The sequence below is a fragment of the Streptomyces sp. NPDC055815 genome (assembly GCF_053616475.1).
Window position 1 is genome coordinate 1 of sequence record NZ_JBSHDU010000067.1, and the last position, 46395, is coordinate 46395.

At 71.7% G+C, this 46395-nt stretch carries 36 protein-coding genes and 1 pseudogene; 26 read left to right on the top strand and 11 right to left on the bottom strand.

The features are described from left to right. Window positions 1-117: 117 nt before the first annotated feature. From ACWGN5_RS31865 to ACWGN5_RS31880, 4 genes are all read right to left on the bottom strand, one after another. Window positions 118-2496 (bottom strand): transglutaminase family protein, encoded by a 2379-nt coding sequence (locus tag ACWGN5_RS31865; protein ID WP_453521664.1) that lies wholly within the window; start codon window positions 2494-2496, stop codon window positions 118-120. Further along, window positions 2493-3848: a DUF58 domain-containing protein gene (locus ACWGN5_RS31870; protein ID WP_453521665.1), complete on the bottom strand. Its 1356-nt coding sequence runs from the start codon at window positions 3846-3848 to the stop codon at window positions 2493-2495. The genes ACWGN5_RS31865 and ACWGN5_RS31870 overlap by 4 nt, the downstream gene beginning before the upstream one ends. Then, window positions 3848-4867: an AAA family ATPase gene (locus ACWGN5_RS31875; RefSeq protein WP_453521666.1), complete on the bottom strand. Its 1020-nt coding sequence runs from the start codon at window positions 4865-4867 to the stop codon at window positions 3848-3850. The genes ACWGN5_RS31870 and ACWGN5_RS31875 overlap by 1 nt, the downstream gene beginning before the upstream one ends. 123 nt (window positions 4868-4990) lie before the next feature. Further along, complete coding sequence (locus tag ACWGN5_RS31880) at window positions 4991-5593, bottom strand: beta-class carbonic anhydrase (protein WP_453521668.1); 603 nt, start codon at window positions 5591-5593, stop codon at window positions 4991-4993. Between the two features lie 215 nt (window positions 5594-5808). Between ACWGN5_RS31880 and rsmH the strand changes: the two genes are divergently transcribed. The 16 genes from rsmH to ACWGN5_RS31960 all read left to right on the top strand — a co-directional run bounded on the left by rsmH (window position 5809) and on the right by ACWGN5_RS31960 (window position 23667). Next, on the top strand, window positions 5809-6765 hold the full coding sequence (rsmH, locus tag ACWGN5_RS31885; RefSeq protein ID WP_453521669.1) for a 16S rRNA (cytosine(1402)-N(4))-methyltransferase RsmH: 957 nt from the start codon (window positions 5809-5811) through the stop codon (window positions 6763-6765). Further along, a complete protein-coding gene (locus ACWGN5_RS31890) occupies window positions 6762-7481 on the top strand; it encodes a hypothetical protein (RefSeq protein WP_453521672.1) in 720 nt (239 codons plus the stop codon). Before rsmH ends, ACWGN5_RS31890 begins: the two co-directional genes overlap by 4 nt. Window positions 7482-7488: 7 nt before the next feature. Next, the gene (locus tag ACWGN5_RS31895; RefSeq protein ID WP_453521675.1) at window positions 7489-9501 is read left to right on the top strand and encodes a peptidoglycan D,D-transpeptidase FtsI family protein; all 2013 of its coding nucleotides are present in this window, start codon (window positions 7489-7491) and stop codon (window positions 9499-9501) included. A gap of 16 nt (window positions 9502-9517) precedes the next feature. Then, entirely contained in the window at window positions 9518-11191 is a 1674-nt protein-coding gene (locus tag ACWGN5_RS31900; protein WP_453521677.1) for a UDP-N-acetylmuramoyl-L-alanyl-D-glutamate--2,6-diaminopimelate ligase, read from the top strand. Window positions 11192-11195: 4 nt separating this feature from the next. Continuing rightward, on the top strand, window positions 11196-12620 hold the full coding sequence (locus ACWGN5_RS31905; RefSeq protein WP_453521680.1) for a UDP-N-acetylmuramoyl-tripeptide--D-alanyl-D-alanine ligase: 1425 nt from the start codon (window positions 11196-11198) through the stop codon (window positions 12618-12620). After that, on the top strand, window positions 12617-13687 hold the full coding sequence (mraY, locus tag ACWGN5_RS31910; protein WP_453521682.1) for a phospho-N-acetylmuramoyl-pentapeptide-transferase: 1071 nt from the start codon (window positions 12617-12619) through the stop codon (window positions 13685-13687). The genes ACWGN5_RS31905 and mraY overlap by 4 nt, the downstream gene beginning before the upstream one ends. Further along, complete coding sequence (gene murD / locus ACWGN5_RS31915) at window positions 13669-15108, top strand: UDP-N-acetylmuramoyl-L-alanine--D-glutamate ligase (RefSeq protein WP_453521684.1); 1440 nt, start codon at window positions 13669-13671, stop codon at window positions 15106-15108. Before mraY ends, murD begins: the two co-directional genes overlap by 19 nt. Before the next feature lie 55 nt (window positions 15109-15163). Beyond that, window positions 15164-16504 (top strand): putative lipid II flippase FtsW, encoded by a 1341-nt coding sequence (gene ftsW / locus ACWGN5_RS31920; protein ID WP_453521687.1) that lies wholly within the window; start codon window positions 15164-15166, stop codon window positions 16502-16504. A gap of 6 nt (window positions 16505-16510) precedes the next feature. Beyond that, a complete protein-coding gene (murG, locus tag ACWGN5_RS31925; RefSeq protein WP_453521690.1) occupies window positions 16511-17596 on the top strand; it encodes an undecaprenyldiphospho-muramoylpentapeptide beta-N-acetylglucosaminyltransferase in 1086 nt (361 codons plus the stop codon). Window positions 17597-17632: 36 nt separating this feature from the next. Then, window positions 17633-18436 (top strand): cell division protein FtsQ/DivIB, encoded by an 804-nt coding sequence (locus ACWGN5_RS31930; protein ID WP_453521692.1) that lies wholly within the window; start codon window positions 17633-17635, stop codon window positions 18434-18436. 278 nt (window positions 18437-18714) lie between these two features. Beyond that, window positions 18715-19929 carry a cell division protein FtsZ gene (gene ftsZ, locus ACWGN5_RS31935; RefSeq protein ID WP_453521695.1) on the top strand — a complete coding sequence of 405 codons (1215 nt, stop codon included), beginning with the start codon at window positions 18715-18717 and terminating at the stop codon, window positions 19927-19929. Next, complete coding sequence (gene pgeF, locus ACWGN5_RS31940; RefSeq protein ID WP_453521698.1) at window positions 19926-20651, top strand: peptidoglycan editing factor PgeF; 726 nt, start codon at window positions 19926-19928, stop codon at window positions 20649-20651. Before ftsZ ends, pgeF begins: the two co-directional genes overlap by 4 nt. Before the next feature lie 8 nt (window positions 20652-20659). Next, entirely contained in the window at window positions 20660-21379 is a 720-nt protein-coding gene (locus ACWGN5_RS31945) for a YggS family pyridoxal phosphate-dependent enzyme (RefSeq protein ID WP_453521700.1), read from the top strand. Window positions 21380-21501: 122 nt separating this feature from the next. Next, complete coding sequence (locus ACWGN5_RS31950) at window positions 21502-22122, top strand: cell division protein SepF (RefSeq protein ID WP_030693462.1); 621 nt, start codon at window positions 21502-21504, stop codon at window positions 22120-22122. A gap of 80 nt (window positions 22123-22202) precedes the next feature. Next, on the top strand, window positions 22203-22493 hold the full coding sequence (locus tag ACWGN5_RS31955) for a YggT family protein (protein ID WP_017238790.1): 291 nt from the start codon (window positions 22203-22205) through the stop codon (window positions 22491-22493). Between the two features lie 67 nt (window positions 22494-22560). After that, complete coding sequence (locus tag ACWGN5_RS31960; RefSeq protein ID WP_352019007.1) at window positions 22561-23667, top strand: DivIVA domain-containing protein; 1107 nt, start codon at window positions 22561-22563, stop codon at window positions 23665-23667. 563 nt (window positions 23668-24230) lie between these two features. On the opposite strand, the gene ileS is transcribed toward ACWGN5_RS31960, so the two are convergent. Then, a complete protein-coding gene (gene ileS, locus ACWGN5_RS31965; protein ID WP_453521705.1) occupies window positions 24231-27395 on the bottom strand; it encodes an isoleucine--tRNA ligase in 3165 nt (1054 codons plus the stop codon). A 541-nt stretch (window positions 27396-27936) separates the two neighbouring features. On the opposite strand from ileS, the gene ACWGN5_RS31970 reads away from it, so the two are divergent. From ACWGN5_RS31970 to ACWGN5_RS31995, 6 genes are all read left to right on the top strand, one after another. Beyond that, on the top strand, window positions 27937-28860 hold the full coding sequence (locus ACWGN5_RS31970; RefSeq protein ID WP_453521707.1) for a histone H1-like repetitive region-containing protein: 924 nt from the start codon (window positions 27937-27939) through the stop codon (window positions 28858-28860). Between the two features lie 80 nt (window positions 28861-28940). Further along, window positions 28941-29546 (top strand): signal peptidase II, encoded by a 606-nt coding sequence (lspA, locus tag ACWGN5_RS31975; protein ID WP_453521710.1) that lies wholly within the window; start codon window positions 28941-28943, stop codon window positions 29544-29546. A 43-nt stretch (window positions 29547-29589) separates the two neighbouring features. Beyond that, window positions 29590-30531, top strand: coding sequence for an RluA family pseudouridine synthase (locus ACWGN5_RS31980; RefSeq protein ID WP_453521713.1), 942 nt, complete (start codon window positions 29590-29592; stop codon window positions 30529-30531). Beyond that, complete coding sequence (locus ACWGN5_RS31985; RefSeq protein ID WP_453521716.1) at window positions 30528-31022, top strand: GNAT family N-acetyltransferase; 495 nt, start codon at window positions 30528-30530, stop codon at window positions 31020-31022. The genes ACWGN5_RS31980 and ACWGN5_RS31985 overlap by 4 nt, the downstream gene beginning before the upstream one ends. A gap of 71 nt (window positions 31023-31093) precedes the next feature. Beyond that, on the top strand, window positions 31094-32680 hold the full coding sequence (locus ACWGN5_RS31990; RefSeq protein WP_453521719.1) for a Na+/H+ antiporter: 1587 nt from the start codon (window positions 31094-31096) through the stop codon (window positions 32678-32680). A gap of 52 nt (window positions 32681-32732) precedes the next feature. Then, window positions 32733-33302 (top strand): dienelactone hydrolase family protein, encoded by a 570-nt coding sequence (locus ACWGN5_RS31995; RefSeq protein WP_453521721.1) that lies wholly within the window; start codon window positions 32733-32735, stop codon window positions 33300-33302. Between the two features lie 67 nt (window positions 33303-33369). Here ACWGN5_RS31995 and ACWGN5_RS32000 read toward each other — a convergent pair whose 3' ends face one another. The 5 genes from ACWGN5_RS32000 to ACWGN5_RS32020 all read right to left on the bottom strand — a co-directional run bounded on the left by ACWGN5_RS32000 (window position 33370) and on the right by ACWGN5_RS32020 (window position 39429). Further along, window positions 33370-34317: a zinc metalloprotease gene (locus tag ACWGN5_RS32000; RefSeq protein ID WP_453521723.1), complete on the bottom strand. Its 948-nt coding sequence runs from the start codon at window positions 34315-34317 to the stop codon at window positions 33370-33372. 337 nt (window positions 34318-34654) lie between these two features. Next, entirely contained in the window at window positions 34655-36304 is a 1650-nt protein-coding gene (locus ACWGN5_RS32005; RefSeq protein ID WP_453521725.1) for an alkaline phosphatase D family protein, read from the bottom strand. Window positions 36305-36486: 182 nt separating this feature from the next. Next, complete coding sequence (locus ACWGN5_RS32010) at window positions 36487-37302, bottom strand: thioredoxin domain-containing protein (RefSeq protein ID WP_453521728.1); 816 nt, start codon at window positions 37300-37302, stop codon at window positions 36487-36489. A gap of 53 nt (window positions 37303-37355) precedes the next feature. Next, the gene (locus ACWGN5_RS32015) at window positions 37356-38042 is read right to left on the bottom strand and encodes a hypothetical protein (RefSeq protein WP_453521731.1); all 687 of its coding nucleotides are present in this window, start codon (window positions 38040-38042) and stop codon (window positions 37356-37358) included. Window positions 38043-38103: 61 nt separating this feature from the next. Beyond that, the gene (locus ACWGN5_RS32020; RefSeq protein ID WP_453521734.1) at window positions 38104-39429 is read right to left on the bottom strand and encodes a DUF2252 domain-containing protein; all 1326 of its coding nucleotides are present in this window, start codon (window positions 39427-39429) and stop codon (window positions 38104-38106) included. Window positions 39430-39666: 237 nt separating this feature from the next. On the opposite strand from ACWGN5_RS32020, the gene dnaE reads away from it, so the two are divergent. Beyond that, window positions 39667-43206 carry a DNA polymerase III subunit alpha gene (gene dnaE, locus ACWGN5_RS32025; RefSeq protein ID WP_453521737.1) on the top strand — a complete coding sequence of 1180 codons (3540 nt, stop codon included), beginning with the start codon at window positions 39667-39669 and terminating at the stop codon, window positions 43204-43206. Between the two features lie 71 nt (window positions 43207-43277). On the opposite strand, the gene ACWGN5_RS32030 is transcribed toward dnaE, so the two are convergent. Further along, window positions 43278-43451, bottom strand: coding sequence for a hypothetical protein (locus ACWGN5_RS32030; protein WP_369143732.1), 174 nt, complete (start codon window positions 43449-43451; stop codon window positions 43278-43280). Window positions 43452-43667: 216 nt separating this feature from the next. Here ACWGN5_RS32030 and ACWGN5_RS32035 point away from each other — a divergent pair, with 216 nt between their 5' ends. The 3 genes and pseudogenes from ACWGN5_RS32035 to ACWGN5_RS32045 all read left to right on the top strand — a co-directional run. Further along, complete coding sequence (locus tag ACWGN5_RS32035) at window positions 43668-45002, top strand: NYN domain-containing protein (RefSeq protein ID WP_453521740.1); 1335 nt, start codon at window positions 43668-43670, stop codon at window positions 45000-45002. A 20-nt stretch (window positions 45003-45022) separates the two neighbouring features. Continuing rightward, window positions 45023-45994: an ABC transporter ATP-binding protein gene (locus tag ACWGN5_RS32040; RefSeq protein WP_453521742.1), complete on the top strand. Its 972-nt coding sequence runs from the start codon at window positions 45023-45025 to the stop codon at window positions 45992-45994. Window positions 45995-46034: 40 nt separating this feature from the next. After that, window positions 46035-46395, top strand: a pseudogene (locus ACWGN5_RS32045) (ABC transporter permease); the annotation flags it as partial.

Here is a 46395-nt window from a genome sequence, read left to right on the forward strand (position 1 = left end):
GTGCGGGTTCAGGCTCGGGAGCCTCTGGCGCCGGCAAGGGCGCCGTTCCGTTGTGCCCACCCGTTCCGCCCCGGCGGAACGCATGCCCACAACGGCGGAAGCGTGCCCACAACGGGGTCAGCTTGCCTCGCGGCGGCGAAGGGCGGCTGTCGCTCGGGCTGTCATCGCGTGGCGGCGGGTCGTCCAGGTGGACCAGTGGGTCGACCAGGCCCAGCGGAGGCGGGTCGCCGAGCGCGGGGCCAGGAGGGCCCGCAGCCGGGCGACCCGGCCGGCGCCCGCGTGGAAGCCCGCACGGACCCGCCCCGCCTCGGAGGCCAGGCCGGCGACCGGCCGCGGCCGGGGCGCGTACAGCACCTCCTCCACCGCCCGCGCCACCCGGTGCACCGCGTCCGCGGACTCGCCCCGCAGCTCACCGAGGCGGACGATCCGCGCCGCCGACTTCCTCGGCGTCAGGGAGTCGTCCGGCTCGACCCCGTAGTCCCAGGCCGTGTCGTTGATCTCCTCCCAGACGGAGAGCGCGGCGCCGCCCGGGCCGAGCCGTCGCGCCCGTACCCGCGTCCGCCAGAAGAGGGGGAGGAGGGGGAGCGAGACGAGGACGAGGATCCCCAGGGTCAGGAGGAGGATCGTGCGGAGGTCGGGGCCCGAGTCGTCCGAGGACCCCCCGGCCGCCGCGGCGTCGGGACCGCAGTCGCCGAGCTTCTTCATCTGCGGGGTGCAGCTCTCCGGGGCGCTCGGCGCGGCGGACGGCTGCGCCGAGGCGCTCGGCTGCGGCTGAGCGGGCCCGGTGGCCGTGCCCGAGGGGGTGTTCTCCTGGGTGTACGAGGGGGTGGAGCCCCGCGAGGGGGTCGGCTCGAACCGCGTCCACCCGGCGCCCTCGAAGTACAGCTCGGGCCAGGCGTGCGCGTCCCGGATGCCGACCGAGACCGAACCGTCCGTCTGCGTCGTGCCCGGCATGAAGCCCACGGCCACCCGGGCCGGGATGCCGAGCGAGCGGGCCATCGCCGCCATCGAGAAGGAGAAGTGGACGCAGAAGCCCTCCTTGTCCTTCAGGAAGCGGGAGATCGCCTGGACCCCGGTGCCGGACTCCACGTCCACGTCGTAGCGGAAGCCGCCGTCCTGGGCGAACCAGTCCTGGAGCTTCACGGCCCGCTCGTAGTCGTTCCGCGCGCCCTTGGTGACGTTGAGGGCCGTCGCCCGCACGTCGGGCGGCAGCGTCGTCGGCACCTTGGTGTACTCGCGGCGCAGCTTCTCCGGGGCGGGCCGGGAGTCGGCCAGCTGCGCGGCCGTCGGCTGCACGTCCAGGCTGGACACCTGGTAGCGGGCGCCCTTGGTGGTCTGCTTGTCGTCGCCGACGAGCATCCGGCCGGCCGGCTCGTACCGCCAGCGTCCCTCGATGTCGACCCGGGCCGCCGGGTACGGCATGGGCAGCCACTTCTGCTCGTACGCCTCGGAGGCGACGAAGTTGCTGGTCACCTCGGTGATCCGGACGCTCTGGGCGAGGCCGTCCGGCCAGGGCAGCTGCTTGGGCACGTCCTCGATCGGGCGGACCGAGGACTTCCACGAGGTGCCGTCGAACTGGTCGAGGGCGACCAGCCGCAGGTACATCCCGTCGGTGTCACGGGCGTTGGTCCGGTAGCGCAGGACCTCCCGGTCCTCCGGCTGGCGCAGATTGTCCTGCAGGGAGACCAGCGGGTTGACCGCGGCGATCGTGCCGCCCTTGCCGGAGCCCCCGCCGCCCTCGCCGTTGCCGCCGAAGAGACCGCCGGAGAAGCCCGGCAGCGCGAACGGCGCCACCAGCGCGACGCCCATGGCGACCGCGCCGATCCGGCGGCCGGTGCGCGCCGGGGCGAAGGCGGGGCCGCCGGCGGCGACGGTGGAGCCGGGCCGGCCGGAGCGCTGGGCGCCGCCGAAGACCCGCCCCCACTGGGAGAGCCGGTCACGGCCCTCGGCGAGGAGCAGCAGCAGATAGCCGGAGGCCGCGAGGAGGAACCAGAGCCAGCCCGCGCCGCCGCCGGAGAGGCCTGCGGCCACCGAGTAGAGGGCGAGCAGCGGCAGGCCGGCCGGGGCCGCCTTGCGGAAGGTGACCGCGAGGGTGTCCACCAGGAGCCCGATCGCGACGACGCCGCCGACCAGCATGAGCCGGATGCCCTCGGTGTCGGGTGCGGGGATCGCGTACCGGCCGACGTCCTCGGCGCCCGCCCGGAACAGCTCGGCGGCGTGCGTGACGGCCTCGGGGCCCGGGACGAGCCACAGGAGGGCCTGCTCCCGGGCGAAGAACACGGTCAGCGCGAGGACCGCGGTGACGGTCTGCGCGAGCAGGGTCAGCGGCCGGGCCAGCGGTACCCGCCGGGCCAGTGTGCCGACCCCGCTCACCAGGGCGAGGACGAAGGCGGCCGTGAAGATCCAGGTCGCCGGCTTCACCAGGGGGAGCAGCGCCCCGGCGGCCATCAGGGTGGCGGCCCAGGAAGCGAGCGTCAGCCGTGCGCGGCCGCTCATGACCATCCTCCGTAGGTGTCGGCGGCGGCGGACTCCGGGCGCAGCCCGGCCGCCTGCTGCCACAGATCGGCGAGCGAGGCGCCGGCCGGTACGGCGAGCGCCGTCCAGCCCGCCTCGCGCAGCTGCCGGACCCGGTCCTCGACCGCTCCGGGGACGGCGCCGCCGGTGAGCCAGGTGCCGGAGTCCAGGACGAAGGCGACGGCCGCGCCGGCCCGTCCGCGCATCCGGGCGGCGAGGGCGGCCTGCTCCTCGTCGAGGTCGCCGAGGAAGGCGATGAGCAGTCCGTCGCCGCCGCCGCGCAGCACGTCGGAGGCGCGGGAGAGCCCGGCCCCCTCCGAGTGGTCGACGACCGCGAGGGTGTCCATCATCAGACCGGCCGCCTCGGCCGAGTCCTGTGCCGAGCCGGCGAAGCCCTCGGACCCCTCGCCGGGGATCGCGCTGCCGGTGTCGGTGAGCAGCCGGACCGCGTAGCCGCGCTCCAGCATGTGGACGAGCGCGGAGGCGGTGCCGGAGACGGCCCATTCGAAGGCCGAGTCGGGGCCCGCGCCCTGGAAGGCGATCCGGCGGGTGTCGAGGAGGACGGTGCAGCGGGCCCGCTGGGGGAGCTCCTCGCGGCGGACCATCAGCTCGCCGTAGCGGGCGGTGGAGCGCCAGTGGACCCGGCGCAGGTCGTCGCCGTGGCGGTAGGTGCGCGGGATGACGTCGTCGTCGCCGGCGAGGGCGAGGGAGCGCGACTGCCCGTCCCCGTACCCGCCGGCCTCGCCGAAGAGCTTCACGGGCGGGAGGGCCTCGGTGCGGGGCACGACGGTGAGGGTGTCGTACGCGCTGAACGAGCGGGTCAGCTCGCACATCCCGAAGGGGTCGTTGAGCCGCAGCTGGAGCGGGCCCAGCGGGAAGCGGCCGCGCAGGTCGGAGCGGACCCGGTAGGACACCTCGCGCCGGCCGCCCGCCTCGACCCGGTCGAGGACGAAGCGGGGGCGGGGCCCCAGCATGTACGGCACGTGGTCCTGGAGCATCAGGAGGCCGGTGGGGAGCTTGGAGACGTTCTCCATCCGCAGCTGGACCCGTGCCTCGGTGGAGGTCTCCACCCGCTGGGGGGTGAGCCGGCGGGAGGCGGCGACCCGGTAGCGGGTGCGGTGCAGCACGAGGACGCAGATCAGCGGGAGGGCGGCGAGCAGCAGCCCGACGCGCAGCAGATCGGCCTGGCCGAGGACGTACGCGCAGGCGGCGGCGGCCACCCCCGCGGCGAGGAAGGAACGGCCGCGGGTGGTGAGACCGCCGAAGGCGGCCCGCAGACCGCCCCGGTCGTCCTCGTCGCCCCGCGGTCCGTCCGGCACGGCGGCGCCACTCATCACAGCCGCCGGGCGCCGGGCTGCTGCTGGCCGTAGAGCGGTCCGGCGGGCGGGGCCGCCGCCGGGACGGGGGTGCGCTGGAGGATCTCCTGGACGACCTGCTCGGCGGTGCGGCGGTTCAGCTGGGCCTGCGCCGTCGGCAGCAGCCGGTGGGCGAGGACGGGCGCGGCGAGGGCCTGCAGGTCGTCCGGCAGGACGTACTCGCGGCCGCTGAGCGCCGCGGAGGCCTTGGCGGCCCGCAGCAGGTGGAGCGTGGCCCGGGGGGAGGCGCCGAGCCGCAGGTCGGGGTGGGTGCGGGTGGCGGCGACGATGTCCACCGCGTACCTGCGTACCGCGTCGGCGACGTGGACCCCGCGCACCGCCTCGATCAGCTTGAGGATGTCGTGGGCGTGGGCGACCGGCTGGAGGTCGTCCAGCGGGGAGACCGAGCCGTGCACGTCGAGCATCTGGAGCTCGGCCTCGGCGCTGGGGTAGCCGATGGAGACCCGGGCCATGAAGCGGTCGCGCTGGGCCTCGGGCAGCGGGTAGGTGCCCTCCATCTCGACCGGGTTCTGGGTGGCGACGACCATGAACGGGCTGGGCAGCTCGTACGTCTGGCCGTCGACCGTGACCTGGCGCTCCTCCATGGACTCCAGGAGCGCGGACTGGGTCTTCGGCGAGGCGCGGTTGATCTCGTCGCCGATCACGATCTGGGCGAAGATCGCGCCCGGCTTGAACTCGAAGTCCCGGCGCTGCTGGTCGAAGATCGACACGCCGGTGACGTCCGAGGGCAGCAGGTCGGGCGTGAACTGGATGCGGCGCACCGAGCAGTCGATGGACTTGGCCAGCGTCTTGGCCAGCATGGTCTTGCCGACGCCGGGGACATCCTCGATCAGGAGGTGCCCCTCGGCGAGCAGCACGGTCAGCGAAAGCCGTACGACCTCGGGCTTGCCCTCGATCACACTCTCCACCGATCGGCGGACTCGCTCCACAGTGGTGGTCAGATCAGCGAGGCTCGCTCGATCGTCATAGGTCGTCACCCCGGCCCTCCTCGGCCTTTCGGAACTGTCGTCCGAGCATTGTTGTTGCCGTGGCCGGGCCTGTCACTTGCATGCGGACAAGTGCGGGGGGAATGCCGGGGTTTGACCGTTTAAGTGGAGGGTTTAAGCCGGGTCGATCTCGCGCAGGAGGCCCGTCGTCACGTCGAAGACGAAGCCCCGGACGTCGTCGGAGTGCAGCAGGAAGGGGGAGGTCCGGACCCGCTGCATCGACTGGCGGACGTCCTGGTCGACGTCGCGGAAGGCCTCGACCGCCCAGGCGGGCCGCTGGCCGACCTCGTCCTCCAGCTCGTGCCGGAAGTCCTCGGTGAGCGATTCGAGACCGCAGTTCGTGTGGTGCACCAGCATCACGCTGCGGGTGCCGAGGGCACGCTGGCTGATGGTGAGCGAGCGGATCACGTCGTCGGTGACGACACCGCCCGCGTTGCGGATGGTGTGGCAGTCGCCGAGTTCCAGGCCGAGGGCCGCGTGCAGGTCGAGACGGGCGTCCATGCAGGCGACGACGGCGACGTGCAGCACGGGCCGCGCGTCCATTCCGGGGTCGGCGAAATCGGCGGCGTAGCGTTCGTTGGCCTCGACGAGACGGTCGGTGACCGTGGCGCCGGTGCGTATGGCGTCGGCAGAGGGGTGCGCGGAGGTCGACATGGTTCCGACGGTAATGGTCACGCCCCTTTCCGGCCCGCTGTGAGAGGGGACAAAGAACATCAATGAGTCTTGTTGTGAGCTAACCCACAGATGGGGCTCCCCGGGTTGAGCGACCCGCCAGTCGGTTGATTGACCGGCGGGTCCCGTGGACTAAAGTGACGCGGAGTTCACGGAGACAACGAGCGATTTTCCGCGGTTTCTCCCCCGTGTGTGCGGCGGTACCTACGGCTCGGCCTCTCCCGCGGTACGTGCCTCCGCGCCGGATCTGAGAGGGCGCATTGAGCAACGACCGACACGTCCCGGTGATGCTCCAGCGGTGCCTGGACATGTTGGCCCCTGCCCTGCAGCGCCCCGGCGCGGTCGTCGTCGACTGCACCCTGGGCCTCGGCGGCCACAGCGAGGCCCTCCTGCAGCAGTTCCCCGAGGCGCGGCTCGTCGCCCTCGACCGCGACAAGGAGGCCCTGCGGCTCTCCGGCGAGCGGCTCGCCCCGTACGGGGACCGGGCCACCCTCGTCCACGCCGTGTACGACGAGCTGCCCGAGGTCCTCGACCGGCTCGGCATCCCGAAGGTGGACGGCGTCCTCTTCGACCTGGGCGTCTCCTCCATGCAGCTGGACGAGGCCGACCGCGGCTTCGCCTACGCCCAGGACGCCCCGCTGGACATGCGCATGGACCAGACGACCGGCATCAGCGCGGCCGAGGTCCTCAACACCTACCCGCCGGGCGAGCTGGTCCGGATCCTGCGCGCGTACGGCGAGGAGAAGCAGGCCAAGCGGATCGTCTCCGCGATCGTGCGCGAGCGCGACAAGGAGCCCTTCAGCAACAGCGCCCGGCTCGTCGAGCTCATCCGCGACGCGCTGCCCCAGGCCGCCAAGCGCACCGGCGGCAACCCGGCCAAGCGGACCTTCCAGGCCCTGCGCATCGAGGTCAACCACGAGCTCGACAGCGTCGAGAAGGCCATCCCGGCGGCCGTGAAGGCCCTCGCCGTCGGCGGCCGGGTCGTCGTCCTCTCGTACCAGTCCCTGGAGGACCGGATCGTCAAGGGCGTCTTCGCGGCCGGCGCGGCGACCACCGCCCCGCCCGGGCTCCCGGTCGTCCCCGAGAAGTACCAGCCCCGCCTCAAGCTGCTCACCCGCGGCGCCGAGCTGCCCACGGAGGAGGAGGTCGCCGAGAACCGGCGCGCCGCCCCCGCCCGGCTCCGGGGCGTCGAGCGCATCCGGGAAGACGTCCTGTGAGCACGGCGAAGGGGCCCCTCAAAGGGCGGGCCGCGCGGCTCGGACGGCTCATGCCGTCGGGGCCCAGCTCGGCCGCCCGCACCCCCTTCGTCCTGCTCGTCTTCGTGCTGCTCGGCGGCGGGCTCATCTCCCTGCTCCTGCTGAACTCGGCCCTCAACCAGGGCTCCTTCAAGCTGAACGAGCTCAAGAACAAGACCACCGAACTCACCGACGAGGAGCAGGCGCTCCAGCGGGACGTCGACGACTACGCGGCCCCCGACGCCCTGGAGCGGCGGGCCCGCGAGCTCGGCATGGTCCCGGGCGGCAGCCCCGCCTTCCTCGGCCCGGACGGCAAGGTCCTCGGCGAGCCCTCGGTGGCGGTCGCCCCGAAGCCGACCCCGAAGCCCAGGCCGAAGCCGTCGGCGACCCCCGGGAGCACACCCGCCACAGGCGCCTCCGGCGCCCCCGCGTTCGAGAGCCGGGCCACCACAGGAACGGACCCGGCGAACCCCGGCACAGGTCCGACCAGCACCCTTCCCACCGGCGGGAGCCCCACCCGTTCGGGCCTCTCCGGCACCGGCCAGGCACGGACGGCGCCGGGGCCAGACGTCCAGGACCCCTCCGGCACCGGCCAGGCACGGACGGCGCCGGGGCCAGACGTCCAGGACCCCTCCGGGACCGGCCAGCCGGGGACAGAGCCCGCCGCCGCACCCACGCAACCGACTTCTGGCAGGTGACCGAGCAGTGCCCTCCAAGGAGCCCCCGCGCCGTGGCGTCCCCGGTCCCGCCCGGCCCGCGCGCCCCCGGCCCGCCTCCGCCGGAGCCCGCACGCCCGGAGCCCGCACACCGGGAGCCCGCACGCCCGGTGCCCGTCCGTCCCGCCCGGCGCCCCGCCCCGCGGGGAAGCGGCCCCCGGCCCGGCAGCCCCGCACGATCCGGCTCGGCAGCCCGCGGCCCCGGCTGCGGCTGATCTCCCTCGGGCTGACGCTCGTCATGCTGGTCTTCGTGGTGCGGCTGCTCCAGGTCCAGGCGGTGGACGCCTCCGCGTACGCGGCCAAGGCCGACAAGTACCGCTTCCAGGAGTACACGCTCTCCGCCGAGCGGGGCGAGATCACCGACCGCAACGGCATCGCGCTCGCCTCCAGCGTCGACGCGTACGACATCACCGCCGACCCCAAGCTCTTCACCCGCGAGGAGTCGAAGCTCGCCGACGCCCCCGAGCAGGCGGCCGCGCTCCTCGCCCCCATCCTCGGCAAGGAACCCGCCGAGCTCGCCAAGAAGCTCCGCACCCCCAAGTCGCGCTACACCCTGCTCGCCCGCAAGCAGACCCCGCAGGTCTGGAACCAGATCAAGGACCTCAAGAAGGTCTACGGGCAGAAGGCGCAGGCCGTCGGAGGCAACGGGATCAACCTCCTCGGCGGCATCCTCAGCGAGCCCAGCACCAAGCGCGTGTACCCGAACGGCGAGCTCGCCGCCGGGATACTCGGCTACGTGAACGCCGAGGGCAAGGGCGCCGGCGGCGTGGAGTCCATGCTCGACGCGGAACTCTCCGGCAAGGCCGGCAAGATCCGCTTCACCCAGTCCGGCGGCCGCCAGGTACCCACCGCGGGCTCCCAGGGCACCCCCGCCGTCCCCGGCTCCGACATCGAGCTGACCATCGACCGGGACATCCAGTGGGCCGCCCAGCAGGCCATCACCGAGCAGGTGAAGAAGTCCAAGGCCGACCGCGGCTACGTCGTCGTGCAGAACACGCGGACCGGCGAGGTCCTCGCCATGGCCAACGCCCCCGGCTTCGACCCCAACGACCTCTCCGCCGCCAACGCCGCCGCCATGGGCAACGCCGCCCTCCAGGACGCCTACGAGCCCGGCTCCACCAGCAAGGTCATGTCCATGGCCGCCGTCCTGGAGGAGGGCAAGGCGGCCCCCGACACCCACGTCACCGTCCCCAACCGGCTCCACCGCGGCGACCGGCTCTTCAAGGACGACATCGACCACATCACCTGGTACCTGACCCTCAACGGCGTCCTCGCCAAGTCCAGCAACATCGGCACCATCCTCGCCACCGGCCAGCTCGGCAAGGACCAGCCCGAGGCGAACCGGGTCCTCCACTCGTACCTGCGCAAGTTCGGCATCGGCAGCCCCACCGGCCTGAACTTCCCCGGCGAGACCCCCGGCATCCTCGCCAAGCCCCAGGACTGGTCCACCTCGCAGCAGTACACGATCCCCTTCGGCCAGGGCCTCTCCGTCAGCGCCATGCAGGCCGCCTCCGTCTACTCGACCATCGCCAACGGAGGCGTACGGATCGAACCGACCCTCGTGCGCGGCACGAAGGGCCCCGACGGGCGCTTCACGGCGGCCCCCGCGCCCAAGGAGTCCCGGGTCGTCAGCGAGAAGACCGCCAAGACCCTCGCGCAGATGCTGGAGTCCGTCGTCAAGGACCGGGAGGGCACCGGCACCAAGGCCGCCATCCCCGGCTACCGCGTCGCCGGCAAGACCGGCACCGCCAACCGCGTCGACCCCGAGCTCGGCGTCTACAAGGGCTACACCGCCTCCTTCGCAGGCTTCGCCCCCGCGGACGACCCGCAGATCACCGTCTACTGCGCCATCCAGAACCCCACCAAGGGCAGCTACTTCGGCGGCCAGATCTGCGGACCCATCTACAAGAAGGTCATGGAGTTCGCCCTCAAAACCCTCCACGTCGCGCCCACGGGCAGCGACCCCGCCCGACTGCCGGTCACCTTCGAACCCACCCCGTGACACTCCGGGAGCACCAGTGACAACGATCACCCCCCATTCCGGGAACCGGAAATCGAACTCCGGCGAGGCCCCGGGCTCTTTTGGCCCCGCACAGGGTGCGCCCGGTACGCTCACCGCCGTGCCACACGCTGATCAGTACCGAAACGCCCCACCCCGGCCGGAGCAGGCCCGCCCGACACCCCTGGGCGACCTGGCCGCGCAGCTCGGGACCGACATCCCCCGGGCCGTCGAGATCTCGGGCATCACGCACGACTCGCGAGCCGTGCGCCCCGGGGACCTGTACGCGGCCCTGCCCGGCGCCCGCACCCACGGCGCCGACTTCGTCGCCCAGGCCGCCGGACTCGGCGCCGCCGCGATCCTCACCGACCCGACGGGCGCCCAGCGTGCCGCCGCGACCGGCCTGCCGGTCCTCGTCGTGGAGAACCCGCGCGGCCGGATGGGCGAACTCGCCGCCAGGATCTACGGGCGCCCCGGCGAGGGCCTCCTCCAGATCGGCATCACCGGCACCTCCGGCAAGACCACCACCGCGTACCTCGTGGAAGGCGGCCTGCGCGGCTCCGGGCGGAAGACGGGCCTCGTCGGCACCGTCGAGATGCGGATCGGCGACGAACGCATCAAGTCCGAGCGCACCACCCCCGAGGCCACCGACCTGCAGGCGCTCTTCGCCGTCATGCGCGAGCGCGGCGTCGAAGCGGTCGCCATGGAGGTCTCCAGCCACGCCCTGGTGCTCGGCCGGGTCGACGGCTGCGTCTTCGACGTCGCCGTCTTCAACAACCTCAGCCCGGAGCACATGGAGTTCCACTCCGACATGGAGGACTACTTCCGGGCCAAGGCCGGGCTCTTCACGCCCGAGCGCAGCCGGCTGGGCGTGGTCAACCTCGACGACGCCTACGGCCGCAGGCTCGCCGGGGAGGCGACCGTCCCGGTCGTCACCTTCTCCGCCGAGGGCCGCCCCGAGGCCGACTGGCGCGCCGAGGATCTCGTCCTCGGCTCCCACGACTCGACGTTCACCGCCGTCGGCCCCGAGGGCGAGCGGATCTCCGCCACCGCCCCGCTGCCCGGCCCGTTCAACGTCGCCAACACCCTCGCCGCGATCGCCACCCTCGCCGCCGCGGGCCTCGACCCGAAGGCCGCCGCCGAGGGCGTCGCCGCCGTCCCCGGCGTCCCCGGCCGCCTGGAGCGGGTCGACGCCGGGCAGCCGTACCTCGCGGTCGTCGACTACGCGCACAAGACGGACGCCGTCGAATCGGTCCTGCGCTCCCTGCGCGAGGTCACCGAGGGCCGGCTGCACGTGGTCATCGGCTGCGGCGGCGACCGGGACACCACCAAACGCGGCCCGATGGGCGCCGCGGCCGCCCGGCTCGCCGACACCGCCGTCCTGACCTCCGACAACCCCCGCTCCGAGGACCCCCTGGTGATCCTCAGCGCGATGCTCGCCGGCGCCGCCGAGGTGCCGGCGGGGGAGCGCGGGAACGTCCTGGTCGAACCCGACCGGGCCGCCGCGATCGCCGCCGCCGTCGCCCGCGCGCGCCCCGGCGACACCGTCCTGGTCGCCGGCAAGGGCCACGAGCAGGGCCAGGAGATCGCCGGGGTCGTCCGCCCCTTCGACGACCGCGAGGTCCTGCGCGAGGCGATTCTCAGCCAGCAGAGCCAGCAGGACGCACACCGTCACGAGAACAGTCAGGGATGAAGCAGTGATCGCCCTCTCCCTCGCCGAGATCGCCGAAATCGTCGGCGGGCAGGCGCACGACATACCGGATCCGGCCGCCCGGGTCACCGGTCCCGTCGTCATCGACTCCCGCGAGGTGCGGGCCGGCAGCCTCTTCGCGGCCTTCGCCGGTGAGCACGTCGACGGCCACGACTACGCGGAGCGCGCCGTCGCGGCGGGAGCGGTGGCCGTGCTCGCCGCCCGCCCCGTCGGCGTCCCCGCCCTCGTCGTGGACGACGTCCAGGCCGCGCTGGGGGCCCTCGCCCGCGCGGTCGTGGAGCGGCTCGGCACCGATGTCGTCGCCCTCACCGGCTCGGCCGGCAAGACCTCCACGAAGGACCTGATCGCCCAGGTCCTCGACCGGCACGCACCCACCGTGTGGACGCCCGGCTCGCTCAACAACGAGATCGGCCTGCCGCTCACGGCGCTCCGCGCGAGCGACGAGACCCGGCACCTGGTCCTGGAGATGGGCGCCCGCGGCATCGGGCACATCCGCTACCTCACCGGCCTGACCCCGCCCCGCATCGGCCTCGTCCTGAACGTGGGCACCGCCCACATCGGCGAGTTCGGCGGCCGGGAGCAGATCGCCGAGGCCAAGGGCGAGCTCGTCGAGGCCCTGCCGGCCGCCGAGGACGGGGGAATCGCGGTCCTCAACGCCGACGACCCGCTCGTCCGCGCCATGGCGAGCCGCACCAAGGCCCGCGTGACCCTGTTCGGCGAAGCGGACGAAGCGGCCGTACGGGCCGAGAACGTCCGCCTCACAGAGAACGGACAGCCTTCTTTCAGGCTTCACACACCCACCGGGTGCAGTGACGTGACCTTGCGCCTGTACGGTGAGCACCACGTGTCGAACGCGCTCGCAGCGGCCGCCGTCGCGCACGAGCTGGGCATGCCCGTCGAAGAGATCGCCACCGCGCTCTCCGAGGCGGGCACCCTGTCGCGCTGGCGCATGGAGGTCACCGAGCGTCCGGACGGCGTGACGATCGTCAACGACGCCTACAACGCGAACCCCGAGTCCATGCGAGCCGCCCTGCGCGCGCTCGCGGCCATGGGCAGGGCCGCACAGGCCCGAGGGGCTCGTACGTGGGCGGTGCTCGGCAAGATGGCCGAGCTCGGTGACGCATCGCTCGTCGAGCACGACGCGGTCGGACGGCTCGCCGTCCGGCTCAACGTCAGCAAGCTCGTGGCGGTCGGGGAGAGGGAAGCTTCCTGGCTGCAACTGGGCGCATATAACGAGGGTTCGTGGGGTGAGGAGTCGGTGCACGTGTCCGACGCGCAGGCGGCTGTCGACCTGTTGCGCAGTGAGCTGCGCCCGGGGGACGTCGTCCTTGTGAAGGCTTCCAGGTCGGTCGGTCTCGAACAGGTCGCGCTGGCGCTCCTCGACACCGAGGGCGAGGTCACCGGCCGATGAGGCAGATCCTCTTCGCGGGGGCCATCGGGCTCTTCCTGACCCTGATCGGCACGCCGCTGCTGATCAAGCTCCTTGCCCGCAAGGGGTACGGGCAGTTCATCCGGGACGACGGCCCGCGCGGTCACGCCGGGAAGAAGGGCACGCCCACGATGGGCGGCATCTCCTTCATCCTGGCCACGCTCATCGCGTACGCGCTGGCCAAGGTCATCACCGGTGAGGACCCGACGTACTCGGGCGTCCTGGTGCTGTTCCTCATGGCCGGCATGGGCCTGGTCGGCTTCCTCGACGACTACATCAAGATCGTCAAGCAGCGTTCGCTCGGTCTGCGGGCGAAGGCGAAGATGGCCGGCCAGCTGATCGTCGGCATCGCCTTCGCCGTGCTCGCGCTGCAGTTCGCGGACGCGCGCGGGAACACCCCGGCCTCCGAGAAGCTCTCCTTCATCACGGACTTCGGCTGGGCCATCGGCCCGGTGCTCTTCGTGGTCTGGGCGCTCTTCATGATCCTGGCCATGTCCAACGGCGTGAACCTGACGGACGGCCTGGACGGTCTGGCCACCGGCGCCTCGGTGATGGTCTTCGGCGCGTACACCTTCATCGGGCTCTGGCAGTTCCAGGAGTCCTGCGCCAACGCGATCACGCTGACCAACCCCAACGCCTGCTTCGAGGTCCGCGACCCGCTCGACCTCGCGGTCGTCGCCTCCGCGCTGATGGGCGCCTGCTTCGGCTTCCTCTGGTGGAACACCTCGCCCGCCAAGATCTTCATGGGTGACACCGGCTCGCTCGCCCTCGGCGGCGCCCTCGCCGGTCTCGCCATCTGCTCCCGTACGGAGCTCCTGCTGGCCCTGCTCGGCGGCCTGTTCGTGCTGATCACGATGTCCGTGGTCATCCAGGTCGGCTCGTTCAAGCTGACCGGCAAGCGCGTCTTCCGGATGGCGCCCCTCCAGCACCACTTCGAACTCAAGGGGTGGTCCGAGGTCCTGGTCGTCGTCCGGTTCTGGATCATCCAGGGCATGTGCGTGATCGTGGGCCTGGGCCTCTTCTACGCGGGATGGGCATCGGAAAAGTGACAGAACAGCTCGACTGGAACGGCAAGAAGGTCACCGTCGCGGGGCTCGGGATCTCCGGCATCCCGGCCGCCCGCGTCCTGCACGCCCGCGGCGCGCTCGTGACCGTCGTCAACGACGGCGACGACGAGCGCTCCCGGGCGCAGGCCGCCGAGCTGGAGGCGGAGGGCATCACCGTCCGCCTCGGCGACGGGGCGACGCTGCCGGCCGGCACCGAGCTGATCGTCACCACCCCCGGCTGGCGGCCCGACAAGCCCCTCTTCACCGCCGCCGCCGAGGCGGGCGTGGAGGTGTGGGGCGACGTCGAGCTGGCCTGGCGGCTTCGCGGTCCGGACGCGGCCCCGTGGCTCGCGGTCACCGGCACCAACGGCAAGACCACGACCGTGCGGATGCTCGCCTCGATCCTGGAGGCGGCCGGTCTGCGGACCGCCGCCGTCGGGAACATCGGCGTCTCGCTCCTCGACGCCGTCCTCGGCGAGCAGGAGTACGACGTGCTCGCCGTCGAGCTCTCCAGCTACCAGCTGCACTGGGCGCCGTCCGTCCGCGCCCACTCGGCCGCCGTGCTCAACCTGGCGCCCGACCACCTCGACTGGCACGGCTCCATGGAGGCGTACGCCGCCGACAAGGGCCGCATCTACGAGGGCAACCGGATCGCCTGCGTCTACAACGTCGCAGACAAGGTCACCGAGGACCTGGTCCGCGAGGCCGACGTCGAGGAGGGCTGCCGCGCGATCGGCTTCACCCTCGGCACCCCCGGCCCCTCCCAGCTCGGCGTCGTCGAGGGCATCCTCGTCGACCGGGCCTTCGTCGAGAACCGGCAGAAGAACGCCCAGGAGCTCGCCGAGGTCGCCGACGTCCAGCCCCCGGCCCCGCACAACATCGCCAACGCCCTCGCCGCCGCCGCCCTCGCGCGCGCCTTCGGCGTCGAGGCCAAGGCCGTACGGGACGGCCTCAGGGCCTTCCGGCCCGACCCGCACCGCATCGAACTGGTCGAGGAGGTCCAGGGAGTCACGTACGTCGACGACTCCAAGGCCACCAACACCCACGCCGCGGAAGCCTCGTTGGCCGCTTATGACCCGATCGTCTGGATCGCCGGCGGCCTCGCCAAGGGGGCGGCCTTCGACGAGCTCGTCCAGCGGTCGGCGAAGCGCTTGCGCGGCGCCGTCCTGATCGGCGCCGACCGCGCCCTGATCCGCGAAGCCCTGGCGCGACACGCCCCGGAGGTCCCGGTGGTGGACCTCGACCGGACCGACACTGGGGCGATGTCCGAGGCGGTCCGCGAGGCGGCCCGGCTCGCCCGGCCGGGGGACACGGTCCTGCTCGCCCCGGCCTGCGCCTCGATGGACATGTTCACCAACTACAACAAGCGGGGCGAGGCCTTCGCGGACGCCGTCCGCGCCCTCGCCGCCACCGGGGACGCCTGACCCGACCAGCGGGAGGGTCCGGCCGGACCGGGCACGACCGGAGGGGACAGCGAGCATGCCGAGCAAGATCGCCGGGACACGCCGGCCCTCCGCCGCACGCGGCGGAGGGCGGGCCCCCGCGACCCCGCGGCGGGCGCGCGGCGGAGGCCCACGGGGGCTGTACGAGCGGCTCCGCAAGGCCTGGGACCGGCCCCTCACGGCGTACTACGTGATCATCGGCGCGGGGCTGCTCATCACCACGCTCGGCCTGGTGATGGTCTACTCCGCCTCGATGATCACGGCGCTCCGCTACGACCTGGTGCCCTCCTACTTCTTCCGGAAGCAGTTCATCGCCGCGCTCCTCGGCACCGGACTGCTCCTGGTCGCCTCCCGGATGCCGGTCAAGCTGCACCGGGCGCTCGCCTACCCGATCCTCGTCGGCGCGGTCTTCCTGATGGTCCTCGTGCAGATCCCCGGGATAGGGCACGCGGTCAACGGCAACCAGAACTGGATCTCCCTCGGCGGCCCCTTCCAGCTCCAGCCCAGCGAGTTCGGCAAGCTGGCGCTGATCCTGTGGGGGGCCGACCTGCTCGCCCGCAAGCAGGACATGCGGCTGCTGACCCAGTGGAAGCACATGCTGGTGCCGCTGGTGCCGGGCGCCTTCATGCTGCTCGGACTGATCATGCTCGGCGGCGACATGGGCACCTCGATCATCCTCGCGGCCATCCTCTTCGGCCTGCTGTGGACGGCCGGGGCGCCCACCCGGCTCTTCGTCGGCGTCCTCACGGTCGCCGGCGCGATCGGCGTGCTGCTGATCAAGACGAGCGACAACCGGATGAAGCGCTTCGACTGCATCGGAGCGACCGACCCCGGCGGCGAGGGAGCCCCCTGCCTGCAGGCGGCGCACGGAATCTATGCTCTGGCCTCGGGCGGATGGTTCGGTTCCGGACTCGGTGCGAGCGTCGAGAAATGGGGCCAACTCCCCGAAGCACACACCGACTTCATCTTCGCGGTCACCGGTGAGGAACTGGGTCTCGCGGGGACGCTGTCGGTACTCGCCCTGTTCGCGGCTCTAGGCTATGCGGGTATCCGCGTGGCCGGAGGCACGGAGGACCCCTTCGTGAGGTTCGCCGCGGGAGGTGTGACCACCTGGATCACGGCTCAGGCCGTGATCAACATCGGTGCGGTGCTCGGCCTGCTGCCGATCGCCGGTGTCCCGCTCCCGCTGTTCTCCTACGGAGGGTCGGCCCTGCTGCCGACCATGTTCGCCGTCGGGCTCCTCATCGCCTTCGCGCGACAGGAACCCGCCGCGAAAGCGGCCCTGGCCATGCGTCGCCCCGGCTGGGGCAAACGGGCCGGGAAGAGATGGAAGTCGATGCGACGGCGCGTCAAGAAGCGCCCGTCCGGAGAGCGGTGAATTTCGGTGCATGTCGTACTCGCCGGTGGGGGGACCGCCGGCCACATCGAGCCCGCGCTCGCCCTCGCGGACGCCCTGCGCAGGCAGGACCCCAGCGTGGGGATCACGGCGCTCGGCACGGAGAAGGGTCTGGAGACCCGGCTCGTGCCCGAGCGGGGCTACGAGTTGGCGCTCATCCCCGCCGTACCGCTGCCCCGCAAGCCCACCCCCGAGCTGATCACCGTCCCCGGGCGGCTGCGCGGCACGATCAAGGCGGCCGAGCAGGTCCTGGAGCGCACCAAGGCGGACTGCGTGGTCGGCTTCGGCGGCTATGTGGCCCTGCCCGGCTATCTCGCGGCCAAGCGCCTCGGGGTGCCCATCGTGGTCCACGAGGCCAACGCCCGGCCCGGCCTCGCCAACAAGATCGGTTCGCGGTACGCGGCCGGGGTCGCCGTCGCCACCCCGGACAGCAAGCTCCGCAACGCCCGTTACATCGGCATCCCGCTGCGGCACACCATCGCGACCCTCGACCGGGCGCGGGTGCGGCCCGAGGCGCGCGCCGCCTTCGGCCTCGACCCGAACCTGCCGACGCTGCTGGTCTCCGGCGGCTCCCAGGGCGCCCGCCGGCTCAACGAGGTGATCCAGCAGATCGCCCCGGTGCTCCAGCGCTCCGGCATCCAGATCCTGCACGCGGTCGGCCCGAAGAACGAGATGCCGCGCGTCGACAACATGCCCGGTATGCCGCCGTACGTGCCGGTACCGTACGTGGACCGGATGGATCTCGCGTACGCCGCGGCCGACATGATGCTCTGCCGCGCGGGCGCGATGACCGTCGCCGAGCTCTCCGCCGTCGGGCTGCCCGCCGCGTACGTCCCGCTGCCCATCGGCAACGGTGAACAGCGGCTCAACGCCCAGCCGGTGGTGAAGGCCGGCGGTGGACTCCTCGTCGACGACGCGGAGCTGACGCCGCAGTGGGTGCAGGGCAACGTCCTGCCCGTACTGGCCGATCCGCACCGGTTGTACGAGATGTCCCGTTCCGCCGCCGAGTTCGGCCGCCGGGACGCCGACGACCTGCTCGTCGGCATGGTGTACGAGGCGATCGCCGCCCGCTAGCAGAGGCAGCGGGGGACTGAGGGCAGGAGGCGCCGGGTGGCAGCCGGACCGACGACCGCGGAGAAGAGCGGGACGAGCAAGTCGAAGGGGTCGTCGGAGCGGTCGTCCGGCGCCGGCACCCGGAACCGTCGGTTCCGGGTGCCGGCCCCCCGGCTGCTCCTCGTGGCGCTCGGCCTCGTCGCGCTCGTGGCCGGCGGGGTCTGGGCGCTCTACGGCTCGACCTGGTTCCGTGTAGAACGTGTGAAGACTTCCGGCACCCAGGTCCTGACCCCGGCCGAGGTGGAGGCGGTCGCCGCCGTCCCGATGGGCGCCCCGCTCGTCACCGTCGACACCGACGCGATCGAGGCCCGGCTCCGGCAGAAGCTGCCGCGGATCGAATCGATCGACGTCGTGCGGTCATGGCCGCACGGAATCGGGCTGAAAGTGACGGAACGGAAGCCCGTTCTCCTTGTCGAAAAGGGCGGAAAATTCACCGAAGTGGACGCGACGGGACTGCGGTTCGCCACCGTCGACACCGCGCCCCGCGGTGTCCCCCTTCTCGTCCTCGACGGCGCCTCCTCCCCGAGCCTCCGCCGCTTCGACGCGGACCGGCTGCTCCGGGAGGCGGTCGGCGTCCGGAGTGAACTCCCCGTGGAAATCGCCCGGGACACTCGTGTCGTCCGCATCACCTCGTACGACTCCGTCACTCTGGAGCTGACCAGGGGCCGAACGGTCTTCTGGGGCAGCGGTGAGCACGGCCCGGTCAAGGCCCGGGTGCTCACCGCCCTCATGAAGGCCACTCCCAAAGCGGGGCACTTCGACGTAAGTGCCCCCACGGCCCCCGCCTCGTCCGGAAGTTGACGGGCATCTCCGCTGGCCAGCACCCTGGTTGGCCATCGCTACGGGTGATCACATAGGGTGAAAAGAAAAACGGGAGGTTCGGCGTGTTCGTTGAACGTGCGCCACTTGTCGACTTAGTGTCCTGTTCGGAAGAGTCCAGCGAACAGAGACACTGGTAACCCTAAACTTCAACGTTAGGGTTTGGGTCGGCGTTTCGGACCGTCCCAATCGGCATCCGTCGGAGCGGCGCGACCAACCGCGCAGCGACGACACGTAACTCGAGGCGAGAGGCCTTCGACGTGGCAGCACCGCAGAACTACCTCGCAGTCATCAAGGTCATCGGTGTCGGCGGCGGTGGTGTCAATGCCATCAACCGAATGATCGAGGTCGGTCTCAAGGGCGTCGAGTTCATCGCCATCAACACCGACGCGCAAGCGCTGTTGATGAGCGACGCCGACGTCAAGCTCGACGTCGGCCGTGAACTGACCCGCGGCCTCGGCGCCGGGGCGAACCCGGCCGTCGGTCGCAAGGCGGCAGAGGACCACCGCGAGGAGATCGAGGAGGTCCTCAAGGGGGCCGACATGGTCTTCGTCACCGCCGGCGAGGGCGGCGGCACCGGCACCGGCGGCGCGCCCGTCGTCGCCAACATCGCGCGCTCGCTCGGCGCCCTGACGATCGGTGTGGTCACCCGGCCGTTCACCTTCGAGGGCCGCCGTCGCGCCAACCAGGCGGAGGACGGCATCGCCGAGCTCCGCGAAGAGGTCGACACCCTCATCGTCATCCCCAACGACCGACTGCTCTCGATCTCGGACCGCCAGGTCTCCGTGCTCGACGCCTTCAAGTCGGCCGACCAGGTCCTCCTGAGCGGTGTCCAGGGCATCACCGACCTCATCACCACCCCGGGTCTGATCAACCTCGACTTCGCCGACGTCAAGTCGGTCATGTCCGAGGCCGGTTCGGCGCTCATGGGCATCGGCTCCGCCCGCGGCGACGACCGCGCGGTGGCGGCGGCCGAGATGGCGATCTCCTCGCCGCTCCTGGAGGCCTCCATCGACGGCGCCCGCGGCGTGCTGCTCTCCATCTCCGGCGGCAGCGACCTCGGTCTCTTCGAGATCAACGAGGCCGCGCAGCTGGTCAGCGAGGCGGCCCACCCCGAGGCCAACATCATCTTCGGCGCCGTCATCGACGACGCCCTCGGCGACGAGGTCCGGGTCACCGTCATCGCGGCCGGCTTCGACGGCGGCCAGCCGCCGGCCCGCCGGGACAACATCATCGGCTCGGTCTCGGCCAAGCGCGAGGAGCCGGCCCCGGCCCCCCGCATCACGGAGACCCCCCGCCCGCTGGGCGGCCTCGGCACGGTCGCCCCGCGCGAGGAGCCGGCCCCGGTCCCGGTCGAGCCCGCCCCGGCCGTCAACGAGACCCCGCTGTCGTCCGCGCCGCCGGTCGTCCCGCCGGCCCGTCCGTACGCGGACAGCCAGGCCGAGGAGCTGGACGTCCCGGACTTCCTGAAGTGATAGGACACCGCTTCGACGCGAACGGCGCGCACTTCGCCTTCACCGACCGGTGGGGCGGGGTGAGCGCCGTTCCGTACGAGGAGCTCAACCTCGGCGGAGCGGTCGGGGACGAGCCCGCGGCCGTTCTCGCCAACCGGGCGGCCGCCGCCGGGGCCCTCGGGCTCGACCCGGCGCGGGTGGTCTGGATGAACCAGGTCCACGGCGCCGACGTCGCCGAGGTCGACGCACCGTGGGGGGACGCGGTGATCCCGTCCGTCGACGCGATCGTCACCGCCCGCCCCGGACTCGCCCTCGCCGTCCTCACCGCGGACTGCGTCCCGGTTCTCCTCGCCGACCCGGTCGCCGGAGTCGCGGCCGCCGCCCACGCCGGGCGGCCCGGGATGGTCGCCGGAGTCGTCCCCGCCGCCGTCGCGGCGATGGTGAAGCTCGGCGCCGACCCCGCCCGGATCGTCGCCCGCACCGGACCCGCCGTCTGCGGCCGCTGCTACGAGGTGCCGGAGGCGATGCGCGCCGAGGTCGCGGCCGTCGAACCGGCCGCGTACGCCGAGACCTCCTGGGGCACCCCCGCCGTCGACGTCGCCGCCGGAGTGCGCGCGCAGTTGGAGCGGCTCGGGGTCCCGGACATCGCGGACGCCGGGGTCTGCACCCTGGAATCGCGCGACCACTACTCGTACCGTCGCGATCGCACCACGGGGCGACTCGCGGGATATGTCTGGTTGTGAGAAGAGACATGACGGACCGCAAGTCGGAACTCGCCGCGAACCTGGCCCAGGTGGAGGAGCGCATCGCCGCCGCGTGCGCCGCCGCCGGGCGCCCGCGGGAGGAGGTGACCCTGATCGTGGTCACCAAGACCTACCCCGCGAGCGACGTCAGACTGCTGCACGAGCTCGGGGTGCGGCACGTCGCCGAGAACCGGGACCAGGACGCCGCGCCCAAGGCGGCCGCCTGTGCCGACCTCGACCTGACCTGGCACTTCGTCGGCCAGTTGCAGACCAACAAGGTCAGATCCGTGGTGGGTTATGCCGATGTGGTGCAGTCTGTCGACCGCTTGAAGCTCGTTTCCGCCCTGTCCGCGGCCGCGGAGAAGGAGGGCCGCGAGCTCGGCTGTCTGATCCAGATCGCGCTCGACGCCGAGTCCGGCGAGCGGGGCGACCGCGGCGGCGTCGCGCCGGACGGGATCGAGGAGTTGGCCGCGGCCGTGGACGCCGCGCCCGGTCTGAGACTCGCCGGGCTGATGACCGTCGCCCCGCTCTCCGGGGAGTACGCCGGGCGGCAACGCGCCGCCTTCGACCGGCTGATGGATTTGTCGACTGTCCTGCGCGCGACCCGTCCGGCTGCGAACATGGTGTCGGCAGGGATGAGTGCGGACCTCGAGGAGGCCGTCGCTGCCGGGGCGACACACGTACGCGTCGGTACGGCGGTACTCGGTGTCCGCCCGAAGCTCGGGTAACGTCGCGAAGCAAGTCGGACCACAGCAGAAAATATGGTCATTCCGCAGAACGGCGGGGTGGCCCGTGGATCGCCGGCACTTGGTGACAAGGCCGATCCACCACAGAGCGGAGGACTCAGAGAATGGCCGGCGCGATGCGCAAGATGGCGGTCTACCTCGGCCTCGTGGAGGACGATGGGTACGACGGCCGGGGCTTCGACCCCGACGACGACTTCGAACCCGAGCTGGAGCCGGAGCCCGAGCGCGACCGGCGCCACACCCCCCCGCGCCAGGTGGAGCGCGAGGAGCCGGTGCGAGTGGTGCAGCCCCCGGCCCCCCGGGAGCCGATTGCCCATTCTGTCCCGGTGCTCGCCGAAAGCGGACGTCCGGCCCGAATTGCCCCCGTGGCATCCATCACACCCGAACGCCCGAGCCTGGAGAAGAACGCACCGGTGATCATGCCCAAGGTCGTGTCCGAGCGGGAGCCGTACCGCATCACCACGCTGCACCCGCGGACCTACAACGAGGCCCGTACCATCGGGGAACACTTCCGTGAGGGCACCCCGGTGATCATGAACCTCACGGAGATGGACGACACGGACGCGAAGCGACTTGTCGACTTTGCCGCCGGACTCGTCTTCGGGCTCCATGGCAGCATTGAGCGCGTGACGCAGAAGGTGTTCCTGTTGTCGCCTGCTAACGTCGATGTCACGGCGGAGGACAAGGCCCGGATCGCAGAGGGCGGATTCTTCAACCAGAGCTGAGAACACGAGAACCGGACGGACCGGTCGCGAAGCGGCCGGACAAGCGAGAGCACGAAAGCCAGGGGAGAGGGAAACGCGGGATGGGCGTCGCACTACAGGTGGTCTACATCGTGCTGATGTGCTTCCTCGTCCTCCTGATCGTCCGGCTTGTCATGGACTACGTCTTCCAGTTCGCCCGTTCATGGCAACCCGGTAAGGCGATGGTGGTCGTCCTTGAGGCCACCTACACTGTCACCGATCCACCGCTCAAGCTTCTGCGGCGACTCATCCCGCCGCTGCGTCTCGGGGGCGTGGCACTCGACCTGTCCTTCTTCGTTCTGATGATCATCGTCTACATCCTGATCTCCATCGTGAGCAGCTTCGCGAGGTGATGGTGGAGGAACGAGTGGACGATACGGTCTTGCCGACTGCCGACGACTACGTAGAGGTGAAGAAGAGATGCCGCTGACCCCCGAGGACGTGCGGAACAAGCAGTTCACGACCGTCCGCCTTCGAGAAGGCTATGACGAGGACGAGGTCGATGCCTTCCTCGACGAGGTCGAAGCCGAACTGACCCGCCTGCTCCGCGAGAACGAGGACCTGCGCGCCAAGCTGGCCGCCGCGACGCGTGCCGCCGCGCAGAACCAGCAGCAGGGCATGCGCAAGCCCCCGGAGCCGCAGGATCGTCCCGTCGGTCCCGGCGCGCCGGTGCCCGCCGCCATATCCGGACCGCCGGCCCAGCAGCAGCAGCCGCAGATGGGTCCGCCGCAGCTGCCGTCCGGTGCCCCCGCGCTTCCCGCCGGCCCCATGCAGGGTGGCCCCATGCAGGGCGGGCCCATGGGCCCCGGCCCGATGCAGGGCGGCCCCATGCAGGGCGGACCGATGGGTCCCGGCCCGATGCAGGGCGGCCCCATGGGTCACCCGCAGCAGCAGATGCAGCCGCAGATGCAGCAGCCGCAGCAGGGCCCCGGTGGCGACAGTGCCGCGCGTGTCCTCTCGCTCGCCCAGCAGACCGCCGACCAGGCGATCGCCGAGGCGCGCTCCGAGGCCAACAAGATCGTCGGCGAGGCGCGCTCCCGCGCCGAGGGCCTGGAGCGGGACGCCCGCGCCAAGGCGGACGCTCTTGAGCGGGACGCGCAGGAGAAGCACCGCGTCGCGATGGGCTCCCTGGAGTCCGCCCGCGCCACGCTGGAGCGCAAGGTCGAGGACCTGCGCGGCTTCGAGCGCGAGTACCGCACGCGTCTGAAGTCCTACCTGGAGTCCCAGCTGCGTCAGCTGGAGACCCAGGCGGACGACTCGCTGGCCCCGCCGCGCACCCCGGCCACGGCCTCGCTGCCGCCGGCCCCGTCGATGGCCTCGGCGGGCGCGAGCGCGCCGTCCTACGGCGGCAACGGCGCGATGGGTGGTGCGCCGTCCATGGGCGGTGCCCCGTCCTACGGCGGCCAGCAGCAGATGTCCCCGGCCATGACCCAGCCGATGGCTCCGGTCCGGCCGCAGGCGCCCCAGCCGATGCAGCAGGCGCCGGCGCCGATGCGGGGCTTCCTGATCGACGAGGACGACAACTGAGGCGGCGGGTGCGCGTGCGCTGAGCACGTAGCCGTCGGCAGTCTCGAAGGGCCGGCCCCCCACGGGGAGCCGGCCCTTCGGCGCGCCCGGCGCCGCGCGTACCCGCGCCCTCGCTGCACGGCGCCAACCCGCCCGTGTGGGCCCGCGCCCGTGCTGGGCGGCGCCCCAGCCGCCGTGCGGGCCCGCACCCCCGCTGGGCAGCGCCCCGGCCCACCCGCCGTGTGGGCAATCGTCCCGCTGGGGCGTGGGGGTCCCCCTGCTCGAGCGAAGCCGAGAGCTTGGGGGAGGGTGGGCACACGGGACGGCGCGCTCAGCGGCGCCTCCGCGTTCCGCGCCCCGGCCCGCACCACGACTGCGGCGTCACCAGGGGTGCGGGTTCAGGCGCGGGAGCCTCGGGCGCCGGCAGGGGCGCCGTTCCGTTGTGCCCACCCGTTCCGCCCCTTGCGGAACGCCTGCCCACAACGGGGTCGGCACCGCCCCGGCGGAACGCATGCCTACAACGGCGGCCCGCAACGGGGGAAGGGCCCGGCACCGGGGTGGTGTCGGGCCCTTCCTGGGGGGCGTTACGCCTTGCGGAGGCGGAAGGTGAGGGTGAGGGCCTCGTCCTCGAAGGGCGTGCCGTACGTGTCGTCGGCCTCGCCCTGCGCGTAGTCCGTCGACAGAACCTCGTCCGCGATCAGCGACGCGTGCGCCGTCAGCGCCTCCACCGTCTCCGGCGACGCGGACGTCCACCGCAGCGCGATCCGGTCCGCCACGTCCAGGCCGCTGTTCTTGCGGGCCTCCTGGATCAGGCGGATCGCGTCACGGGCCAGGCCCGCGAGCCGGAGCTCCGGAGTGATCTCCAGGTCCAGGGCGACCGTCGCGCCCGCGTCGGAGGCCACCGACCAGCCCTCACGGGGGGTCTCCGTGATGATGATCTCCTCGGGGGTGACGGTGATCTCCTCGCCGTTCACCACGAGGGCCGCCTCACCGGACCGCAGCGCCAGCGACAGCGCCGCCGCGTCCGCCGCGGCCACCGCCTTCGCCACGTCCTGGACGCCCTTGCCGAAGCGCTTGCCGAGGGCCCGGAAGTTCGCCTTGGCGGTCGTGTCGACGAGCGAACCGCCGACCTCGGACAGGGACGCCAGGGAGGAGACGTTCAGCTCCTCCGTGATCTGGGCCTGGAGCTCCGGCGACAGCGCCGCGAAGCCCGTCGCCGCGACCAGCGCGCGGGACAGCGGCTGGCGGGTCTTCACGCCCGACTCCGCCCGCGTCGCCCGGCCCAGCTCGACCAGGCGGCGGACCAGGACCATCTGCTCCGAGAGCGTCTTGTCGACCAGGGCCGCGTCCGGCTCCGGCCAGGTCGCCAGGTGGACCGACTCCGGGGCGTCCGGCGTCACGGGGGCCACGAGGTCCTGCCAGACCCGCTCGGTGATGAACGGGGTCAGCGGGGCCATCAGGCGGGTGACCGTCTCGATGACGTCGTGCAGGGTGCGGAGCGCGGACGCGTCGCCCTGCCAGAAGCGGCGGCGCGAGCGGCGCACGTACCAATTGGACAGGTCGTCGACGAAGGCCGAGATCAGCTTGCCGGTGCGCTGGGTGTCGTACGACTCCATCGCCTCGGTCGTCTCGGCGATCAGCGTGTTCAGCTCGCTCAGGAGCCAGCGGTCGAGGACCGTGCGGTCGGCCGGCGCCGGGTCCGCCGCGCTCGGCGCCCAGCCGGACGTACGGGCGTACAGGGCCTGGAAGGCCACCGTGTTCCAGTACGTGAGGAGGGTCTTCCGCACGACCTCCTGGATCGTGCCGTGACCCACGCGCCGCGCCGCCCACGGGGAGCCGCCGGCCGCCATGAACCAGCGCACGGCGTCGGCGCCGTGCTGGTCCATCAGCGGGATGGGCTGGAGGATGTTGCCCAGGTGCTTGGACATCTTCCGGCCGTCCTCGGCGAGGATGTGGCCCAGGCAGACCACGTTCTCGTACGAGGACTTGTCGAAGACCAGCGTGCCGACCGCCATCAGCGTGTAGAACCAGCCGCGGGTCTGGTCGATCGCCTCGGAGATGAACTGCGCCGGGTAGCGGGACTCGAAGAGCTCCTTGTTCTGGTACGGGTAGCCGTACTGCGCGAACGGCATCGAGCCCGAGTCGTACCAGGCGTCGATGACCTCGGGCACGCGCGTGGCGGTCTTCGAGCAGGTGGGGCACGGGAAGGTGACCGCGTCGATGAACGGGCGGTGCGGGTCGAGCTCCGACTGGTCCGTGCCCGTCAGCTCCGTGAGCTCGGCGCGCGAGCCCACGCAGGTCAGGTGGTCGTCCTCGCAGCGCCAGATCGGCAGCGGGGTGCCCCAGTAGCGGTTCCGGGAGAGCGCCCAGTCGACGTTGTTCGTCAGCCAGTCGCCGAAGCGGCCGTGCTTGACGGAGTCCGGGAACCAGTTGGTCCTCTCGTTCTCCGCGAGCATGCGGTCCTTGACCGCGGTCGTACGGATGTACCAGGACGGCTGCGCGTAGTACAGCAGGGCCGTGTGGCAGCGCCAGCAGTGCGGGTAGCTGTGCTCGTACGCGATGTGCTTGAAGAGCAGGCCGCGCGCGTCCAGGTCGGCCGTGAGCGCCTCGTCGGCCTTCTTGAAGAAGACGCCGCCGACCAGCGGCACGTCCTCCTCGAAGGTGCCGTCGGGGCGGACCGGGTTCACGACCGGCAGGCCGTACGCCTTGCAGACCTTGAGGTCGTCCTCACCGAAGGCGGGGGACTGGTGGACCAGACCCGTACCGTCCTCGGTCGTCACGTACTCGGCGTTCACGATGTAGTGCGCCGGCTCGGGGCTGTGTCCATTGGTTCCCTCGCCGGCGCTCGGGAACTCCACCAGCTCGAAGGGGCGCTGGTAGGTCCAGCGCTCCATCTCCGCGCCCGTGAAGGACTCGCCCGTGGTCACCCAGCCCTCGCCGAGCGCCTTCTCGACCAGCGGCTGGGCGACGACTACCCGCTCGTCGCCGTCCGTGGCGACCACGTACGTCACCTCGGGGTGCGCGGCGACGGCCGTGTTGGACACCAGGGTCCACGGGGTCGTCGTCCAGACCAGGAGCGCCGCCTTGCCCGCGAGCGGGCCGGAGGTGAGCGGGAAGCGCACGTACACGGAGGGGTCGACGACCGTCTCGTAGCCCTGCGCCAGCTCGTGGTCCGAGAGGCCGGTGCCGCAGCGGGGGCACCAGGGGGCGACACGGTGGTCCTGGACCAGGAGGTCCTTGTCGAAGATCTGCTTGAGCGACCACCAGACCGACTCGATGTACGAGGGGTCCATGGTCCGGTACGCGTCGTCGAGGTCGACCCAGTAGCCCATGCGGGTCGTGAGCTCGGCGAAGGCGTCGGTGTGCCGGGTCACGGACTCGCGGCACTTCTCGTTGAACTCGGCGATGCCGTACGCCTCGATGTCCTTCTTGCCGGAGAAGCCGAGCTCCTTCTCGACGGCGAGCTCGACCGGCAGGCCGTGGCAGTCCCAGCCGGCCTTGCGGGCCACGTGGTAGCCGCGCATGGTCCGGAAGCGGGGGAACACGTCCTTGAAGACGCGGGCCTCGATGTGGTGGGCGCCGGGCATGCCGTTGGCGGTGGGCGGGCCCTCGTAGAACACCCACTCGGGGCGTCCCTCGGACTGCTCCAGGGTCTTCGCGAAGACCTTGCTCTCGCGCCAGAAATCGAGCACGTCGTGCTCCAGCGCGGGCAGGTCGACCTGGGCGGGCACCTGGCGGTACTGCGACATCGATCTTCCTCCGGCGGACGGTTCTCTTCCGTCGGAGGGACGAGAGCGCTGCTCCCGCGGTACCACCCTCCTTGGCCCCGGACGTGATCGCCCTGAGCCCCCTCATTGGGGTCGCGACGCCGGTTCTAGTCACCGCCCTGTCGTGCGGCTTTCTTCCGACGGCTCCGGGGTGATGCTTCACATCGGGCTCGCCCCCGGGCTCTCACCGTCCCCGGGTCGCTCATGGCTGCTTGCGACGCTACTCGTCCCCATCCAAGCCTTTCGCTGTGGCCAGTGTAAGGGCCCGGAGGGGAGGCGGCAGACCGGTTTTTCCGTGACCCGAATGGCCATACGGCCGGGAATCGACTTCCCGTACGGCCATGTGGGGGAGGCGCGGGACGGATAACCGGGCGGGGAGCTGGGCACAACGGAGGCAGGCCCGCCCTGTGGGGAGCGGGGGCGGGTGGGAACGGCGGCGTGCCCCGTTGCCGCGGGCCTTGGGCCGATTTATCGTCCCAGCACGATTCGCGAGCAAGATCACAAAATGTGAAGGGGCCGCGACATGGTGGCGAAGAAGACCGCCGCGAAGAAGACCTCGGTCGCCGGTTCCGCCGGTGCGACCGGGGTCGCCGAGGACGTGGCCGCCAAGGACGTGGCCGGCAAGAAGTCGACGGTCGACGGGAAACCGGTCGCGAAGAAGACGCCGGCCAGGAAGACGGTCACGAAGAAGACGGCCGCGAAGAAGCCGGTGGCGAAGAAGTCGGTGGCGAAGAAGGCCGCGGCCCGGAGGACGGTCGCCGCGGACACGTCCCCGAAGGACACCGGCCCCAAGGACGCGGCACCCGGGGACGCGGCCCCCAAGGACGCCGTCGCGAAGGAGGCCGGGGCGGTGGAGTCCGTCGGTGAGGCCTCCGGCGGCGACGGCACCGACCCGAAGACGCCCGCCAAGAAGGCCGTGGCGAAGAAGGCGGCCGCCAGGAAGGCGCCCGCCGCGAAGAAGCAGACAGGAGCCAGGACGGTGGCAGCGAAGAAGACCGCGGGTGGCGTCAGGACCGTCGGCGACGAGGCGGCGGTGCCCCCGGCGCGGGCCGGTGAGCTCGCGGTGCGTCCCGGCGAGGACCCGTGGACGCCGGAGGAGGTCGCCGAGGCCCGCAGCGGGCTCCAGGCGGAGGTGCTGCGGCTCCGCAGCGAGCTCGTCCACTCCCAGGAGGAGCTGACCGGTCTGATGCGGGACTCCGGCGACGGCGCCGGGGACGACCAGGCCGACACCGGCACCAAGAACATCACGCGCGAGCACGAGCTGGCCCTCGCGGCGAACGCCCGGGAGATGCTGGAGCAGACCGAGCACGCCCTGGAGCGGCTCGACGCGGGCACGTACGGGCTCTGCGAGGTGTGCGGCAAGCCGATCGGCAAGGCGCGGATGCAGGCCTTCCCGCGGGCCACGCTCTGCGTCGAGGACAAACAGCGACAGGAGCGGCGCGGCTGACGATCTCGGCTGCCGGTCTCGTACGCCTGTGCCGTACCCTCGGTGCACGGTCAGGCATCGAGGTCGAGGGACTCACTCACGTGGCAGAGGCGGAGCGCATCATCGGTACGCCGGATTCAGCAGGGGGCGACGAGACGGCCGCCCCCGACGACGGCACGGCGGCCCCCGACGGCACGGCCGCTCCCGAGGAGCGGCCTAAGGGCAGGCGCCGGATCGCCGCCCTCTTCGTCGTGGCCGTGCTCGCCTATCTGCTCGACCTCGGCAGCAAGATGCTGGTGGTCGCCAAGCTGGAGGGCCACGAGCCGATCCGGCTGATCGGCGACGTCCTGCGGCTCGACGCGATCCGGAACCCGGGCGCGGCCTTCGGCATGGGCGAGGCCTTCACGATCATCTTCACCTGCATCGCCGCCACCGTGATCGTCGTGATCATCCGGCTGGCCCGGAAGCTCTACAGCCTGCCCTGGGCGATCGCGCTCGGTCTGCTGCTCGGCGGTGCGCTGGGCAACCTCACGGACCGGATCTTCCGCTCGCCCGGCGTCTTCGAGGGCGCGGTCGTGGACTTCATCGCCCCCGCGCACTTCGCCGTCTTCAACCTCGCCGACTCGGCGATCGTCTGCGGCGGCATCCTGATCGTCCTGCTGTCCTTCCGGGGCCTGGACCCGGACGGCACCGTCCACAAGGACTGAGCACCCAGGACCGAGCACTCCCGGCACAAGGCATACTCGACGGGTGAGCACGAGTCCCGAGATCCGCACCCTGCCCGTTCCCGATGGCCTGGAGGGCGAGCGCGTCGACGCCGCCATCGCCCGTATGTTCGGGTTCTCCCGTACGAAGGCGGCCGAGCTGGCCGCCGCAGGGAAGGTCCAGATCGACGGCTCCGTCGTCGGCAAGTCCGAGCGGGTCAGCGGCGGCGCGTGGCTCGAGGTCGAGATGCCGGGCGCGGCCGCGCCCGTGCAGATCGTCGCCGAGCCCGTCGAGGGCATGGAGATCATCCACGACGACGACGACATCGTCGTGATCATGAAGCCGGTCGGCGTCGCCGCGCACCCCAGCCCCGGCTGGACCGGCACCACGGTCATCGGCGGCCTCGCCGCCGCCGGGTACCGCATCTCCACCTCCGGCGCCGCCGAGCGCCAGGGCATCGTGCACCGCCTCGACGTCGGCACCTCCGGCCTGATGGTGGTCGCCAAGTCGGAGTACGCGTACACCTCGCTCAAGCGCCAGTTCAAGGAGCGCGTGGTCGACAAGCGCTACAACGCGCTGGTCCAGGGCCACCCGGACCCGATGAGCGGCACCATCGACGCGCCGATCGGCCGGCACCCGAACCACGATTACAAGTGGGCGGTCACAGCCGACGGCAAGCCCTCCGTCACGCACTACGACCTCATCGAGGCGTACCGGTCGGCCTCGCTGCTCGACATCAAGCTGGAGACGGGCCGCACCCACCAGATCCGGGTGCACATGTCCGCCCACCGCCACCCCTGCGTCGGCGACCTCACCTACGGCGCCGACCCGACGCTCGCCAAGCGCCTCGGCCTGACCCGGCAGTGGCTGCACGCCGTCCGCCTCGGCTTCGAGCACCCGGGCGACGGGTCCTGGGTGGAGTTCTCCAGCACCTACCCCGAGGACCTGCAGAAGGCCCTCGACCGGATCGCCTCGGAGAGCCAGTGAGCGCCGCGTACACCGTCCGTGAGGCGGTCGCCGAGGGGGACAGGGAGGCCTGCTTCGCGGTGCGCCGCGAGGTCTTCGTCGAGGAGCAGGGCGTTCCGCGGGAGCTGGAGTACGACACGTACGACGCGACCGCCGCGCACGTCCTCGCGCTGGGCGCGGACGGACGGCCGCTGGGCACCGGGCGCCTGCTGCACGGGGCGGACGCGACCGGCAAGACCGGCGCCGACGCCTCCGTGGGCTCCCTCGGGCGGCTCGCGGTGACCAAGGCCGCCCGCGGTCTCGGGGTCGGCGCGGCGCTCGTGCGGGCCATCGAGGACGTCGCGCGGGAGCGCGGTCTGAGCGCCGTCGACCTGCACGCGCAGACCCACGCGCTCGGTTTCTACGAGCGGCTCGGGTACGTGGCGTACGGCCCCGAGTTCCCGGACGCGGGGATGCCGCACCGGGCGATGCGAAAGGCCCTGGAGGCGCAGGTCCGCCGGGTCGTGGGCTGAGCGCCGTACGTGATTCCCGGCGTGGCTCGGGCAATCGCCGTCAAAACGGACGTACGTGACAGGGTGGGGCCGTGGATCAATTGGCCCTGCTCTTCCTGCTGCTCCTCGGCGCCCTGCTCACCGTGCCCCTCGGCGACCGGCTCGGGCTGCCCGCGCCCGTCCTGATGACCCTCATCGGGATCGTGCTGGCCTTCCTGCCCTTCGTGCCGAACGTCGACATCCCGCCGGAGTTCATCCTCCCGCTGGTGCTGCCGCCGTTGCTCTACGCCTCGGTGCAGCGGACCTCCTGGCGGCAGTTCGCGGCCAACAGGCGGCCGATCTTCCTGCTCGCGGTCGCCCTGGTCTTCGTCACCACGGCGGCGGTCGGCGCGGTCGCGCACTCGCTCGTGCCGGGCCTTCCGCTGGCCGCCGCGCTGGCGCTCGGCGCGCTCGTCGCGCCGCCGGACCCGGTCGCCGCGACCGCCGTGGCCGGCTCGCTCGGGCTGCCCCGCCGGCTCGTGTCGATCCTGGAGGGCGAGGGGCTCTTCAACGACGTCACCGCGATCGTCTTCTACCACGTGGCGATCGCCGCCGTCGTCAGCGGCTCCTTCTCCTGGCCGGAGGCGCTCGGCGAGTTCGTGCTGTCGGCCGTCGTCGCCGTCATCGTCGGCCTGGCGCTCGGCTGGCTCTCCAACAAGCTCATCGGGCTCCTCGGCGACGCCACCCTGCAGACCGGCCTGACCCTCCTCGTCCCCTTCGTGAGTTACGTGATCGCCGAGGAGCTGCACGGCTCCGGCGTCCTCGCCGTCCTGGTCACCGCGCTCTTCCTGGCCGAGCACGCGGCCGACGCCGACGACGTGATGGGCCGGCTCGCCGGGCAGACCTTCTGGCAGATCGTCGACACCCTCGTGACCGGCATCGCCTTCGGCCTCATCGGCCTGGAGCTCGTCCATGTCTTCGGCGTCGCCGAGGGCCGCGGCTGGGAGATGCTCGGCTGGGGCGCCGCCGTGGTCGGCGTGGTCGTCGGCGTCCGTCTGCTGTGGCTGCTGCCCGCCACCTGGCTCGCGAAGAAGCTGCACACGCTCCGGGACGTCGACGAGGAGATCCCGATGAGCTGGCGGGAGACCGTCGTGATGTGGTGGGCGGGGATGCGCGGGGTGGCCTCGGTCGCACTTGCCCTCGCCATCCCGTTCCGCACCGACGACGGCTCGCCCTTCCCCGGCCGCGACGAGATCGTCTTCATCGCCTTCTGCGTGATCATCGCCACTCTCGTCTTCCAGGGCCTCACGCTGCCCTGGCTGGTCAAGCGGCTCGGGGTGCGGGCGGACACGGACGCCGAGCGTGCCCTGGAGCGGGAGCTCGCGATCCGGGCCGCGAAGGCCGCCAAGCGCAGGCTCAAGGAGATCGAGGAGGTCGAGGAGCTGCCCGAGGAGGTGCAGGAGCGGCTGCTGCGCGGGGCGTACGACATCGGGGCGCGGATCAGCCCGGACATCGTGGACGACGAGCGGCGGGCCGCCTTCATGGAGCGGACGAAGCGGTTCAAGGCCGTGCAGCGGATCCAGCGGGAGCTGATGTCGGCCGCCCGGCACGAGGTCCTCGCGGCGCGCAGCGAGCCGGGCGCGGACCCCGAGGTGGTGGACCGGGTGCTGCGCCACCTGGACGTGCGCAGCATGCGCTGACGCCTCAAGGGCCTGCCCGGCGCTGTCGGCGGCGGGTGGCAGGATGGGGCGCATGGACATCATGCTCTTCCACTCGGCCTACGGGCTGACCCCTTCCGTCGAGGCGGCCGCCGAGCGGCTCCGGGCCGCCGGCCACCAGGTCTGGACTCCGGACCTCTACGACGGGCGGACGGTCGGGACCGTCGAGGAGGGCGTGGTCCTCCGCGACGAGATCGGCAAGGACGAGCTGCTCAAGCGGGCGGTCCTGGCCGCCGCCCCGTACTCCGAGCGCGGCCTGGTCTACATGGGCCTCTCCCTCGGGGCCTCGATCGCGCAGACCCTGGCGCTCGGCGACGAGAAGGCGCGCGGGCTGCTGCTGCTCCACGGCACTTCGGACATCGCGGAGTCGGCCGCGGTGGACGAGCTGCCGGTGCAGCTGCACGTGGCGGAGCCGGACCCCTTCGAGACGGACGACTGGCTGTCCTCCTGGTACCTCCAGATGCGCAAGGCCGGGGCGGACGTGGAGATCTACCGCTACCGGGGCGCGGGTCACATCTACACGGACCCGGAGCTGCCGGACTACGACGCGGAGGCGGCGGAGCGGACCTGGTCGGTCGCGCTGTCCTTCATCGACAGCCTGTAGGGCGCACAGGGGTGTGGCCCCCGGGGAGTTCCCCGGGGGCCACAGCCTTTCGTGCGCGGACGGGCCGTCAGGCGCGGTACGCGGTCCAGGCGTCGTTCATCCGGGTCACCTGACCGGCGGTGAACTGGTACATGCAGGAGTCGTACGTGTAGTCCATGAAGTTGTGGATCGGGTCCACGCCGGCCTTGGAGGCGCAGGAGTCACGGCCGGTCGGGCACTCGTACGCCGGGCTCTTCTCGGCCGGGGTGTCGGCCACGTAGTCGCCGTTGCCGGTGCAGCCGCCCTGGAAGGTGTGGTAGAGGCCCATCCAGTGGCCGACCTCGTGGGTGGCGGTGTCGCCCTCGTCGTAGTTGGCGGCGGAGCCGCCCGGGAGGGAGGCGTCGAGGATGACGACGCCGTCCATCTTCGGGCTGGAGTTGTACGAGGACGGGAAGGTCGCCCAGCCGAGGAGGCCGCCGCCGAGCTTGGCGGTGTAGACGTTCAGGGCGTTCGCGCCGCCCTTGCGCAGGGTGTTCTTCATGTCCTTCTCGGCCTGCGAGCCGGAGGACAGGTTGTACCAGGTGGCGTTGTCCGTGTAGTCGGTCGCGGCCAGCGAGAACTGGAAGCCGGTGTTCACGTTGCCGGTGCCCTGGCCGGCGTACGCGGCGTTGAGGACGGCCATCTGGTTGCTGATGTCCGTGGCGCTGAGCTTGCCCGTCGTGCCGCTGTGGATCACGTGGAAGTAGACGGGGATGGTGGCCCCGGCGGCGACGGAGGTGGCGCCCACGCGGCCCGAGTTCCGGGCGGCGGCGACCTTCTTCTTCAGGTCCTCGTCCATGGCCTTGGCCTGCGCGGCGGTGACGTCGTTGGGCTCGGCCTTGGTGGCCTCGCCCTTCGCCTTGCGGGCGCCGGACAGGGCGGTGGTGCCGTCTGCGCACTTCTCGGCCGAGGCCAGCGTCGTGGTCGACGGGGTGGCCGCCGGGGCGGACAGCGGGGCCAGGGCCAGGGTTCCGGCCATCACGGCGGTGCCGAGCATACGACGTGACGTACGCGGCGATATACGGACAAGAGCACGCACGGGTGACTCCTCGCGGGGGGTGGTGGGAGGAACTTCCTCGCCACGCCGGGGAGATTACGCGTCCATGTCACGCGCCGTTGAGAAGTGATCAGGCCCAATCATTCATGGGGCAATTCGGGTCATCAGGAAGAAGAACTTGCGCCGCTTCCGGAGTTTGAGACGCCGACGTAACAAGCGGGGTGACGGAGGCGGGTGGTGTGTCCGGATTCGATCGCCCGAACCCACCACCCGCCGTAGCGATGTGATCTCCCGTTAACAGAAGAGATCATGGCTGAAAATCGCCGTTGAGGGACGGTTACAGCACCGGCTGGTACACCCGCTCGACACGCTGCGTTCCGTTCAGCGTCCGATAAGAGCGCGCCCAGGCCGTCGTCGCGGCCGGGTCCCGCTTGTCGGAGACCGTGTAGTAGTCCATCTGCGAGTGCTCGGCCGTCACGTCGAGCACGCCGTAGCCGTGGTGGTCCATGTCCACCCACTTCACATGGCGGTTGGCGGCCTTCACGGCGCCCGCGGCCACCACCGAGAGCGTGCCCGGCGCCACGTGCAGCAGGTCGTCCAGGTTGTCCGAGGTCACCGAGGTGACCACGAACTCGGTCGCCGCCGAGGCCGAGAGCGGATACGTCGCGGCCTTCACCGGCACGTCGTTGGCCCAGGCCATGTGGATGTCGCCGGTCAGGAAGACCGTGTTCCGGATCGCCCGCGCGGTCAGGTGCGCGAGCAGCTCCTTGCGGTCGTCCGTGTAGCCGTCCCACTGGTCCACGTTGACCGCGATGCCCTCCGCCGGCAGGCCCAGCAACTCGGCCAGCGGCTTCAGGAGGTAGGCCGGCAGGGAGCCGAAGGCGACCGGCGAGATCATCACCGAGGTGCCGACCAGCTGCCAGGTCGCGTCCGAACCGGCGAGCCCGGCCTTCAGCCAGTCCAGCTGCGCGCGGCCCGTGATGCTCCGCTCGGGGTCGTCGACCGTGCCGCTGCCCGTCTTCGCCTGCGCCGACCGGAACGAACGCAGGTCCAGCAGATGCAGATCGGCCAGCTTGCCGAAGCGCAGCCGCCGGAAGACCGTGCCCTCCGTGGAGGTGCGGACCGGCATCCACTCGAAGTACGCCTGCTTCGCGGCGGCCACCCGGGCCGCCCACTCGCCCTCGGCGCCCGGGGTGTGGTTCTCGGCCCCGCCCGACCAGGCGTCGTTGGCGAACTCGTGGTCGTCCCAGATCGCGATGACCGGGTGCGCCGCGTGCAGCGCCTGGAGGTCGGCGTCCGTCTTGTACTTCCCGTGCCGGGTCCGGTAGTCGGCGAGGGAGACGATCTCGTGGCGCGGTTCGTGCTGCCGCACGACGTACTTCGCCTCGGGGTAGGCGCCGGTGGCGTACTCGTACAGGTAGTCGCCGAGGTGGAGGACCGCGTCCAGGTCCGTGCGGGACGCGAGGTGGCGGTACGCGGAGAAGTGGCCGGACTCCCAGTTCGCGCAGGAGACCACGCCGAAGCGGACCCCGGGCGCGGCGGCGTCGGCGGCCGGCGCGGTGCGGGTGCGGGCGGCGGGGGAGACGGTCTCGCCCACGGTGAAGCGGAACCAGTAGGCGGTGGCCGGGCGCAGGCCCCGGACGTCGGCCTTCACCGTGTGGTCGGATGCGGCGCTCGCCGTGGTGGTGCCGGAGGCGACGACCCGGGCGAAGGAGCGGTCCTCGGCGAGCTCCCAGCCGACCTGGACGTCGGGTCCGAGGCTGGAGCCGGGCACGGCCTCGGGGGTGGGGGTGACGCGCGTCCAGAGCAGGACGCCGTCGGGCAGCGGGTCGCCGGAGGCGACGCCGTGGAGGAAGGCGGGTGCCCCGGAGTCCGCGAGCGCCGGGGAGGCCGCGCCGAACACGGCGGGCGTGACGACGGCGGTGACGGCGGCGGCCTTGACGACGGCGCGCCGCGTGGGGGCAGAGGATATGAAACGACTGGTCACGGGCAGTCAGATTACTGACGGGTAGGCCCTGGGGGCAGGTGAAATCCGGAAGTTCGCCGACTCGTCGCCCCCCGGACGCCTGAGCCGGGTACACCTCGGCCTCCGGACCGAGCGGGTCCGGGTACACCTCGGCCCCGGACCGAGCGGGTCCGGGGCCATGGCGGTTGCTGCCTGGTGCGGCGTCAGGCCTTGAGGGCCGCGTCGATCGCCGTGGTGAACTGGGCCACCGTCATCGGCGGGTCCTCCGTGCCCTGGACCGTGACGGCCTTGCCGTCCATCTTCAGGGTCGGCGTGCCCTGCACCCCGCTCGCGTCGAAGGCCTTCGACATCTTCATCGCCCACGCGTCGAAGGTGCCGCCCTCGACGTTCTTCCGGAACTCGGCGTCGCCCTTGAGGGCCGGGACCGAGTCCGCCACCTCCAGGAGGTAGGAGTCCTTGGCGAACTTGTCGTCCCTCTCCTCCGGGTGGAACTTCGCGGAGTAGAGGGCCGCCTTGTACTTCAGGAAGGCCTCCGGGCTCACGTTCAGCGCGGCGCCGAGCGCCGAGAGGGCGTTCCTCGAGCCCTCGCCCGGGATGCCGTTGTCGATGAAGGTCGCGCCCACGTACTTGATCTTGTACTTGCCGGCCTCGACGTCCTTCTCGACCGTGGGGCCCACCGCCTGTTCGAACTTCGCGCAGACCGGGCAGCGCGAGTCCTCGTACAGCTCGAGGGTCTTCTTCGCGGAGTCCTTGCCGATGACGACGGTCGTGCCGTTCGTGCCCGTGGTGTTCTTCGGCGCCGTCACAGTCTTCGCGTCGGCCGCCGCCTCCCACTGGCCGGGCTTGTTCGACTGGACGACCGCGTAGCCGATGCCGCCGGCGGCGGCCAGGACGGCCACGGCCGAGACGCCGACGATCAGCTGCCGGCGCGCCCGGTCCTTCTTCGCCTGGCGCTCGCGCTCCTCGCGCAGTCGCTCGCGGGCGGCGGCCTTGTTGGCGTGGTTGTTGCGTGCACTCATGATCGTGTTCTCCGTGAAAGGTGGGGAAGGGCAGGGGGAGGCGCGGGGCCCGCTCAGACGAGAGCGAGCACCGGACGCGGCGGCCCCCGCCGCCCGACGGAGTGCACGAGGAGCCGGGCACGGGAGGACCGGGGCCGCCCGGCGGGCCGGCCGGCCCGCAGCGGCGCCGGACCGGAGGCCCGGAAGAAGGCCGCCACGAGCAGCAGCGGCCGGAACGCGAAGGCCTCCACCGCGCGGAGCAGCCGGGCGAGCGCCCGCTCCCCGCCGCGCAGCCAGCAGGCCGCCGAGAGCCCCACGCCCACATGGGCCAGGAGCAGCAGCCACGGCAGCGCCGGGTCGGGGGCGTCGAGCAGCGCAGCCGCGCCCCCGCCCTCGGGGGTCGCCACCCCGGGCAGCGGTGTGCCCACGGCGCCGCCGCAGAACACGTCCACGCCCACCGCGCGCAGCGAACCGGCGACCGGGCCGCCGGCGGGGCCGTAACAGACCGCCTGCCCGCTGGTGAAGAGGGTGTCGGCGGCCAGCTCCAGGGGGACGAGGAGCCCGGCGATCGGGCCGAGGCCGCGCTCACGGCCGGCCAGCGCGTACGCCACGGCGAAGACGCCGACCGCGACCGGGACGACCGTCCCCAGCGGCAGCGGCACGCGGGAGAGCAGCACGTGGGACGCCACGGACAGCGTCACGACCAGTGTCGTGAAGAACGCCGCCCGCAGCGTCCTCAGCTGCGTCCCTGCCATGTCCATCGTCGTGGAGTGTCCCATGCCCGCGCGTAAGACGGCCCTAAGCGCAGTCTGTGGACCCGCCCTACAGGCCCGGGATCCGGCCGTTGCGGAAGAGGTCCACGAAGATCTGGTGGTCCGCCCGCGCCCGCGCGCCGTAGGCGTGCGCGAAGTCGACCAGGAGCTCGGCGAAGCCCTCCTCGTCGGCGGCGATCGCCGCGTCGATGGCCCGCTCCGTCGAGAACGGCACCAGGGAGTGGCCGCTGGAGTCGTCCGCCGCCGCGTGCATCGTGGCCGTCGCCCGGCCCAGGTCGGCGACGGTGGCCGCGATGTCCTGCGGGTCGTCGATGTCCGACCAGTCCAGGTCCACCGCGTACGGCGACACCTCGGCGACCAGCTGGCCCGACCCGTCCAGCTCCGTCCAGCCCAGCCACGGGTCGGCGTGCGCCTGGAGCGCCCGCTGCGAGATCACGGTGCGATGGCCCTCGTGCTGGAAGTACTCCCGTACCGCCGCGTCCGTGACGTGCCGCGAGACCGCCGGGGTCTGCGCCTGCTTGAGGTAGATCACGACGTCGTTCTCCAGGGCGTCGCTGTTGCCCTCCAGGAGGATGTTGTACGAGGGGAGGCCGGCCGAGCCGATGCCGATCCCGCGCCGCCCGACGACGTCCTTCACCCGGTACGAGTCGGGGCGGGCCAGGCTCGACTCCGGCAGGGTCTCCAGGTAGCCGTCGAAGGCCGCGAGCACCTTGTACCGGGTGGCCGCGTCCAGCTCGATCGAGCCGCCGCCCGCCGAGAAGCGGCGCTCGAACTCGCGGATCTCGGTCATCGAGTCGAGCAGTCCGAAGCGGGTCAGCGCCCGGGCCTCGCGCAGCGCGCCGAGCAGCGCCCCGTCGGCGGTCTCCAGGGTGAAGCCGGGGACGTCGTCGCTCTTGGCGCCGGCCGCGAGGACGTGGATCCGCTCCCGGTACGCGGCCGCGTAGATCCGGACGAGCTCGGTGATCTGCTCGTCGCTGAGCGCCTTGGCGTAGCCGATCAGCGCGAGCGAGGCGGACAGCCTCTTGAGGTCCCAGGTGAAGGGGCCCACGTAGGCCTCGTCGAAGTCGTTGACGTTGAAGACGAGCCGGCCGTTGGCGTCCATGTACGTGCCGAAGTTCTCGGCGTGGAGGTCGCCGTGGATCCAGACCCGGCCGGTCTGCTCGTCCAGGTACGGGCCGCCGAGCGCCTCCTGCTCCAGGTCCGCGTAGAACAGGCACGCCGTGCCCCGGTAGAAGGCGAAGGCGGAGCCGGCCATCTTCCGGAACTTGACGCGGAAGGCCGCCGGGTCGGCGGCGAGGAGCTCGCCGAAGGCGGTGTCGAAGACGGTGAGGATGTGCTCACCGCGCTCGGCTGCGGTGGGCTGCGGGACCGACATCGAGGGTGCCTCCTGGTGCAAGACTGCTCATGACAAATGGGACAGGTGTTCCCGGTCCTCCAACGCGCGACCGTACCCCCGAGTGCCCGCCCGTCGCCCGACCACCACCCCTCATCGAGGGGCTTCGCCCCGCAGTGTTGCATTCCAGCCGTTGTCAGTCGGCCGACGTAGACTTCCACGCTGTCCCCCCAGACTGTCCGCAGCCTGTCGCCCAGCGTTTTCCGGAGGCCTCCCGCCGTGACCAAGCCGCCCTTCACGCACCTCCACGTCCACACCCAGTACTCGCTGCTGGACGGTGCCGCGCGGCTGAAGGACATGTTCAACGCGTGCAACGAGATGGGCATGACCCATATCGCCATGTCCGACCACGGCAACCTGCACGGGGCGTACGACTTCTTCCACACCGCGAAGAAGGCCGGGGTCACGCCGATCATCGGCATCGAGGCGTACGTGGCGCCCGAGTCCCGGCGCAACAAGCGGAAGATCCAGTGGGGCCAGCCCCACCAGAAGCGGGACGACGTCTCCGGTTCCGGCGGTTACACCCACAAGACGATCTGGGCGGCGAACTCCACCGGACTCCACAACCTCTTCAAGCTGTCCTCCGACGCGTACGCCGAGGGCTGGCTGCAGAAGTGGCCCCGGATGGACAAGGAGACCATCTCCCAGTGGTCCGAGGGCCTGATCGCCTCCACCGGCTGCCCCTCCGGCGAGCTGCAGACCCGGCTGCGCCTCGGCCAGTTCGACGAGGCCCTGAAGTCCGCCTCCGAGTACCAGGACATCTTCGGCAAGGACCGGTACTTCCTGGAGCTGATGGACCACGGCATCGAGATCGAGCACCGGGTCCGCGACGGGCTCCTGGAGATCGGCAAGAAGCTCGGCATCCCGCCGCTGGTCACGAACGACTCGCACTACACGTACGCGCACGAGGCCGGCGCGCACGACGCCCTGCTCTGCATCCAGACCGGCAAGAACCTCTCGGACCCGGACCGCTTCAAGTTCGACGGCACCGGCTACTACCTGAAGTCCACGGACGAGATGTACGCCGTCGACTCCTCGGACGCCTGGCAGGAGGGCTGCCGCAACACGCTGCTCGTCGCGGAGCAGATCGACACCAGCGGCATGTTCGAGGCCAAGAACCTCATGCCGAAGTTCGACATCCCCGAGGGCTACACCGAGGTCACCTGGTTCCGCGAGGAGACCATGCGGGGCATGCACCGCCGCTTCCCCGGGGGCATCCCCGAGGACCGCCTCAAGCAGGCCGAGTACGAGATGGACACCATCATCTCGATGGGCTTCCCCGGCTACTTCCTCGTCGTCGCCGACTTCATCATGTGGGCGAAGAAGCAGGGCATCGCCGTGGGCCCCGGCCGAGGCTCCGCGGCCGGCTCGATCGTCGCGTACGCCATGGGCATCACCGACCTCGACCCGATCCCGCACGGTCTGATCTTCGAGCGCTTCCTCAACCCCGAGCGCATCTCGATGCCCGATGTCGACATCGACTTCGACGAGCGTCGGCGCGTCGAGGTGATCCGGTACGTGACCGAGAAGTACGGCGCCGACAAGGTCGCCATGATCGGCACGTACGGAAAGATCAAGGCGAAGAACGCCATCAAGGACTCCGCGCGCGTCCTCGGCTACCCCTACGCCATGGGTGACCGGCTCACCAAGGCCATGCCCGCCGACGTCCTCGGCAAGGGCATCGACCTCAACGGCATCACCGACCCCTCGCACCCCCGCTACAGCGAGGCCGGCGAGATCCGCGCGATGTACGAGAACGAGCCGGACGTCAAGAAGGTCATCGACACCGCCCGCGGCGTCGAGGGCCTGGTCCGCCAGATGGGCGTGCACGCCGCCGGCGTGATCATGTCCAGCGAGCCGATCGTCGACCACGCCCCGATCTGGGTCAGGCACACCGACGGCGTCACCATCACGCAGTGGGACTACCCGCAGTGCGAGTCGCTCGGCCTGCTGAAGATGGACTTCCTCGGCCTGCGCAACCTGACGATCATGGACGACGCCGTCAAGATGGTGAAGTCCAACAAGGGGATCGACATCGATCTCCTGGCGCTGCCGCTCGACGACCAGAAGACCTTCGAACTGCTCCAGCGCGGTGACACCCTCGGCGTCTTCCAGTTCGACGGCGGCCCCATGCGCTCGCTGCTCCGGCTGATGAAGCCCGACAACTTCGAAGACATCTCCGCCGTGTCCGCCCTGTACCGGCCGGGCCCGATGGGCATGAACTCGCACACGAACTACGCCCTGCGCAAGAACGGCCAGCAGGAGATCACCCCGATCCACCCCGAGCTGGAGAAGCCGCTCGAAGAGGTGCTCGCGGTCACCTACGGCCTCATCGTGTACCAGGAGCAGGTGCAGAAGGCCGCCCAGATCATCGCCGGCTACTCGCTCGGCGAGGCCGACATCCTCCGCCGCGTCATGGGCAAGAAGAAGCCCGAGGAGCTGGCGAAGAACTTCACCATCTTCCAGGCCGGCGCCAAGAAGAACGGCTACAGCGACGAGGCCATCCAGGCCCTCTGGGACGTCCTGGTCCCCTTCGCCGGCTACGCCTTCAACAAGGCGCACTCCGCCGCGTACGGCCTGGTCTCCTACTGGACCGCCTACCTCAAGGCCAACCACCCCGCCGAGTACATGGCGGGACTCCTCACCTCGGTCAAGGACGACAAGGACAAGTCCGCGGTCTACCTGAACGAGTGCCGCCGCATGGGCATCAAGGTCCTGCCGCCCAACGTGAACGAGTCCGAGTCGAACTTCGCCGCCCAGGGCGACGACGTGATCCTCTTCGGCCTCTCCGCCATCCGGAACGTCGGCACCAACGTCGTCGAGTCGATCATCAAATCGCGCAAGGCGAAGGGGAAGTACTCCTCCTTCCCCGACTTCCTCGACAAGGTCGAGGCCGTCGTCTGCAACAAGCGGACCGTCGAGTCGCTGATCAAGGCCGGCGCCTTCGACGAGATGGGCCACACCCGCAAGGGCCTGGTCGCCCACCACGAACCCATGATCGACAACGTGGTGGCGGTCAAGCGCAAGGAGGCCGAGGGGCAGTTCGACCTCTTCGGCGGGATGGGTGACGAGGCGAGCGACGAGCCCGGCTTCGGTCTGGACGTCGAGTTCTCCGACGTCGAGTGGGAGAAGTCGTACCTGCTCGCCCAGGAGCGCGAGATGCTCGGCCTCTACGTCTCCGACCACCCGCTCTTCGGTATCGAGCACGTCCTGTCCGACAAGACGGACGCGGCGATCTCCCAGCTGACCGGCGGCGAGCACGGGGACGGCGCGGTCGTCACCATCGGCGGCATCATCTCCGGCCTCCAGCGGAAGATGACCAAGCAGGGCAACGCCTGGGCGATCGCCACCGTCGAGGACCTGGCCGGCTCCATCGAGTGCATGTTCTTCCCGGCCACGTACCAGCTGGTCTCCACCCAGCTCGTCGAGGACACGGTCGTCTTCGTCAAGGGCCGCCTCGACAAGCGCGAGGACGTGCCCCGCCTCGTCGCCATGGAACTGATGGTCCCCGACCTGTCGAACGCCGGGACCAACGCGCCCGTCGTCCTCACCATCCCGACGGTGAAGGTGACCCCGCCGATGGTCAGCAGGCTCGGCGAGATCCTCAAGCACCACAAGGGCAACACCGAGGTGCGGATCAAGCTCCAGGGCCCCCGGAAGACCACCGTGCTCCGGCTCGACCGGCACCGGGTCCAGCCCGATCCGGCGCTCTTCGGCGACCTGAAGGTACTGCTCGGCCCCTCCTGCCTGGCCGGCTAGCCACCCCGCTCACCCCCATGCGCAAGGGGCGCGCCCGTCGTCACGGGCGCGCCCCTTTGCCGTCAGCCGCGTCAGTTGTGGCCGAAACGCTTCTGACGGCCCTTGCGGGCCATGTCACCCGGAGTGACCTGGCTCGCGCGCTGCTCGGCCTGCGACTCCATCGACGACTGCTGCGCCTGCTGGGCGCCGCGCTCGGCCGGCGACTGCTGCTTCTGACTGCGGTTCTGGTTGCGGTTCTTGGCCATGGGGTTTCCTCCTCAAAGGGACCTAGGGGCCAGGGCCGCTGTCAGACTCACACACGGTACGAACCGCCGCATGTTGGATCATTACGGAGCGTAGGGGCCGGGCGGACGTGATACTCGCCACGCCGATGATCCAGTTCCGGACGTCAACCACCTGGCCGTCGGGCAGACTCGAAGGAACCCGAAGCACCCTTTCGAACCCGAGGCTCCCGAAAGAGGGTGGAACACGTGGACCGCTGCGTCGTCCTGGTGGACGCCGGCTACCTGCTGGGCGCCGCCGCCAGTCTCCTCGCCGGGGAACCGGCCCGCTCCAGGATCACCGTCGACCACGCCGGTCTCATCCAGCAGCTGCGGCAGCGCGCCGAGGCCGAGACCGCGCTGCCCCTCCTGCGGATCTACTGGTTCGACGGCGCGCCCGACCGGGTGCCCCAGCCCGAGCACCGCAGACTCCGCGTGATGCCCCGGGTGACGGTCCGCCTCGGTGCTCTGACCAGGAGCGAGGGGCGCTGGGCGCAGAAGGGCGTCGACGCGGCCATGCACACCGAGCTGACCGAGCTCGCGAGGAACCGGGCCTGCTCCGACATCGTGCTCGTCACCGGCGACGGCGATCTGCTGCCCGGCCTGATGTCCGCCAAGGAGCACGGCGTCGCCGTCCACCTGTGGGCCGTCCAGGCCGCCGACGGCGACTACAACCAGTCCGAGGACCTCGTCGCCGAGGCCGACGAACGGCGGGTCCTCGACCGGGCCTGGATCACCCGCGCCGTCCGCGCCAAGGACCTCACCGGCATCTGCGCCCCGCCGCCCGCCCCGCGCCCGGAGATCGCCGCCATCCTCTCCGCGCCGCTGCCCGAGGCCGCCCTCGCCGCCTCCGCCGAACGGGCCGCCGAGGCGGCCGCCACGGCCGTACGGAACGGGGCACCGGCCCCCGTCGACGCGAACGGCGACGGCGGCCACGAGCACCTCCGTGCCGACGGACACGTCGGCGCCGACGAGCACATCGACGGCGAGGGAGTCCCCGCCCCCACGTCCCCGGGCCGGGGCGTCCCCACTCCCAAGGACCTGGCCGGACTGCGCGGCCCCGGCACCCCCGCCGCCCCCGTCCCGCAGGGCGCGAGCGCGCTCCGCTGGTCCTCCGACCGGGGCTGGGTCGAGCGCCCCGCCCCCTCCCTCGGCGAACCGGCCGAGACCGCCACCCTGCCGACCCTCGCCACCCTCACCAGCGCCGAGCAGCGCTGGGCCGACCGCGAGGAGGACATCACCACCGTCGGCGGCGACCCCTTCGAGGTCGGACAGGTGTTCGCCCGCCGCTGGATGGAACGGCTCCCCGAGCAGAGCCACGTCCAGAAGCTCTCCACCCTCTACCCGCGCATCCCGCACCGCATCGACGGCGAACTCCTCCGCTACGCCGCCCGTTTCGGACTTCTCGCCCACAAGGACGATCAGATCGACGAGCACGACCGGTACGCGATCCGGGCCGGGTTCTGGCGCGAGATCGACGTCCGGGCCGCCGCCGAACACGCCCCCGCGCCCGGAGCGGCCCCACCGACCCCGTAGGCTCTTCCCCCGTGAGTACGGTGTGCGTGGTGCGGGATCTGGTCAAGACGTACCCCGCCACGCGCGGCAGGCGCGGCGCGCCCGCGACCCCCGAGGTGCGGGCCACCGACGGGATCAGCCTCGACGTGCGCGGCGGCGAGATCTTCGGCCTGCTCGGCCCCAACGGCGCCGGCAAGTCCACCCTCGTCCGCCAGCTCACCGGGCTCATGCGCCCCGACTCCGGCACCGTCGAACTCCTCGGCCACGACCTCGTGCGCCACCCCGAGCGGGCGTCACGACTCCTCGCCTACCTCGGCCAGGAGTCCACCGCCCTCGACGAGCTGACCGTCTCCCTCGCCGCCGAGACCACCGGCCGGCTCCGCGGCCTCACCGCCCACGACGCCCGCGCCGCACGCGACGCCGTCCTGGACGAGCTCGGCCTCGGCGAGCTCGCCGGCCGCCCCCTCAAGAAGCTCTCCGGCGGCCAGCGCAGGCTCGCCTGCTTCGCCGCCGCGCTCGTCGGCGAGCGGCCCGTCCTCGTCCTCGACGAACCCACCACCGGCATGGACCCGGTCGCCCGGCGCGCCGTCTGGGCCGCCGTCGACCGGCGCCGCGCCGAGCACGGCACCACCGTGCTCCTCGTCACCCACAACGTCATCGAGGCCGAGACCGTCCTCGACCGGGTCGCCGTCCTCGACCGCGGCCGGGTCATCGCCTGCGACACCCCCACCGGACTCAAGGAGCGCGTCGCCGGCGAGATCCGCGTCGAGCTGGTCTGGCGCGACGCGCCGCCGCTCCAGCTCCCCGAGGTCGCCGCCCTGCGCCCGCTCGCCCAGGAGACCGGACGCCGCTGGCACCTCCGGCTCGCCCCCGACGAGGCCCGCGCGGCCGTCGCCGCCGTCACCGGCGGGGCCGCGTTCGCCGCGCTCGACGACTTCACCCTGGCCACGCCCAGCCTGGAGGACGTGTACCTCGCCCTGGGCGGAGCGACCGAGGGACTGGTGAAGGCATGACCACGGACCGACCGCACGTGACCCTCAGGAGCCGTACGCAGTGAGCACCCTGCCCGCCGAGGTCCTGCCGACCGGCGCGCTCCCGGCCACGAGCCGGGACGACGGCGCCGCGCCCCTCGCCCCGCGCGCCCGGCTCCTGCCGGCCCTGGCCGCCGTCTACCGCGCCCAGCTCTCCCGCGCCCGCGTCGCCCGCATCCCGCTGCTCTTCGTCGCCACCTTCCAGTCGATCGGGATCATGGTCCTGATGCGCGGGGTCGTCGACGGCGGCTCCGAGGCGCGCGCCGTCGTGGCCGGCTCCACCGTCCTCGTCGTCGCCTTCGTCGCGCTCAACCTGCTCGCCCAGTACTTCGGACAGCTGCGGGCCGGCGGCGGCCTCGACCACTACGCCACCCTGCCCGTGC

Bases quoted from the DNA above. Each gene is read 5' to 3' on its own strand.
- ACWGN5_RS31865 (WP_453521664.1), bottom strand. From the start codon at position 2,496: ATGAGCGGCCGCGCACGGCTGACGCTCGCTTCCTGGGCCGCCACCCTG.
- ACWGN5_RS31870 (WP_453521665.1), bottom strand. From the start codon at position 3,848: ATGAGTGGCGCCGCCGTGCCGGACGGACCGCGGGGCGACGAGGACGAC.
- mraY (WP_453521682.1), top strand. From the start codon at position 12,617: ATGAGGCAGATCCTCTTCGCGGGGGCCATCGGGCTCTTCCTGACCCTG.
- murD (WP_453521684.1), top strand. From the start codon at position 13,669: ATGGGCATCGGAAAAGTGACAGAACAGCTCGACTGGAACGGCAAGAAG.
- ftsW (WP_453521687.1), top strand. From the start codon at position 15,164: ATGCCGAGCAAGATCGCCGGGACACGCCGGCCCTCCGCCGCACGCGGC.
- ACWGN5_RS31945 (WP_453521700.1), top strand. From the start codon at position 20,660: ATGACGGACCGCAAGTCGGAACTCGCCGCGAACCTGGCCCAGGTGGAG.
- ACWGN5_RS31950 (WP_030693462.1), top strand. From the start codon at position 21,502: ATGGCCGGCGCGATGCGCAAGATGGCGGTCTACCTCGGCCTCGTGGAG.
- ACWGN5_RS31955 (WP_017238790.1), top strand. From the start codon at position 22,203: ATGGGCGTCGCACTACAGGTGGTCTACATCGTGCTGATGTGCTTCCTC.
- ACWGN5_RS31960 (WP_352019007.1), top strand. From the start codon at position 22,561: ATGCCGCTGACCCCCGAGGACGTGCGGAACAAGCAGTTCACGACCGTC.
- ileS (WP_453521705.1), bottom strand. From the start codon at position 27,395: ATGTCGCAGTACCGCCAGGTGCCCGCCCAGGTCGACCTGCCCGCGCTG.
- ACWGN5_RS31970 (WP_453521707.1), top strand. From the start codon at position 27,937: ATGGTGGCGAAGAAGACCGCCGCGAAGAAGACCTCGGTCGCCGGTTCC.
- ACWGN5_RS31995 (WP_453521721.1), top strand. From the start codon at position 32,733: ATGGACATCATGCTCTTCCACTCGGCCTACGGGCTGACCCCTTCCGTC.
- ACWGN5_RS32000 (WP_453521723.1), bottom strand. From the start codon at position 34,317: ATGCTCGGCACCGCCGTGATGGCCGGAACCCTGGCCCTGGCCCCGCTG.
- ACWGN5_RS32010 (WP_453521728.1), bottom strand. From the start codon at position 37,302: ATGAGTGCACGCAACAACCACGCCAACAAGGCCGCCGCCCGCGAGCGA.
- ACWGN5_RS32015 (WP_453521731.1), bottom strand. From the start codon at position 38,042: ATGGACATGGCAGGGACGCAGCTGAGGACGCTGCGGGCGGCGTTCTTC.
- ACWGN5_RS32020 (WP_453521734.1), bottom strand. From the start codon at position 39,429: ATGTCGGTCCCGCAGCCCACCGCAGCCGAGCGCGGTGAGCACATCCTC.
- ACWGN5_RS32030 (WP_369143732.1), bottom strand. From the start codon at position 43,451: ATGGCCAAGAACCGCAACCAGAACCGCAGTCAGAAGCAGCAGTCGCCG.